The organism is Pseudomonas sp., from assembly GCF_049300855.1.
GTDB lineage: Bacteria > Pseudomonadota > Gammaproteobacteria > Pseudomonadales > Pseudomonadaceae > Aquipseudomonas.
Genome location: NZ_JBAQKH010000010.1, coordinates 1 through 44,915, shown reverse-complemented (window position 1 = coordinate 44,915; position 44,915 = coordinate 1). Strand labels below are relative to the sequence as shown.

General features: G+C 59.8%; 46 protein-coding genes. 45 read left to right on the top strand and 1 reads right to left on the bottom strand.

Features of this window, described 5'->3' with window-relative positions; genetic code table 11:
- The 45 genes from WA225_RS03090 to WA225_RS02870 form a co-directional block, all read left to right on the top strand.
- On the top strand, positions 1-1,337 hold a 1,337-nt coding region (locus WA225_RS03090), incomplete at its 5' end, for a calcium-binding protein (protein ID WP_422606827.1).
- Between the two features lie 282 nt (positions 1,338-1,619).
- Complete coding sequence (rfbF, locus tag WA225_RS03085; protein WP_422606826.1) at positions 1,620-2,393, top strand: glucose-1-phosphate cytidylyltransferase; 774 nt, start codon at positions 1,620-1,622, stop codon at positions 2,391-2,393.
- Entirely contained in the window at positions 2,375-3,457 is a 1,083-nt protein-coding gene (rfbG, locus tag WA225_RS03080) for a CDP-glucose 4,6-dehydratase (RefSeq protein WP_422606825.1), read from the top strand. The genes rfbF and rfbG overlap by 19 nt, the downstream gene beginning before the upstream one ends.
- The gene (locus tag WA225_RS03075; RefSeq protein WP_422606824.1) at positions 3,454-4,014 is read left to right on the top strand and encodes a dTDP-4-dehydrorhamnose 3,5-epimerase family protein; all 561 of its coding nucleotides are present in this window, start codon (positions 3,454-3,456) and stop codon (positions 4,012-4,014) included. The genes rfbG and WA225_RS03075 overlap by 4 nt, the downstream gene beginning before the upstream one ends.
- Positions 4,011-5,237 carry a methyltransferase domain-containing protein gene (locus WA225_RS03070; RefSeq protein ID WP_422606823.1) on the top strand — a complete coding sequence of 409 codons (1,227 nt, stop codon included), beginning with the start codon at positions 4,011-4,013 and terminating at the stop codon, positions 5,235-5,237. The genes WA225_RS03075 and WA225_RS03070 overlap by 4 nt, the downstream gene beginning before the upstream one ends.
- Complete coding sequence (locus WA225_RS03065; protein WP_422606822.1) at positions 5,234-6,091, top strand: NAD-dependent epimerase/dehydratase family protein; 858 nt, start codon at positions 5,234-5,236, stop codon at positions 6,089-6,091. The genes WA225_RS03070 and WA225_RS03065 overlap by 4 nt, the downstream gene beginning before the upstream one ends.
- A gap of 64 nt (positions 6,092-6,155) precedes the next feature.
- Positions 6,156-6,890, top strand: a complete 735-nt coding sequence (locus WA225_RS03060) for a cephalosporin hydroxylase family protein (protein ID WP_422606821.1) — start codon at positions 6,156-6,158, stop codon at positions 6,888-6,890.
- Positions 6,891-6,950: 60 nt separating this feature from the next.
- A complete protein-coding gene (locus WA225_RS03055; RefSeq protein ID WP_422606820.1) occupies positions 6,951-9,866 on the top strand; it encodes a glycosyltransferase family 2 protein in 2,916 nt (971 codons plus the stop codon).
- 23 nt (positions 9,867-9,889) lie between these two features.
- Positions 9,890-10,891, top strand: a complete 1,002-nt coding sequence (gene pseB, locus WA225_RS03050) for a UDP-N-acetylglucosamine 4,6-dehydratase (inverting) (protein ID WP_422606819.1) — start codon at positions 9,890-9,892, stop codon at positions 10,889-10,891.
- Positions 10,888-12,045 carry a UDP-4-amino-4,6-dideoxy-N-acetyl-beta-L-altrosamine transaminase gene (gene pseC, locus WA225_RS03045; protein ID WP_422606818.1) on the top strand — a complete coding sequence of 386 codons (1,158 nt, stop codon included), beginning with the start codon at positions 10,888-10,890 and terminating at the stop codon, positions 12,043-12,045. Before pseB ends, pseC begins: the two co-directional genes overlap by 4 nt.
- Before the next feature lie 31 nt (positions 12,046-12,076).
- Positions 12,077-12,697 carry a pseudaminic acid biosynthesis-associated methylase gene (locus tag WA225_RS03040; protein WP_422606817.1) on the top strand — a complete coding sequence of 207 codons (621 nt, stop codon included), beginning with the start codon at positions 12,077-12,079 and terminating at the stop codon, positions 12,695-12,697.
- On the top strand, positions 12,694-13,389 hold the full coding sequence (gene pseF / locus WA225_RS03035; RefSeq protein WP_422606816.1) for a pseudaminic acid cytidylyltransferase: 696 nt from the start codon (positions 12,694-12,696) through the stop codon (positions 13,387-13,389). The genes WA225_RS03040 and pseF overlap by 4 nt, the downstream gene beginning before the upstream one ends.
- Positions 13,386-14,891, top strand: coding sequence for a UDP-2,4-diacetamido-2,4,6-trideoxy-beta-L-altropyranose hydrolase (pseG, locus tag WA225_RS03030; protein WP_422606815.1), 1,506 nt, complete (start codon positions 13,386-13,388; stop codon positions 14,889-14,891). Before pseF ends, pseG begins: the two co-directional genes overlap by 4 nt.
- Positions 14,884-15,936 carry a pseudaminic acid synthase gene (gene pseI, locus WA225_RS03025; protein ID WP_422606814.1) on the top strand — a complete coding sequence of 351 codons (1,053 nt, stop codon included), beginning with the start codon at positions 14,884-14,886 and terminating at the stop codon, positions 15,934-15,936. Before pseG ends, pseI begins: the two co-directional genes overlap by 8 nt.
- 226 nt (positions 15,937-16,162) lie before the next feature.
- A complete protein-coding gene (locus WA225_RS03020) occupies positions 16,163-17,089 on the top strand; it encodes a ketoacyl-ACP synthase III (protein ID WP_034153282.1) in 927 nt (308 codons plus the stop codon).
- An 87-nt stretch (positions 17,090-17,176) separates the two neighbouring features.
- Positions 17,177-18,466: a motility associated factor glycosyltransferase family protein gene (locus WA225_RS03015; protein WP_422606813.1), complete on the top strand. Its 1,290-nt coding sequence runs from the start codon at positions 17,177-17,179 to the stop codon at positions 18,464-18,466.
- A complete protein-coding gene (locus WA225_RS03010; RefSeq protein WP_422606812.1) occupies positions 18,463-18,729 on the top strand; it encodes a hypothetical protein in 267 nt (88 codons plus the stop codon). Before WA225_RS03015 ends, WA225_RS03010 begins: the two co-directional genes overlap by 4 nt.
- 242 nt (positions 18,730-18,971) lie before the next feature.
- Positions 18,972-19,823, top strand: coding sequence for a flagellin domain-containing protein (locus tag WA225_RS03005; RefSeq protein ID WP_422606811.1), 852 nt, complete (start codon positions 18,972-18,974; stop codon positions 19,821-19,823).
- Between the two features lie 73 nt (positions 19,824-19,896).
- A complete protein-coding gene (locus WA225_RS03000; RefSeq protein WP_064390852.1) occupies positions 19,897-20,253 on the top strand; it encodes a flagellar protein FlaG in 357 nt (118 codons plus the stop codon).
- A gap of 82 nt (positions 20,254-20,335) precedes the next feature.
- Positions 20,336-21,793 (top strand): flagellar filament capping protein FliD, encoded by a 1,458-nt coding sequence (gene fliD / locus WA225_RS02995; protein WP_422606810.1) that lies wholly within the window; start codon positions 20,336-20,338, stop codon positions 21,791-21,793.
- Between the two features lie 129 nt (positions 21,794-21,922).
- Entirely contained in the window at positions 21,923-22,318 is a 396-nt protein-coding gene (fliS, locus tag WA225_RS02990; protein WP_422606809.1) for a flagellar export chaperone FliS, read from the top strand.
- 10 nt (positions 22,319-22,328) lie between these two features.
- Positions 22,329-22,625, top strand: coding sequence for a hypothetical protein (locus WA225_RS02985; protein ID WP_007920054.1), 297 nt, complete (start codon positions 22,329-22,331; stop codon positions 22,623-22,625).
- Between the two features lie 172 nt (positions 22,626-22,797).
- On the top strand, positions 22,798-24,273 hold the full coding sequence (locus WA225_RS02980; RefSeq protein ID WP_016984300.1) for a sigma-54 dependent transcriptional regulator: 1,476 nt from the start codon (positions 22,798-22,800) through the stop codon (positions 24,271-24,273).
- Between the two features lie 110 nt (positions 24,274-24,383).
- Positions 24,384-25,592 (top strand): sensor histidine kinase, encoded by a 1,209-nt coding sequence (locus WA225_RS02975; RefSeq protein WP_422606808.1) that lies wholly within the window; start codon positions 24,384-24,386, stop codon positions 25,590-25,592.
- Between the two features lie 5 nt (positions 25,593-25,597).
- On the top strand, positions 25,598-26,989 hold the full coding sequence (locus WA225_RS02970; RefSeq protein WP_422606807.1) for a sigma-54-dependent transcriptional regulator: 1,392 nt from the start codon (positions 25,598-25,600) through the stop codon (positions 26,987-26,989).
- A 128-nt stretch (positions 26,990-27,117) separates the two neighbouring features.
- Positions 27,118-27,447: a flagellar hook-basal body complex protein FliE gene (fliE, locus tag WA225_RS02965; protein WP_007920044.1), complete on the top strand. Its 330-nt coding sequence runs from the start codon at positions 27,118-27,120 to the stop codon at positions 27,445-27,447.
- Between the two features lie 15 nt (positions 27,448-27,462).
- Positions 27,463-29,250: a flagellar basal-body MS-ring/collar protein FliF gene (gene fliF / locus WA225_RS02960; protein WP_108226847.1), complete on the top strand. Its 1,788-nt coding sequence runs from the start codon at positions 27,463-27,465 to the stop codon at positions 29,248-29,250.
- Positions 29,243-30,262: a flagellar motor switch protein FliG gene (fliG, locus tag WA225_RS02955; protein ID WP_007920042.1), complete on the top strand. Its 1,020-nt coding sequence runs from the start codon at positions 29,243-29,245 to the stop codon at positions 30,260-30,262. The genes fliF and fliG overlap by 8 nt, the downstream gene beginning before the upstream one ends.
- A 4-nt stretch (positions 30,263-30,266) precedes the next feature.
- Positions 30,267-31,073: a flagellar assembly protein FliH gene (gene fliH / locus WA225_RS02950; protein ID WP_422606806.1), complete on the top strand. Its 807-nt coding sequence runs from the start codon at positions 30,267-30,269 to the stop codon at positions 31,071-31,073.
- Positions 31,063-32,421 (top strand): flagellar protein export ATPase FliI, encoded by a 1,359-nt coding sequence (gene fliI, locus WA225_RS02945; protein WP_422606805.1) that lies wholly within the window; start codon positions 31,063-31,065, stop codon positions 32,419-32,421. The genes fliH and fliI overlap by 11 nt, the downstream gene beginning before the upstream one ends.
- 6 nt (positions 32,422-32,427) lie before the next feature.
- Positions 32,428-32,880: a flagellar export protein FliJ gene (gene fliJ / locus WA225_RS02940; RefSeq protein ID WP_064119533.1), complete on the top strand. Its 453-nt coding sequence runs from the start codon at positions 32,428-32,430 to the stop codon at positions 32,878-32,880.
- 205 nt (positions 32,881-33,085) lie between these two features.
- The gene (locus WA225_RS02935; protein ID WP_422606804.1) at positions 33,086-33,391 is read left to right on the top strand and encodes an STAS domain-containing protein; all 306 of its coding nucleotides are present in this window, start codon (positions 33,086-33,088) and stop codon (positions 33,389-33,391) included.
- A gap of 5 nt (positions 33,392-33,396) precedes the next feature.
- On the top strand, positions 33,397-35,100 hold the full coding sequence (locus tag WA225_RS02930) for an ATP-binding SpoIIE family protein phosphatase (protein ID WP_422606803.1): 1,704 nt from the start codon (positions 33,397-33,399) through the stop codon (positions 35,098-35,100).
- 31 nt (positions 35,101-35,131) lie between these two features.
- A complete protein-coding gene (locus WA225_RS02925) occupies positions 35,132-35,479 on the top strand; it encodes an Hpt domain-containing protein (protein WP_422606802.1) in 348 nt (115 codons plus the stop codon).
- A 104-nt stretch (positions 35,480-35,583) separates the two neighbouring features.
- Positions 35,584-36,954, top strand: a complete 1,371-nt coding sequence (locus WA225_RS02920; protein WP_422606801.1) for a flagellar hook-length control protein FliK — start codon at positions 35,584-35,586, stop codon at positions 36,952-36,954.
- 738 nt (positions 36,955-37,692) lie between these two features.
- On the top strand, positions 37,693-38,196 hold the full coding sequence (fliL, locus tag WA225_RS02915; protein WP_201148811.1) for a flagellar basal body-associated protein FliL: 504 nt from the start codon (positions 37,693-37,695) through the stop codon (positions 38,194-38,196).
- Between the two features lie 9 nt (positions 38,197-38,205).
- Entirely contained in the window at positions 38,206-39,174 is a 969-nt protein-coding gene (fliM, locus tag WA225_RS02910) for a flagellar motor switch protein FliM (RefSeq protein ID WP_007920032.1), read from the top strand.
- 56 nt (positions 39,175-39,230) lie between these two features.
- On the top strand, positions 39,231-39,686 hold the full coding sequence (gene fliN / locus WA225_RS02905) for a flagellar motor switch protein FliN (RefSeq protein WP_025111935.1): 456 nt from the start codon (positions 39,231-39,233) through the stop codon (positions 39,684-39,686).
- Complete coding sequence (gene fliO, locus WA225_RS02900) at positions 39,687-40,139, top strand: flagellar biosynthetic protein FliO (RefSeq protein WP_422606800.1); 453 nt, start codon at positions 39,687-39,689, stop codon at positions 40,137-40,139.
- Positions 40,139-40,897 carry a flagellar type III secretion system pore protein FliP gene (gene fliP, locus WA225_RS02895; protein ID WP_064121002.1) on the top strand — a complete coding sequence of 253 codons (759 nt, stop codon included), beginning with the start codon at positions 40,139-40,141 and terminating at the stop codon, positions 40,895-40,897. Before fliO ends, fliP begins: the two co-directional genes overlap by 1 nt.
- Positions 40,894-41,163 carry a flagellar biosynthesis protein FliQ gene (gene fliQ, locus WA225_RS02890; protein WP_064121001.1) on the top strand — a complete coding sequence of 90 codons (270 nt, stop codon included), beginning with the start codon at positions 40,894-40,896 and terminating at the stop codon, positions 41,161-41,163. Before fliP ends, fliQ begins: the two co-directional genes overlap by 4 nt.
- A 3-nt stretch (positions 41,164-41,166) precedes the next feature.
- Complete coding sequence (fliR, locus tag WA225_RS02885) at positions 41,167-41,952, top strand: flagellar biosynthetic protein FliR (protein ID WP_064121000.1); 786 nt, start codon at positions 41,167-41,169, stop codon at positions 41,950-41,952.
- Between the two features lie 3 nt (positions 41,953-41,955).
- Positions 41,956-43,095 carry a flagellar biosynthesis protein FlhB gene (flhB, locus tag WA225_RS02880; RefSeq protein WP_422606799.1) on the top strand — a complete coding sequence of 380 codons (1,140 nt, stop codon included), beginning with the start codon at positions 41,956-41,958 and terminating at the stop codon, positions 43,093-43,095.
- A gap of 245 nt (positions 43,096-43,340) precedes the next feature.
- Positions 43,341-44,009 carry a hypothetical protein gene (locus tag WA225_RS02875; protein WP_422606798.1) on the top strand — a complete coding sequence of 223 codons (669 nt, stop codon included), beginning with the start codon at positions 43,341-43,343 and terminating at the stop codon, positions 44,007-44,009.
- Positions 44,010-44,310: 301 nt separating this feature from the next.
- Positions 44,311-44,559: a hypothetical protein gene (locus tag WA225_RS02870; protein ID WP_422606797.1), complete on the top strand. Its 249-nt coding sequence runs from the start codon at positions 44,311-44,313 to the stop codon at positions 44,557-44,559.
- A 209-nt stretch (positions 44,560-44,768) separates the two neighbouring features.
- On the opposite strand, the gene WA225_RS02865 is transcribed toward WA225_RS02870, so the two are convergent.
- On the bottom strand, positions 44,769-44,915 hold a 147-nt coding region (locus tag WA225_RS02865), incomplete at its 5' end, for a DUF6124 family protein (protein ID WP_422606828.1).

The window sequence follows — 44,915 nt, the reverse complement described above, 5'->3', positions numbered from 1 at the left end:
GTCTGACCTATATCGGCGACAAAGCCTTTATCGGTTACGGCAACGACAGCGACAACGTCATCACCGGCGGTTCGGGCAACGACACGCTGTACGGTGGCGCGGGTGCCGACCAGTTCATCGGTGGAGCCGGTTATGACACTGTCAGTTATAGCGACAGCACGGCGGCGATGGTCATCAACCTGAAAACCAATGTCTATTCCGGTATCGGTGCCGGGGACACCTTTACCGGTATCGAAGCGGTCAAGGGTTCGGGGCTCGACGATATCTTCTACGGTGGCGCCGCCGCTATGGGCGTTGACGGTGGCACCGGTCAGGACCTGATCAGTTACGAGTTTTCGGACGCTGCGATCACCCTCGACCTCATCAGCAATGTCAACTCTGGAGAAGCCGCGAGCGACACTTTCGCCAGCATCGAACTCTTTCAGGGCAGCCACTTCGATGACACGTTGTCAGGTTCCCGACTCGCTGATGTTTTCATCGGAGGTTTGGGTGCGGATGTAATCGATGGTCGCGAGGGACAAGATACGGCGATGTACATCACCAGCACTAGCGGGGTGACCATCAACCTGTTGACCAATATCAACGAGGGTGGCGATGCGCAAGGCGATGTATTGCGCAATATCGAGCGTGTCGTGGGCAGTCACCTCAATGACAGCCTGACCGGCGATGCTGGCATCAACTACCTGGAAGGTGGATTGGGGGATGACATCATCTTCGGTGGTGACGGCAACGATTACCTCTACGGCGGACTGGTTTCCTCGATCGGGCCGTTCTCCCTCGACGGGCAGGTCAACGGGCCGCAGGCCGACACAATATATGGCGGCAAAGGCAACGACACCATTTTCACGGCAAGCAATGATGTAGGAAGCCGCGTGTATGGCGAGGCCGGTGGCGATGTCATCACCGTGGTTCACGGCATGGCAGACGGTGGCGAGGATGGTGACCTGCTGACCGGTACAGGCTTGGGCTTTGCATTGTTTGGCGGTGCGGGGAACGATCAACTGGTGTTGAAGTCCAGCGGTTTTGCCAACGGTGGCGAGGATAACGACCTTTACACAATCGGCACCCCGGGTCTTGTGACCATCCAGGATGACGGCGCGAGCCGCGAGGACAAACTGGTGCTGTCGTATATCAGCAGTTCCCAACTGTTGATTGATCGTGTCGGTGATGATCTGTATCTGCATCGCTCGAGTTTCGCACCGGGCACGACGCCGCAGGAAGGTGTGCAGCTCAAGGGCTGGTTCGCAGGCTTCGATACCATTGAGCAAATTCAAACGGCGAACGGGCAAATCATCAACCTGCCAGCCAATAGCGATGCGTTTGCCATGTTTGGTTGACCGCTGAATCGAGCACTGTCGATCCTGCAACGGGATTGAAGGTGCAGGCATGGAGGGCGAACCTGATAATTATCATCGGGTTTGCCCTTTTTTTTACCTTGCAGCCCGGTCTTCACGGGACTCATGGAGCTGGCGCGTTTCCTGCAAGTCCCCCTCAAATCGCCATAAAACGAGCGCTAGCGGTCATCCCACCGGCGCCCGAAGCGGCAAAAGGTTGAGCCAGACGGCCCGCACAGCTCAAGAAAGCTGTGCGCAGCCCGGTGACGAACAAGAGGGGAGACGATGAAGGCAGTAATTTTGGCGGGTGGCCTTGGCACGCGCATCAGTGAAGAGTCGCACCTCAAGCCCAAGCCGATGATCGAGATCGGCGGCAAGCCAATTCTCTGGCACATCATGAAGCAGTATTCCGCTCACGGAATACACGACTTCGTGATCTGCCTCGGCTACAAGGGTTATGCGATCAAGGATTTCTTCGCCAACTACTTCCTGCACACCTCCGACGTCACCTTCAACATGCGCGAAAACCGCATGGACGTGCACCAGAATTACAGTGAGCCGTGGAGCGTTACCCTGATCGATACCGGCGAGGAAACCATGACCGGTGGCCGTCTGCTGCGCGCCGGCCGTTACCTCAAGGATGAAGAGGCGTTCTGCTTCACCTACGGCGACGGCGTTTCCGACCTGAACATTCGTCAGTTGGTCGAATACCACAAGGCTCATGGCCGCCTTGCGACCGTGACGGCCGTGCAACCGCCAGGGCGCTACGGTGCGCTGGAGCGTCAGGGCGATCAGGTTCTCGGCTTCACCGAAAAACCCCGTGGTGATGGCGGTTGGATCAACGGCGGATTTTTCGTGCTGTCGCCGAAAGTGTTGCCATATATCGCTGGCGATGAAACCACCTGGGAAGCCGAGCCATTGGCCCGTCTGGCTCAGGATGAGCAGCTCAAAGCTTTCGAACACGATGGCTTCTGGCAGCCAATGGACACCCTGCGCGACAAGAACCATCTCGAAGCCCTGTGGCAGAGCGGGGAGGCCCCATGGAAGCAATGGGACTGAGTGCGGATTTCTGGCGCGGCAAACGCGTCCTCGTCACCGGACACACCGGTTTCAAAGGCAGTTGGCTGACCCTCTGGCTGCAAAGCCTCGGCGCGCAAGTCAGCGGCTTTTCCCTCGATCCGTCGACCGAGCCGAGCCTGTTCGAACTGGCGCGCGTGCACGAAGGCATCAATGACCAGCGCGGTGATCTGCGTGATCTCGGCGCGCTGCTGGAAATCATCGCCGACACCGAGCCTGAGATCGTTCTGCACCTGGCGGCTCAGCCGCTGGTGCGCGAAGGCTATCGCGATCCGCTGGGTACTTACTCCAGCAACGTCATGGGCACGTTGAACCTGCTCGAAGCGATTCGTCAGGTCGGTTGCGTGCGCGCCTGCGTGCTGGTGACCACCGACAAGGTCTACGCCAACAAGGAATGGCTGTGGCCGTACCGCGAAGACGAAGCCCTCGGTGGCCACGATCCTTACAGCAGCAGCAAGGCTTGCTGTGAGTTGCTCGCGCAGTCTTATGCGGCGTCGTTCTTCTCGGCCGACAAATACGCCGAACACGGTCTGGCCCTGGCCACCGCGCGTGCCGGCAACGTCTTGGGCGGCGGTGATTTTGCCCCTGAGCGACTGATTCCCGACGTGCTCAAAGCCTGGACCGCCGACGAGCCGGTGACTCTGCGCTATCCGCAAGCCGTACGCCCATGGCAGCACGCGCTGGAGCCGCTGGCCGGTTATCTGCAACTGGCTGCCGGCCTCTACGAAGAGGGCCCGGCGTACGCCGGTGCCTGGAACTTCGGCCCGGGTGAGGCGGACATGTGCAGCGTTGGCGAAGTGGTCGAACTGCTTGCCAGCCGCTGGCCGCAAGCGCGCGGTCTGCGCATCGAAAAAAGCGAATTGCACGAGGCCGGCCTGCTGCGTCTGGACAGCAGCCGCGCACGCCAGGTACTCGGCTGGCAACCACGCTGGACCTTGCAGCAATGCCTGGCCCAGACCCTCGACTGGCATCTGGCGTGGCAGAACGGCGAAGACATGCGCAACGTCACCCTCGGCCAATTGAACCTGTACCGAGGCGCGCTGTGAGCGAGTTTTCCCTACAGGCGTTGCCGCTGGCCGGCCTGTTCAGCGTCCAGCACAAACGCTTCGAAGATCAGCGCGGGCACTTCGCCCGGTTGTTCTGCGAAGGCAGCCTGAGTGCGTTCGGCAGTGAATTCCATATCCGCCAGATCAACCATTCCTGCACCCGCGAGAAGGGCAGTGTGCGCGGTCTGCATTATCAGAACGCCAACGCCCCGGAAGCCAAACTGATCACCTGCCTGCGCGGTGAAGTGTGGGACGTGGCGGTGGATCTGCGCCCCGATTCTGCAACATTTTTGCACTGGCACGCCGAGCATCTGAAGGCCGGTGACGGCCGCAGCCTGTTGATCCCGGCCGGCTTCGCCCACGGTTTCCAGACCCTGACCGAAGACGCCGAATTGCTCTACCTGCACAGCGCCGATTACGCGCCGGAGCATGAGGGCGGTCTGTCGGTAAACGATCCACGGCTGGCGATTGCCTGGCCGTTGCCTGTCAATAATTTGTCAGTGCGTGATTCCAGCCATCGCGCGCTCGATCAACACTTTGCTGGAGTGCGTCTATGAACTGCCGTGGGTGCGCCGCACCGCTGAGTCTGCCGCTGATCGACCTCGGCACCTCGCCACCGTCCAACGCCTACGTGCACGCCGATCGCCTGGAACAGGCCGAGCAGTGGGTGCCGTTGAAGGTCGCCGTGTGTCAGCAATGCTGGCTGGTACAGACCGAGGATTACACCAGCGCCGACAGCCTGTTCGACGCCGAGTACGCCTACTTCAGTTCGTTCTCCAGCACCTGGCTGGCGCATGCCGAGCGCTATGTCGCCGAGATGGTTGAGCGCTTCGGTCTGACTGCCGACAGCCGTGTGGTTGAAGTCGCCGCCAACGACGGTTATCTGCTGCAATACGTGGCTGCTCGCGGCATTCCGTGTCTGGGCGTCGAGCCGACCCGCAGCACCGCACAAGCCGCACGCGAGAAAGGTCTGGAAATCCGCGAACTGTTCTTCGGTCGCGACACCGCCGGACAATTGAAAAGCGAAGGCTGGGGCGCCGACCTGATGGCGGCCAACAACGTGCTCGCGCATGTGCCGGACATCAACGATTTCCTCGGTGGGTTCGCCGCGCTGCTCAAGCCGACCGGCGTGGCCACTTTCGAATTCCCGCAATTGCTGACGCTGATGGCCGGCGCGCAGTTCGACACGCTGTATCACGAACACTATTCCTACCTGTCGCTGACCGCCGTGCAAACCCTGTGTGAGCGCAATGGTCTGGAAGTGTTCGACGTCAGCCAACTGACTACGCATGGCGGATCGTTGCGCGTGTTCGTCCAGCGCAAGAATGGTGAACGCCGCGCGGTTCAACCAGCGGTGCAACAACAGTTGCAAGCCGAACTGGATGCCGGGGTGAAAACCGCCGAGTACTACGCCAGCCTCGCGCCTGCCGCTGAACGCATCAAGCACGAACTGTTGCGCTTTCTGTTGCAGGCCAAAGCTGACGGTAAACGTGTGGTCGGTTATGGCGCGGCCGCCAAGGGCAACACTTTGCTCAACTACGCCGGGGTCAAACCGGACCTGCTGGCCTGGGTAGCCGATGCCAATCCGCACAAGCAGGGCAAATTCCTGCCGGGTAGCCGCATCCCGATTGTGGCGCCGGCGCAGATCGATATCGAACAACCGGATTACGTGCTGGTACTGCCGTGGAACCTGCTGCATGAAGTCAGTCAGCAACTGGCACAAGTGCGTCAGTGGGACGGCCGCTTCGTGATCGCCGTGCCTGAGTTGAAAGTGCTGTGAAGGTTCTGGTCACGGGGGCTACCGGTTTTGTCGGCCGCCATCTGGTCGCGGCGTTGCTGGCACGCGGCTGCGATGTTCGCGCCGTGGCGCGTAACGCAGAAACCGCGCAAGGCATGCCGTGGATCAACGACGTCGAGTTCATCGCCGCGGATATTCACGCCGCCGATCTCGATATCCATGCGTTGACCGATGGCATCGACGCGCTGGCGCATCTGGCCTGGCCGGGCTTGCCGAACTATCGGGCGCTGTTCCATTTCGAGCACAACCTGATGGCCGATTATCGCTTTATCAAAAGCGCGGTCGAGGCGGGCGTGCAGCAGGTGCTGGTCACCGGCACCTGTTTCGAATACGGCATGCAAAGCGGCCCGCTCAGCGAAAGCACCGAGCCGCAGCCGAGCAATCCCTACGGTCTGGCCAAACACACACTGCACTTGTTCTTGCAGAATCTGCAGCAGGAACAATCGTTCACCTTGCAGTGGGCGCGTTTGTTCTATTTGCATGGCGAAGGGCAGAACCGCAACAGTCTGTTGGCGGCACTGGATCGCGCAATCGATGCCGGTGAGTCCACGTTCAACATGTCGGCCGGCGAGCAGTTGCGCGATTTTCTGGCCATTGAAAACGCTGCCGGTTACCTCGCCGCGATCCTGCACAAACCCGACTTCAACGGCGTGATCAATTGCGCAAGCGGAAAGCCGGTTTCGGTAAGAACACTGGTCGAACAACGCCTGCGCGAGCGCGGTGCTTCGATCGATTTGAACCTGGGGCACTACCCCTACCCGATGCACGAACCCTTGGCGTTCTGGGCCGTGGTCGACCGATTACAACAGTTACTCGGGGCGCAACGCATCGATTGATGCGCTCCAGGCGAATGCCTTTTGGCAGCGTGATTATCAAATGACTTTTCAGTGAGACCGGACAATGAGCGATAACGTAATCAAAGCCTTCGAGGCGGAGTGCCAGGCCGAAGTGACTGCCCAAGGCCAGGACAAGGACCTGAAAGCGCTGGCCCAGGCGTTCTACAACCAGTCGGCCAAGCACAAGTACACCTATCACTTCTCGTGGATGGGTCGTCCGATCATCCAGCTGCCGCAAGACATGATGGCGATGCAGGAATTGATCTGGCGGATCAAGCCGGACCTGGTAATCGAGTGCGGTATTGCCCACGGCGGCTCGATCATTTACTACGCCTCGCTGCTGGAATTGCAGGGCCACGGCGAAGTGCTCGGCATTGATCGCGATATTCGTGCGCACAACCGTGAAGCCATCGAAAGCCACCCGATGATCAAACGCATCAGCATGATCGAAGGCTCGAGCCTCGATCCGGCGGTGGTCGAGCAGGTGCGTCAAGCGGCGGCTGGCAAGAAAGTCATCGTGGTACTCGATTCCAACCACACCCACGAGCACGTCCTCCAAGAGCTGCGTTTTTACGCACCACTGGTGTCGGTCGACAGCTATTGCGTGGTCATGGACACCGTGGTCGAAGACATGCCGGCCGATGCCTTCCCGGATCGTCCATGGGGCCCGGGTGACAACCCGAAAACCGCCGTCTGGGCGTACCTCAAAGAGAACGCTGACTTCGAGATCGATCAGGCCATGCAAGACAAACTGCTGATCACCGTCGCGTCGGATGGCTATCTGCGCCGCATTCGTTAAGTCAATCGACACCATCATCAAAGTATTTATCGGGCGGTTTCGCCGGTTGTGGGAGAAGTTATGCAAGGCAATTACGGTTCTGAACACGCGCTGCCACTGAGCGAGTTGCTGACGGTGGTGTTGATTACCCATAACCGTCCGGCTTTTTTGCGCCGGGCGCTGAAGTACTACAGCACCCTGCCTTGCAAAGTCCTGGTACTGGACTCTTCTCCCGAGCGTCCGGAAGGTGATTTTTCCGCGGTCGACTATCAGCATCTGCCGCAATTCGCCTACTGGGGCATGCAGGCCAAACTGACCTACGGCGTTGCCCAACTGACCACGCCTTATATGGTATTCGCCGCCGACGACGACTTCATCCTGCACGAGTCGCTGGCTGAATCGGTCAACTTCCTGGAGGCGAACCGCGACTATGGTTTGTGCCACGGCTACTGCCTGATGTACCTGGCGCTGGCAGGCAGCGTCACCTACTACCGTCGCGACAAGAAAGTCTGCGAAGACTACGCCTCGGAGCGTGCCGAGGATCGCGTACTCGACTTCATGCATCAGTACATACCGCCGTTCTACGGCGTGTGCCGTACCTCGATCATCCAGGACTGGTACGCGGCATTGCCGGCGGGCACCAGTTTCGAATGGCAGGAGATCGGCCACAGCTATTTCCTGCTGGCGAACGCCAAGGCGCGCATCCTGCCGATCCCTTATGTCGTGCGCGAGATCAACGTCGGTTTCTCCGACCACAACACCGAGGTGTATCACGCGCTGTCGTACACCGACTCCAAGTCGGTGGCCGAGCGCGAAGCCTTCGCTGAATTCCTCGCGTCGCTGCCGACCGCTATCAAGGATCTCGATCAGGCGCAGCGCAAGGCGTTTGCTCTGGAAAGCTTCGCGGCCATGACCGACAGCCTGGTCACAGGGCGAGCGTTGACGGCCGAGGTGATTTTCGAGTCGACCTGGAACCCCCTGACCAAGGCCCCGGAGCGCAAATTCGGGCCACGGCAGTACGTCGAAATGCCGTTCTACAACCAGCGCTTTTTTGACTTGCTGACCCAGTTCGAATTTCTGCTGCACGCGATGCCGGCTGGTCGTATTCAACTGGAAAAACTCGAAGGCATCTGGACCCGGCAGGAGTACCTGCTGCAGTCGCGCAATAACGATACGGCGGAAAGTGTCCTCGACCGTTTGTGGCAGGCCCATGACAGAAACGTGTTCAACCGTCGCGTGGTCAAGCGCCTGGCCGAACAACTGCAGGTCCTCGGCGAGGAAGATCAGGCGCAGGAAATGGCTGATTGGGGCGCCAGTCTTGAAAGCGTATCTGGCGTCGATCATTACCCGATCTTCAACAAGATGCTTTCAGGCCGTTTGCTCGACTGGATGGCAGCCCGCAAACCGAGTGCTGAACAGGCCGGGTTGATTGCCGCGCATCTGGCGGCGAACAATGGCGGACCACAATTCGGCATTTTCCTGCTGGATCTGGACAACGACGTCGACAAGCTGCAAATCACCCTCGACAGCCTCGTCGAAGGGCACAGCAAAGCCTTCAAGATCGTGGTCTTCACCACGGGCGAGCCGCAGACTGCGACCACCGCGCAAAATATTCTGCATTTTGTTCGGGTCACGTCGGGCAACTTCATCGACAAACTCAACCAGAGTGCCGCGCAGTCTCCATGCGACTGGTTGTTGCTGGCCAATGCGGGCGATGAATTCACCGCCGGCGGCCTGTTGCGCGCTGGCCTGGAATTAATGTCAGCCACGGATCTTCGCGCGGTGGCCACCGATGAAATCCAGCGCACTGAAGACGGCGCGCTGGCGGATGTGTTCCGCCCAGGTTTCAACCTCGATTTGCTGCAAAGCGTTCCGTCGCTGATGGCGCGCCACTGGCTGATTCGACGCGACGTTTTCCTTGAAGCGGGCGGTTATCAGGCCGATTTCAGCAAGGCGCTGGAGTTTGACCTGTTGTTGCGCCTGATTGAACAGGGCGGTCTCGGCGGTCTGGCGCACCTCGACGAGCCGCTGTTGATCACCCAGGCCGCTGCGCTGCAAGAGAATGCCCATGAGCGTCTGGCGCTGCTGCGTCATTTGGGCAATCGCGGCTACAACGCCAAGGTCACTTCGTCGCTGCCAGGCACTTGGCAGGTCGATTATCGGCATACCGAACTGCCAATGGTGTCGATCATTGTGCCGGCCAGTGATGACCTGCCAGCGCTACGCCGTTGCGTAGAGGGTGTGCTGCTCAGAACCCGCTACAGCCGTTATGAATTACTGGTGGCGGCCAATCCGAATCATTCGGCGGCGGTCAACGACTGGCTGGGTCAGTTGCGCAATCCCCGCGTCAATGTCTTGCGTGCCGATCAAACGCTCGGTGAAGTGGCGTTGTATAACGCCGCCAGCGAGCAGGCGCGAGGCGATTATCTGGTGTTGCTGGCCGCTGACAGCGAAGTCGTCAACCCGAACTGGATCGACTCGTTGCTCAACCAGGCCCAACGTCCGGAAGTGGGCATCGTCGGCGCCAAACTGGTCGACCGCGACGGCAAGATCTCCCAGGCCGGCTTGATTCTAGGCTTTAACGAGGGTGTGGGTTCGGCGTTCATCGGCGAAAAACACGCGGCCGGGGGCTACATGCAGCGTTTGGCTGTCGAGCAGAACTTCTCGGCTGTGTCGAAGGTTTGCCTGATGGTGCGCAAAGAGCTGTTCAACGCCCTCGGCGGTCTGGACGAAGTGACGTTCGCTGACGGTTTCAGCGATGTCGACCTGTGCCTCAAGGCCGGTCAGAACGGTTTCCTTACTGTGTGGACGCCTTCGGTGCAGGTGCTGCATACCGGCGCGTTGCCAGAAGCCCCTCAAGCACTGGCGGCACTGCGTGAGACATGGAGTGATGCGTTCGCGCAGGATCCGGCTTACAACGCCAACCTCGCCCTGACCGGCAAAGGCTTTACCTTGGGCGAAAACAGCTCGATCAATTGGGCACAGTTGCTCGCCTGAGCGTGCCGGACAGGAATCAACCTATGTTCAACGGTAAATCGATTTTCATCTCCGGCGGCACCGGTTCGTTCGGTCGCAAATTCATCGCCCGACTGCTTGAGCAATACCAGCCCAAGCGCGTGGTGGTGTTTTCCCGTGACGAGCTGAAGCAGTATGAGATGCAGCAGACGTTCAACGCGCCGTGCATGCGCTACTTCATCGGTGACGTGCGCGATGCCGATCGTCTGCGTCAGGCCATGCGCGGCATCGACTACGTCGTGCATGCCGCCGCGCTGAAGCAAGTGCCGGCGGCGGAATACAACCCGACCGAATGCATTCGCACCAACGTCAATGGCGCGGAGAACATCATCGCCGCCGCCATCGACAACGGCGTGAAAAAGGTCGTGGCGCTGTCCACCGACAAAGCCGCCAGCCCGATCAACCTGTATGGCGCGACCAAGTTGCTTTCGGACAAATTGTTCGTCGCCGCCAACAACATTGCCGGCGAGCAGGAAACCCGTTTTGCCGTGGTGCGCTACGGCAACGTGGCCGGTTCGCGCGGTTCCGTGGTGCCGTTCTTCAGCCAGTTGATCGCTGACGGTGCGCAGGAGTTGCCAATCACTGACGAGCGCATGACGCGGTTCTGGATCACTCTGGATCACGGCGTGCAGTTCGTTCTCGACAGCTTTGCGCGGATGCACGGTGGCGAAGTATTCGTGCCGAAAATTCCGTCGATTCGCATCGTCGATCTGGCTCTGGGCATGGCCGAGCATCTGCCGCATAAAAACGTCGGGATTCGTCCGGGCGAAAAACTGCATGAGCTGATGGTGCCGCTGGACGATGCGCGGATGACGCTGGAGTTCGAAGACCACTACACCATCCAGCCGTCGATTCGCTTCACCAATGTCGATGTCGATTTTGCCGTCGACAAACTGGGTGAGCAGGGGCGTGTCGTGCGCGAAGATTTCGAGTATCGCTCCGACACCAACCCGCATTTTCTCTCGGTCGGACAGATCGCTGATCTGCACGCGAAGCTCTCGGTATGATTCCCTACGGTCGGCAAAGCCTCGATCAGGCAGACATCGATGCCGTCGTCGAAGTGCTGCAGTCGGACTGGCTGACCCAAGGGCCGGGCATCGAGCGTTTCGAGCAGGCAATGGCCGAGCGTTGCCAGGCTGACTTCGCCATTGCGGTGTGCAACGCCACGGCGGCGCTGCACATTGCCTGTCTGGCCGCAGGCCTGGGGCCGGGTGATCGTTTGTGGACGACGCCCAATACCTTTCTCGCCTCGGCCAACTGTGGACGTTATTGCGGGGCCGACGTCGATTTCGTCGACATCGATCCGCTGACCTGGAACCTCGATGCCTTCGCCCTCGCAGCGAAACTCGATCAGGCCGAGCAGGACGGTACTTTGCCGAAAGTGCTGGTGGCGGTGGCGTTCTCCGGGCAGAGCTGCGACATGCGCAAGATTGCCGAACTGGCTGAGCGCTACAACTTCACCGTGATCGAAGATGCGTCTCACGCGGTCGGTGCGTCCTATGCCGGACGCCCGGTCGGTTGCGGCGAATTTGCGGCGATGACGGTGTTCAGTTTTCACCCGGTAAAAATCATCACCAGCGCCGAGGGCGGCATGGTGTTGACCAACCGCCCGCAACTGGCCGAGCGCCTACAACGTTTGCGCAGCCACGGCATGACCCGTGATCCGCAGCAAATGACCGAGGCCAGTCATGGCCCGTGGTACTACCAACAGATCGAGCTGGGGCTCAACTACCGGATCACCGATCTGCAGGCTGCGCTGGGTTGGTCACAACTGGGCAAGCTCGACGACTTCATCGCCCGGCGTCGTGAACTGGCGGCGCGATACGATCGCTTGCTGGCGTATCTGCCGGTGACGTTGCCCAGCCCTCAGCCAGAAGCGCAATCAGCGTGGCATCTGTATGTGATTCGCTTGCAGACCGATCGCATCAGCCTCAGTCACCGTCAGGTGTTCGAAGGCTTGCGTGCCGCCGGGATCGGCGTAAACCTGCACTATATTCCTGTGCACTTGCAGCCCTACTACCGTGATCTGGGTTTTGCCGAGGGCGATTTTCCCGAGGCCGAACGTTATTACGCCGAAGCAATCAGCTTGCCGCTGTACCCATTGCTGAGTGATCAGCAGCAGGATTATGTAGTCGAGCAATTGCGTCGGCTGACCGAATAATTGCCGCTGAGGCAAAGGATGAGTATCTGCAATGCGTCATTTGAGTGAGCAGGAAAAGTTCTGGCAGGGCGACTTCGGTAACCAGTACGTCGAACGCAATGTTGGGCAACCGCTGGTGGCGACGAATCTGGCGCTGTTTGCCAAAGCCCTGAGCCGTGCCGCAGGTATCGAGAGCCTGGTAGAACTGGGCACTAACGCCGGCAACAATTTGCAGGCGTTGCATCAACTGCTGCCCCGTTGCGAGCTGTTCGGCGTCGAGATCAACGACAGCGCCTGTGCTCAGGCACGAGCGTTGGACATTGCGCAAATCTGGCATGGCTCGCTGTTCGATTTCCCGCGCGAGCGCCGCTACGACCTGACCCTGAGTAAAGGCGTGCTGATTCACTTGGCCCCGGAGCTGTTGCCGACCGCTTATGCGCAGTTGTACGCGTTGAGCCAGCGCTACATCCTGATCGCCGAGTATTACAATCCGGCACCGGTAGAAGTGTCCTATCGTGGTAACAGCGGCAAACTGTTCAAGCGCGATTTTGCCGGTGAGATGCTCGATCGCTATGCCGATCTGCGCCTGCTGGATTACGGTTTCGTTTATCACCGCGATCCGCAATTCCCGGCGGACGACATCACTTGGTTCCTGTTGGAAAAACGTCCTTGAGCAACGTCGCAATCATCCCGGCCCGTGGGGGCAGCAAACGCCTCCCGCGCAAGAATCTCTTGCCATTCGACGGCGTGCCGATGATTGTCCGTTCGATCCGCACCGCGCTCGAATCAAGTTTGTTCGATCAGGTTGTGGTCAGCACTGACGACGCGGAGATCGCCGATGTGGCGCGAGCCCATGGTGCGCAGGTGCCATTTTTGCGCCCGGCAGACCTGGCCGACGATTTCACTGGCACGGCGGCAGTGATCGTACATGCCTTGCAGCAGTTGCCGGCGTTCGATTACGCCTGTTGCGTATACGCCACGGCGCCGCTGTTGCAGGCACGCTATCTGCGCCAGGGCATCGAGTTGCTGGAGCAGCACCTCGACAAGTCTTTCGCGTTCTCCGTGTGCAGTTTCGGTTTCCCTGTACAGCGTGCGCTGACGCTGGACGGGCAGGGTGCGTTGACCGCCTTGTATCCCGAGTTTCGCAATACTCGTTCGCAGGATTTGCCCGAAGCATTTCAGGACGCCGGTCAGTTTTACTGGGGGCGCAGTGAGGCATGGTTGCGCGGCGAGGTGCTCTATTCGCCAGCCAGCCTGCCGGTGATTCTGCCCCGGCATCTGGTGCAGGACATCGACACCCTTGAAGACTGGAAGCGCGCCGAATACCTTTACGCCGCGCTCAAGGCCGGTGGAGAGCTGCAATGAGAGTTTTGATTCGTGCCGACGCCTCGCCCACCATCGGCAGCGGCCACATTGCCCGCTGCCTGACGCTGGCGCGCGTGTTGCGCGCGCAGGGCAGCCACGTCGCGTTTGCCTGCCGGTGCTTGCCGGGGCATCGCCTTGATGCGCTGGATGCCGAAGGCTTCGAAACCTTTGCGCTGCCTGATCACTACGCCAATGAAGATCCACTGCAAGCCATCGAATCGATGCTGCCGTGGCAGGCCGACATTGATGCGCTGGGATCGCAGCTTGAAGGTCAGGCCGAATTTGACTGGATCATCGTCGACCACTACGGCCTCGATCACCAATGGCAGACGGCTGCTCGACAGTGGGCGCCACGGATTGCGGCAGTGGATGATCTTGCCACGCGGCGCTACAGCGTCGATCTGTTGCTCAATCAGAACCTCTCGGGCCTGTACGAGAATTATCAAGCGCTGTTGCCAGAAGGTTGCCGCACCTTGCTCGGCCCACGCTATGCCATGTTGCGTGAAGAATTCCGCTGCCCGGCCATCGAGATCAGAGACCGGGCCCGACGGGTATTGGTCAACTTCGGCGGCTTCGATGCCGCGCAGCAAACCCACCACGCGATGCTCGCCCTGGCCGATTACAGCGAGCTGCAAGTGGACTTTGTCGCCGGTGCCGACAATCCGGCATGGGCGCAGATGCAGGCCTTGGCCGAGACGCGGCCGAACTGGCGCCTGCACAGTTTTGTCAGCGACTTCTTCCAGCGCATGAGCGAGGCTGATCTGTTTATCGGTGCCGGCGGCGGCACCAGCTGGGAGCGGGCGGCGATGGGGTTGCCGACGATCTGTATTGCCGTGTCCAACAACCAGCAGCGCAACGGCGAGGTGATGGCGGCGGCGGGCGCACATGTGTTCATGGGCGCTCGCGAGCAGGTCAGTGTCGAGCAGTTGCGCGATGCCATCGGCTTTGTCATCGGTAATCATTATCTGCGCCATAGCCTGGCCGAGCGCTCGCGACAACTGGTCGACGGGCGCGGGGCAGAGCGTGTCGCGGCGGCACTGGCCGGTGCGGTGCTGAAGGTGCGTGCGGCGACCCTGGACGATGCGCAGTTGCTGTTCGATGGGCGCAATGCCGAAACGGTACGGCGCTGGTCGCTGGACAGCGGCGTGATCGACTGGCCGCAGCACCTGAACCGGCTGACGGCAAGTTTGCGCAATCCACAGCGCCTGCTGCTGATCGCCGAGGCGGACGACGGCGCGGTCGGCGTTGTGCGGTATGACCTGCGCGGTTTTGAAGCCGAAGTCTCGATTTACTTGCTTGAACGGCGGATGGGTCTGGGGTGGGGCAGGGCGCTATTGGCCCGTGGCGAGGCATTTGTTGCCGCGCACTGGCCGCAACTGACGGTCATCACCGCTCAGGTATTGCCGGACAACCGTCCCTCGTTGAATGTGTTTCGTGACGCCGGGTTCACCCAGAGTGCCTGTGCGTTCACCCGTGTTTTGAAGGATCACCCGCATGACTAGTTTCAAAATCGGCAACCGCTCGATCGGCGCCGACGCGCCGCCCTTCATCATCGCCGAGATGAGCGGCAACCATAACCAGTCGCTGGACCTTGCCCTGCAAATTGTCGAGGCAGCGGCCAAGGCTGGGGCGCATGCGCTGAAGCTGCAAACCTACACCGCGCAAACCATGACGCTGGACCTGGCTGAGGGCGAGTTCTTCATCAAGGATCCGGGCAGTCTGTGGGCCGGTACTTCGCTCTACGATCTGTATGAAAAAGCTCATACACCTTGGGAATGGCATGCGCCGATTTTTGCTCGTGCCAAGGAACTGGGGATGCTCGCGTTCTCGACGCCGTTCGATGACAGCGCGGTGGACTTTCTCGAAAGTCTCGACGTGCCGGCCTACAAGATCGCCAGTTTCGAAAACACCGATTTGCCGTTGATCCGCCGTGTGGCGGCGACTGGCAAACCGCTGATCATTTCCACCGGCATGGCCAGCATTGCCGAGCTGGATGAAGCCGTGCGCGCCGCGCGCGAAGCCGGTTGCAAGGATCTGGTGCTGCTCAAGTGCACCAGCACCTATCCGGCCACGCCGCTCAACAGCAACGTGAGAACCATCCCCCATCTGCGCGAATTGTTCGGCTGCGAAGTGGGTTTGTCGGATCACTCGATGGGCGTTGGCGTGTCGGTGGCCGCCGTGGCGCTCGGTGCGACGGTGGTGGAAAAGCACTTCACCCTCGACCGTTCAGCGGGCGGGGTGGATGCCAGTTTTTCCCTGGAACCGGCGGAAATGGCCAGCCTGGTGGTGGAAACCGAACGCGCCTGGCAAGCCATGGGCCAGGTGCATTACGGCGTCACAGAGGCCGAACGCAAGTCGCTGGTCTATCGCCGTTCGCTGTACGTCACCGCCGACATGGCCGCCGGTGACACCTTTACCGGGGACAATCTGCGCGCCATTCGCCCCGGCCTCGGTCTGCCGCCCAAGCACACTGACGCGGTTCTCGGCCGCCGCGCCCGCGCGCCGATCAAGCGCGGCACGCCGCTGGACTGGTCGTTGGTCGAATAAACCGATCTGCACCGATTCGGCAAAATAGCGTGACCTGTGAGTCATAACGCGCATCTTCACTGTATTGTATTGATCGGGGAGATGGCGCCTGGCTCGTTTTCGATTCCAGTGATAGCCCTTTGCGCTCCCCGTGGCTGCCCGTTGTGGCGGCCGTTTTCTGTTTGTCGGCGCCCCTCGAAATCCTTGCGAGCGGTGGTCTTGGGCTGTTTTTTATTGGGAAGCCGTAATGATTGGCATAAAAAGCATTGCGAGCTACGTTCCTGTAGCCGGCGTGGACAATTACGCACAAGGTGCAAAATTCGAGAAGGATGAAGAGTTCATCCTCGGCAAGATCGGCTCGGCATTCCTGCCACGCAAAGACGCTGAACAGGAAACCTCCGATCTGTGCGTGGAAGCGGCCAATGCGCTGTTTGCCAGTAACCCGGACCTGAAGCGTGAATCGATTGACGCGCTGATCGTCGTCACCCAGAACGGTGACGAAGAAGGCCTGCCGCACACCGCCGCGATCGTGCAGGACAAACTCGGTCTGCCGACCAACGTGGCGGCGTTCGACATTTCACTGGGCTGCTCCGGTTATGTCTACGGCATCTATGCGATCAAGGGCTTCATGGAAGCCGCCGGCCTGAAGAACGGCCTGCTGATCACCGCTGACCCGTATTCGAAAATCGTCGACCCGGAAGACCGCAACACCACCATGCTGTTTGGCGATGCCGCTACCGCAACGTGGATGGGCGAAGAGCCGACCTGGGCGCTGGGCAAGGCCAAGTTCGGCACTGACGGTTCCGGTGCACCGCACTTGAAAGTCACCGATGGCGTGTTCTTCATGAACGGTCGTCAGGTGTTCAACTTTGCATTGCTGAAAGTGCCGGCGCACCTGCATGAGCTGCTCGATGATTCGGGCCTCAAGGCTGACGACATTGATGCGTTCTGCATTCACCAGGGCAGCGCGGCAATTGTCGATGCCGTGGCGCGACGTTTCGAAGGCGAGCCGGAGAAGTTCATCAAGGACATGGTCGAGACCGGTAACACGGTGTCCTCGAGCATTCCGTTGCTGCTGGAAAAACATGTGATCGATTCCGACTGGCAGCGTATTGCCCTGAGCGGTTTTGGTGTCGGTCTGTCGTGGGGCTCGGCGATTATTTATCGTCCTTGAGTCTGAGCAAAAACGGCGAATACAAAAATAGCGTTCAAGGTTAACCTTGAGCGCTATTTTTTTGCCTGAACGGGAGCGCGAGGCGCCATGAGCGAGTTTTTTCAAGCCAATGCCGAGGTGTTGCAACGGCGCTGGCCGGCGCTGTTCGAGCGGCTGATGGCTGAAGACAGCGCGGCCGTTGCGGCGCAACTGGTTGAAGGACTTGGCTCGACGCTGAGCGTCAACGGCATCCAGCTCACCAGTCGTCACGATCGCCGCCATGAAGCGCAGACTCAGGCGGCGAGCCTGCCCGACAAGCCGCAATTGCATGTCTATGGCACCGCTCTCGGGGATTTGCCTGCTGTGCTGCTCGAGCGCGAAGGACTGCAACGGTTGTACGTGCACATCCTCAACGGCGCGTTGTTCGCGCTAGTGCTGCAACTGCTCGATCAGCGCCAGTGGCTGGAAGATCCGCGCGTCGAGTTGTTCTACGCCGGTGACCTCTCGGACATTTGCTCGCCGTTTTTTGCGCTGCCTGCCGAAATGTTGCTGGCCGATGACTTCAACGCGAAGATCCGCGATCGGCTGGTCAACGAAGTTCATCTGAGTTTCAACAATCGTGAATTCGATGCGCAGTCGCCGTTCATTCAACAGCGTTTGCAGGACTGTTTGCCGGTGCTGCTCGGTGATGACGATGTGGCGCAACTGTTTGGTACGTGCACTGACCGGGAAATCTATGTGATCGGCACCGGGCCGACCCTGGAAGGTCATTTTGAGCGTCTGGTGGCGGTGCGCCGACAAACAGTTCGGCCACTGTTCATCTGCGTCGACACGGCTTACCGGCCGTTGCTTGAGCAGGGGATCGTTCCGGATCTGGTGGTCACCATTGATCAACGCATCAGCTTTCGGCATCTGCCGTTCGACGCATCCGACGATATCCCGCTGGTGTATTTGCCCATGAGCGACCCCGAAGTCCTTCGCGCCTGGAAGGGCAAGCGCTACGGTGGCTACTCGGCCAGTCCGGTGTATGCGCAATTGCGTGAAGAATATCCGCGCGGGGAGTTGCATGTGGGGGGCAGCGTGATTCACCCGGCGGTGGATCTGGCGGTCAAACTGGGCACGAACCGCATCACCTTGTTTGGTGCTGACTTCGCTTTCCCGATGAACAAGACCCATGCGGGTTGGGGTGACGGCGAACTCGGGCCGGGGGTGAGTCAGGCGCGGCACTGGGTGCGCGACGGCAATGGTCAGCGGGTCAGCACGCAACTGAACTTCCGTGGCTATTTATGCGTGCTTGAGCGCTTTATCGCTGCGCACCCGCACGTGCAGTTTTTCAACAGCAGCAGGGCGGGCGCGCTGATCGCCGGAACGCAATTCAATCAGGAGTTTGTGCAATGACGGCGATGGAAACGTGCATCGGTGAATGCCGTCAATGTGCAGGTCTGTTTCGACTGGGGCGTGATGTCGAGGCTGCGTTGATCATGGTCGATGTCTTCGAGGGAGCGCAGCAATTACTGCTGTCCGCCCCCGTTGATGCTCAGCAGCTGTGGGCTCAGGTGCTCTCGCAAATGCTCGATTGCCAGGAACGCCAGGACTGGTTGGGACTGGCCGACTTCATGGAGTACGAGTTGATCGAGCTGCTGCAAAGCGTACCGGCCTGATCCTGGCGACAGCACTGGCCCGCAGCTTTGCGCGGCAGTCGGTTTTATGACGTCATTTTTTCGAAGTGGGTGTGGGGCTAAGTCTTTGTTTTCGCGGGGGTGGCAGGGTGATGGCAAATTTTTTTCAAAAAGCCCTCAAGCAACCTGCAAACCCGACGATAACTATTACGAAGGTTCTCTAGGCCATACCCGGCGGTTGCCAGGGCCGGAAGCCGCAGTACCCAACCAACGAGGAATTCGTCATGGCTTTAACAGTAAACACCAACACCACATCGTTGAACGTTCAGAAAAACCTGAACCGCGCTTCCGACGCTCTGTCGACTTCGATGCAGCGCCTGTCTTCCGGCCTGAAAATCAACAGCGCTAAAGACGACGCCGCTGGCCTGCAGATCTCCACTCGTATGCAATCGCAAATCCGCGGTGGCAACCAGGCTATCCAGAACGCCAACGACGGTATCTCCGTTGCTCAGACTGCTGAAGGCGCTCTGCAAGCTACTACCGACATCCTGCAGCGTATGCGTGAACTGGCTGTTAAAGCACGTACCGGCACCAACGGCACTGCTGACCAGAAAGCGACCAACAAAGAATTCGCCGACATGTCGGACGAAATCACCCGTATCGCAGCTTCCACCAACCTGAACGGCAAAAACCTGCTGGACGGTTCGGCTGGTACTGTGACTCTGCAAGTTGGCGCAAACACCGGTACTGCTAACCACATCGACCTGGTACTGAGCTCCAAGTTCGACGCCGTCAACCTGTCCGTGGACAAAGCTACCCTGGCTCTGACCGGTACTGACGCTGCTACCGCTGGTAGCAACATCGACAACGCTATCACTGCAATCGACGCTGCTATCGCTGCGATCGGTGATACCCGTGCCAGCCTGGGTGCTTCGCAAAACCGTCTGACCAGCACCATCGCCAACCTGCAGAACATCGTTGAGAACACCACCGCTGCACAGGGTCGTGTACAAGACACCGACTTCGCCGCAGAAACTGCTAACTTGACCAAGCAGCAAACTCTGCAGCAGGCTTCGACCTCCGTTCTGGCTCAAGCCAACCAACTGCCTTCCGCTGTACTGAAGCTGCTTCAGTAATTTCGGAACAAGTTTGGGCGGGAGGGTGCGCTGGTCGCGCTCTCTCGCCTTTTTACGTTAGGAGGTGATGAGCATGGACATGAGCGTCAAGCTTAACCAGTCTTATCCGGCTCCCAAGCCAGTCACGCCGGTTGCTGACAAACCGTCAGAAACGCCGAAAGTTGCCAAGACTGAAGCGCCGGTCGCTGCCAAGAGTCAGGTTACGGACGACGCCAAGTTGAAACTGGCGGTGCAGGAGATCGAGAAGTTTGTCCAATCGATCAAGCGCAATCTGGAGTTCTCGATCGACGAGCATTCCGGGAAGGTCATCGTCAAGGTGATCGCGAGCGAGACGGGTGAAGTCGTTCGACAGATTCCCTCCGCCGAAGCCCTCAAGCTGGCAGACAGTCTGGCCAATGCGAGTCACGTATTGTTCGACGCGAAAGTCTGATAGCTGGCATGAATAATGTTTGTCCATTCTCAGGACGCGTGTAACGGTCAAAAGAATGGCAACAATCTGAAGGGAGATGCACATGGCAAGTCCAATTCTACCGGGTTCCGGACTGGGTTCCGGCCTGGACATCGGTGCGATCGTCACCGCGCTGGTCAACGCCGACAAGGCGCCAAAGCAGACGCAGATCGATACCGCGACCAAAGCCAACACGCTGAAGATTTCCGGTATCGGTTCGCTGAAGAGCGCGTTGACCGCGTTCCAGACGGCAATGACCAATCTGAGCAGCAAGACCAATCCTGCATTTGCCGGCTTCACCGCGACTTCCAGCAACACCAACCTGACCGCTACTTCCGACAGCACCGCTGTTGCGGGCAATTACAATGTTGTCGTCAGTCAATTGGCCACGGGCTCGAAAATCGCCAGCGCCTCTTTTGCCGGCGGCGCCGCCAGTGCCATTCCGAGTGGTACCCTGAAAATCAGTCAGAATGGCACTGATTACAATGTCGATATCCCGGCCAATGCCACGTTGCAGACTACTCGCGACGCCATCAACAAGGCTCAGGGCGCCAACGGTATTTCTGCCAACATTGTGACCGACAGCACCGGTGCTTCGCGCCTGGTAATCAGTTCGAGCAAGACCGGAGAAGGTTCTGACCTTACCGTCAGTGGTATTGCTGGCCTGGAAATCGATGGTACCCAGCCGATGGGCGCTAGCCCGGCTGCAGGCGCTTCAGGCGCCGTCAACGGCGTTGCGAAAAACGCCAAGCTGACCATCGACGGCCTTGAGGTCACCAGCAAAAGCAACACGGTGACCGGCGCAATCAGTGGTTTGACCCTGAATCTGACGACGGTCAGCGAGGGCACACCGCCGAGCAAGCCTACGGCTGTCACCGTGGACGCCAACACCAAAGGCTTGCAGACATCGATTCAGTCGTTTGTCGACGCTTACAACACCTTGAAGACCACCATTGATACGCTGTCCAAGGCGACGCCGGATGCCGATGGCAAGCTGACCGTGCAAGCGGCATTCACCGGTGATGCGATGCCGCGCTCGCTGATTGCTGATGTGCGTGCCGAGTTGACCAACACGGGGGCTGGCGGTCCGTTGGCGGTGCTGTCGCAGTTGGGTGTAATGACCGACCGCAACACCGGTAACCTGACCTTCGATACCAGCGCTTTCGGCAAGACCATGGCGCAGCCAGGCATGACTGGCCAGGTTCAGCAGTTGTTCACAGGTACCGACGACACCAATGGTCTGTTGGCGCGCATGAGCAAAGCGGTAGACCCGTACCTCAAGCCAACGGCGGGTAATATTACCGGTACTGGTCTGCTTGATCAGCGTATGGCGATTCTCACCAAGAACACCAAGAGCCTGACCGACCAGCAACTGGCGCTGGACTTGCGTGTGGCCAACCTGACCAAGACGCTGACCGCAAAATACAACGCCATGGACTTGCTGGTAGGCCAGATGAAGGCGACGGCGAGCAACATCACGTCGTTCTTCAGCTCGCTGAACGCTCAGCAGTCCGCGAAGTAACAGACAGGCACGACAAAAACCCGGCTACGCTTTATCGGCGTGTGCCGGGTTTTTGTCTTTTGATCTAAAGTTCTCTGATTCGTTGGCGATACACTGGTTATACGAGTCAATGTGGCAATGAGGTAGAACATGAATCCGATGTTAGCCCTTCGGCAATACCAGAAAGTCGGCGCGCACGCACAGACGTCCGAAGCGAGCCCGCACCGTCTGGTGCAAATGTTGATGGAAGGTGGTCTGGGGCGTATCGCCGAGGCCAAGGGCGCCATTGAGCGCAAGGATATTGCTGCCAAGTGCACGGCTATCAGCAAAGCTGTTGGCATCATTGGCGGCTTGTGTGAAGGTCTGGATCTGGAAAACAGCGCCGATTCGGTGGCTGAGCTCAACCAGCTCTACATCTACATGATGAAACGGCTTGCCGAGGCCAACCTCAGGAGTGATCCGAAGATCCTCGACGAAGTGGCCGGCCTGCTGCGCACCGTAAAGGAAGGTTGGGACGGCATCGCTCCACCAGGCCCCCAGTTTTAAGGAGATCGTCATGAGTCTTGTATTGCAGCGAATTGCCGATACCCGTGAAGCCTTGGTCACAGCCCTGGCCGAACGCAATTGGGAAGCCATTGGCGAGCTGGATCTGGCTTGCCGTTCCTGCATGGAAGACGTCATGGCTGAAGCTGCACTGGATGAGGACGCGTTGCGCAACAACCTTGAGGAGCTGCTGCACGTCTACAAAGAGCTTCTTGAGGTGGCCATGGGTGAGCGGCAGGCGATAGCCAACGAGATGTCGCAGATCACCCAAGCGCAAAAGGCGGCAAAGGTTTACCATCTGTTTGGTTAATTAACCCCCAGTTAATCCAGACATGTGCGCCATAAATTTGACTGTGCACGGTTTTTTGACTTAACTAGTGGCTGTTTTCAGATTTCAGGCGTCTACAGGCACATGGTGTCCTGCAAGCGTCTCGCTTGCCCCTTATTTTGGGCATTGAGTTGACTAGGGAAGTTGCTATTGCATGTGGCGTGAAACCAAAATTCTGCTGATCGATGACGATAGCGTTCGCCGCCGCGACCTGGCGGTGATTCTAAATTTTCTCGGCGAAGAAAATTTACCCTGCGGCAGCCATGACTGGCAGCAGGCAGTCGGCTCTTTGTCGTCTAGTCGTGAAGTCATTTGCGTACTGATCGGGACTGTCAATGCTCCTGGTGCGCTTTTGGGCTTGCTAAAGACACTCTCGACCTGGGATGAGTTCCTTCCGGTTTTGTTGATGGGCGATAATTCTTCCGTTGACTTGCCTGAAGACCAGCGTCGCCGCGTGCTTTCGACCCTGGAAATGCCGCCCAGCTACAGCAAATTGCTCGACTCCCTGCACCGTGCCCAGGTCTATCGCGAGATGTACGACCAGGCCCGCGAGCGCGGTCGTCACCGCGAACCCAATCTGTTCCGCAGCCTCGTCGGCACCAGCCGGGCGATCCAGCACGTGCGCCAGATGATGCAGCAAGTCGCCGACACCGACGCCAGTGTGCTGATCCTCGGCGAGTCCGGCACCGGCAAGGAAGTGGTTGCACGTAACCTGCATTACCATTCCAAGCGCCGCGATGCGCCGTTCGTGCCCGTCAACTGCGGGGCGATCCCGGCAGAGCTGCTCGAAAGCGAACTGTTCGGCCATGAGAAGGGCGCCTTTACCGGTGCCATCACCAGCCGTGCCGGTCGCTTCGAACTGGCCAATGGCGGGACCCTGTTCCTCGACGAAATCGGCGACATGCCGTTGCCGATGCAGGTCAAGCTGCTGCGCGTCCTGCAAGAGCGCACCTTCGAACGCGTGGGCAGCAACAAGACCCAGAGCGTCGACGTGCGCATCATTGCCGCGACCCACAAGAATCTCGAAAGCATGATCGAGATCGGCACCTTCCGCGAAGACCTCTACTATCGCCTGAACGTGTTCCCGATCGAGATGGCGCCACTGCGTGAGCGCGTTGAAGACATCCCGCTGCTGATGAACGAACTGATTTCGCGCATGGAGCACGAAAAACGCGGCTCGATCCGCTTCAACTCGGCGGCGATCATGTCGCTGTGCCGTCATGGCTGGCCGGGCAACGTCCGCGAGCTGGCGAACCTCGTCGAGCGCATGGCGATCATGCACCCCTACGGGGTGATCGGCGTGGTCGAGTTGCCGAAGAAATTCCGCTACGTCGACGATGAAGACGAGCAAATGGTCGACAGCCTGCGCAGCGATCTTGAAGAACGCGTGGCCATCAACGGCCATACCCCGGACTTCACCGCCAATGCCATGCTGCCGCCGGAAGGCCTGGACCTGAAAGACTACCTCGGTGGTCTGGAGCAAGGCCTGATCCAGCAAGCGCTGGACGACGCCAACGGCATCGTTGCGCGTGCGGCTGAACGCCTGCGTATCCGTCGCACCACCCTGGTCGAGAAGATGCGCAAGTACGGCATGAGTCGCCGCGACGGTGATGAACAGGCGGATGATTGACGCCTGTTTTTCAACCGCTTCATTTATAAGAGGTTTTTTTTAGGCACGGGTATTGCTACATCCCTCGCAACGTTCCGTTTAACTGACGGTCAGCCAAGCGAGAAAGCACAATGCCCCAAGCCCATATGTCTTCTGCCTCCAGTCCCGAGGGGCAGCCGTCCTCCGTAGAGCAGGCAAGCCGACAGGGCCTTGAGCAGGCTTTCGAGCTGTTCAGCCAGATGTCCAGCCAACTGACTGACTCCTACAGCATGCTTGAAGCGCGGGTGACCGAGCTCAAGGGTGAACTGGCGGTGGTCAGCGCCCAGCGCATGCAAGAGCTGGCGGAAAAAGAGCGCTTGGCCAACCGCCTGCAAAACCTCCTTGATCTGTTGCCCGGTGGCGTCATCGTGATTGACGGTCACGGCAGGGTGCGCGAGGCCAATCCGGCCGCCATCGAACTGCTCGGCCTGCCGCTTGAGGGCGAGTTGTGGCGTCAGGTGATTGCGCGCTGCTTTGCTCCGCGTGAAGACGATGGTCATGAAATTTCCCTGAAAAACGGTCGACGCCTGTCGATCGCCACCCGCTCGCTGGATGCCGAGCCGGGGCAATTGGTGCTGCTCAACGACCTGACAGAAACCCGTCATTTGCAGGATCAGTTGGCGCGCCACGAGCGTTTGTCTTCGCTGGGACGCATGGTCGCCTCGCTGGCCCATCAGATTCGCACGCCGCTGTCCGCCGCTTTGCTCTATGCCAGTCATTTGACTGAACAGGAATTGCCGGTCGCCACTCAGCAGCGTTTCGCCGGTCGCCTCAAAGAGCGACTGCATGAACTCGAGCATCAGGTGCGCGACATGCTGGTGTTCGCTCGCGGTGAATTGCCGCTGACCGATCGCCTGACGCCCAATGCCTTGATGCAGGCGTTGCAAGCGGCAGCGTTGACGCATGTGCAGGATCTGCCAATCCGCTGGCAGTGCGACAGCCATGCCGGCGAGTTGCTGTGCAACCGCGACACCCTGGTCGGCGCGCTGCTGAACCTGATCGAAAACGCCATTCAGGCCAGCGCCGGTGATGTGCGCCTGAAGGTGCATTGCTATTCGCGCGATAACGCATTGCGCATCAGCGTCAGCGACAGTGGCAGCGGAATTGAACCTGCCGTTCTGGCGCGTCTGGGTGAGCCGTTTTTTACCACCAAAGTCACCGGTACAGGCCTCGGCCTGACCGTGGTCAAGGCTGTGGCCCGGGCGCATCAGGGAGAATTGCTGCTGCGCTCGCGAGTTGGGCGCGGCACTTGCGCGCAGGTGATCCTGCCGCTGTTTTCCGCTGTACAGGGAGCTGAGTGAAAGACATGGGCATCAAGGTTTTGCTGGTCGAGGATGACCGCTCGTTGCGCGAGGCGCTGGCCGATACGTTGCTGTTGGCCGGGCACGATTACCTGGCGGTCGGTTGCGCTGAGGAAGCGCTGACGGCGGTGGCGCGTGAGGCGTTCAGTCTGGTGGTCAGTGACGTCAACATGCCCGGCATGGATGGCCATCAATTGCTTTCGCTGTTGCGGGCCCGCCAGCCACAATTGCCGGTGTTGCTGATGACCGCTCATGGCGCCGTCGAGCGCGCGGTCGATGCGATGCGCCAGGGCGCGGCGGACTATCTGGTCAAGCCGTTTGAGCCCAAGGCATTGCTGGATCTGGTCGCTCGGCATGCGCTGGGCAGTCTCAGTGTCGGCGAGGCCGAGGGGCCGATCGCCGTCGAGCCGGCCAGCGCACAATTGCTGGAATTGGCCGCACGAGTGGCGCGTAGCGATTCCACTGTGTTGATCTCCGGTGAATCCGGTACCGGTAAAGAAGTGCTGGCGCGCTACATTCACCAGCAATCCCATCGCGCCAATCAACCGTTCATTGCGATCAACTGTGCGGCAATCCCGGACAACATGCTCGAAGCGACGTTGTTCGGGCACGAGAAGGGTTCCTTTACCGGCGCCATCGCTGCGCAGGCCGGCAAGTTCGAACAGGCCGACGGCGGCACCCTGCTGCTCGACGAAATTTCCGAGATGCCCCTCGGCCTGCAAGCCAAGCTGCTGCGCGTGTTGCAAGAGCGCGAGGTCGAGCGCGTCGGTGCACGTAAACCGATTGCCCTGGATATTCGCGTGGTCGCCACCACTAACCGCGATCTCGCCGGCGAAGTGGCGGCGGGGCGTTTCCGTGAAGACCTTTTTTACCGTTTGTCGGTTTTCCCGCTCGCCTGGCGTCCACTTCGCGAGCGCACTGCCGATATCCTGCCGCTGGCCGAAAGGTTGTTGGCCAAACACGTCAATAAAATGAAGCATGCGGCGGCGAAACTTTCGCCCGAGGCGCAAGCGTGCCTGACCGCCTACCCATGGCCGGGCAACGTACGCGAACTGGACAACGCAATTCAGCGCGCGCTGATTTTGCAGCAGGGCGGCTTGATCCAGCCGCAGGATTTCTGTCTGGCCGGTGCCGTAACGTTCGCCGCTTTGCCAGTCGCAGCGCCTGCGCCAATGGTGATTCGCGAGGTGGAAATCGAAGCGGATTCGGCCGGTGCACTGGGCGATGACCTGCGCCGCCGGGAGTTTCAGATGATCATCGACACCCTGCGCGCCGAGCGCGGCCGACGCAAGGAAGCGGCGGAAAAGCTCGGTATCAGCCCGCGCACCCTGCGCTACAAACTCGCGCAAATGCGCGATGCCGGGATGGACGTCGAAGGTTATCTGTTCGCCACCTGAGCCGTGACGCAAACAGTTGAAAACGCTTTTCTGAAAGGGCTGCCCATGAGCTGGCACCCTTGTTGCTAATACCTGTGTACCCGCCGAGTGAGTGTCAAAAAATTGCGGGCCGCCCAAGAGAGTAGACCATGAGCCAAGGTATTGAATTTAATCGGTTGATGACAGACATGAAGGCCATGAAGCTGGATGCCATGTCTGCGCCGAAATCGACGACCGCTGTCCCTGAGCTGGGAGGCAGCAGCTTTTCCGACATGCTCGGTCAGGCGATCAACAAGGTCAGCGATACCCAGACCGCGTCGACTCAGTTGGCCAATGCCTTTGAAGTGGGCAAGAGCGGCGTCGATCTGACGGACGTGATGATCGCTTCGCAAAAAGCCAGCGTGTCGTTCCAGGCTCTGACCCAGGTGCGCAACAAGCTGGTCCAGGCTTATCAAGACATCATGCAGATGCCGGTTTAAGGACGAGATTGAGTCATGGCAGAAGCAGTCGCCGATAACGTTCCGGCCAAGGCCACCCCGATCGACGGCAAACCGCCGCTGTTCGGCCTGTCCTTCCTGGAAAACCTCTCCGAGATGACCATGCTGCGTCAGGTGGGCCTGTTGGTCGGCCTGGCTGCGAGCGTGGCGATTGGCTTTGCCGTGGTGCTGTGGTCGCAGCAGCCGGATTACCGTCCGTTGTACGGCAGCCTTGCCGGCATGGACGCCAAGCAGGTCATGGACACCCTGGCCGCCGCCGACATCCCTTACAACGTCGAACCGAACTCCGGCGCCTTGCTGGTCAAGGCCGATGACCTGTCCCGTGCGCGGATGAAACTCGCCGCTGCTGGTGTCACTCCCAGCGACGGCAATATCGGTTTCGAAATCCTCGACAAGGAACAGGGTCTGGGCACCAGCCAATTCATGGAAGCGACCCGTTATCGTCGCGGCCTCGAAGGTGAACTGGCGCGGACCATTTCCAGCCTGAACAACGTCAAGGGTGCCCGCGTGCACCTGGCGATTCCGAAAAGCTCGGTGTTCGTCCGTGACGAACGCAAGCCAAGTGCTTCGGTCTTGGTTGAGTTGTACTCTGGTCGTTCGCTGGAGCCGGGTCAGGTGATTGCGATCATCAACCTGGTGGCGACTTCCGTTCCCGAGCTGAGCAAATCGCAGATCACCGTCGTCGACCAGAAGGGCACCTTGCTCTCTGATCAGGCGGAAAACTCCGAAATGACCATGGCCGGCAAGCAGTTCGATTACAGCCGCCGCATGGAAAGCATGCTCACCCAGCGCGTGCACAACATTCTGCAACCGGTACTGGGCAACGATCGCTACAAGGCGGAAGTCTCGGCCGACATCGACTTCAATGCCGTCGAATCGACTGCCGAGCAGTTCAACCCGGATCAACCGGCGTTGCGCAGCGAGCAGTCGGTCAACGAACAGCGCACCGCCAGCAATGGCCCGCAAGGCGTGCCGGGTGCTCTGAGCAACCAGCCGCCGTCGCCAGCCTCGGCGCCGCAAACCACCGGTGGTGCCGCCGCGCCGGCCGCGATGGTGCAGCCAGGTCAGCCATTGGTTGATGCCAACGGTCAGCAGATCATGGACCCGGCCACCGGCCAGCCGATGCTCGCGCCGTACCCGGCCGACAAGCGTCAACAATCGACCAAGAACTTCGAACTCGACCGTTCCATCAGCCACACCAAACAGCAGCAGGGTCGCCTGAATCGTCTGTCGGTGTCGGTGGTGGTCGATGATCAGGTCAAGGTCAACGCGGCCAACGGTGAAACCACCCGCGCGCCGTGGAGCGCCGACGAATTGGCGCGCTTCACCCGTCTGGTCCAGGATGCCGTCGGTTTCGACGCCAGCCGTGGCGACAGCGTCAGCGTGATCAACATGCCGTTCTCCGCCGAGCGCGGTGAAGTGATTGCCGATATTCCATTCTACTCCCAGCCATGGTTCTGGGACATCGTCAAACAAGTGCTGGGTGTGTTGTTCATCCTGGTGCTGGTGTTTGGTGTGCTGCGTCCGGTGCTCAACAACATCACCGGCGGCGGCAAAGGCAAGGAGCTGGCCGGTCTGGGCAGCGACGTGGAACTCGGCGGGATGGGCGGCCTGGACGGCGAACTTTCCAACGACCGCGTGAGCCTCGGTGGTCCGCAGAGCATTCTGTTGCCGAGCCCAAGTGAGGGTTATGACGCGCAACTGAATGCAATCAAGAGTCTGGTGGCCGAGGATCCGGGTCGCGTGGCTCAGGTCGTGAAAGAGTGGATTAACGCAGATGAGTGATAACCGAGCCGCAACCGTCAAACTGAACAAGGTCGACAAAGCCGCGATTCTGCTGCTGTCCCTGGGTTCGACCGATGCCGCACAAGTGCTGCGCCACATGGGCCCCAAAGAGGTTCAGCGCGTCGGCGTGGCCATGGCGCAGATGGGCAACGTCCATCGCGAACAGGTCGAGCAGGTCATGAGCGAATTCGTCGACATCGTCGGCGACCAGACCAGCCTCGGCGTCGGTTCCGACGACTACGTGCGCAAAATGCTCACCCAGGCCCTGGGTGAAGACAAGGCCAACGGCCTGATCGACCGCATCCTGCTCGGTGGCAACACCAGTGGCCTCGACAGCCTGAAATGGATGGAGCCGCGCGCCGTTGCCGACGTGATCCGTTACGAACACCCGCAGATCCAGGCGATCGTGGTGGCGTACCTCGATCCGGATCAGGCCGGTGAAGTACTCGGCAACTTCGACCACAAAGTGCGTCTGGACATCATCCTGCGCGTCTCGTCGTTGAACACCGTGCAGCCAGCGGCACTGAAAGAACTCAACCAGATTCTCGAGAAGCAGTTCTCCGGCAACTCGAATGCCTCGCGCACCACCCTGGGTGGCATCAAGCGTGCGGCGGACATCATGAACTTCCTCGACAGCTCGATCGAAGGCCAGCTCATGGACTCGATCCGCGAAGTCGACGAAGACCTGTCCGGTCAGATCGAAGACCTCATGTTCGTGTTCAACAACCTCGCCGATGTCGACGACCGAGGTATTCAGGCGTTGCTGCGCGAAGTGTCTTCCGACGTGCTGGTACTGGCCCTCAAGGGTTCGGACGAAGGCGTCAAAGAAAAGATCTTCAAGAACATGTCCAAACGTGCCGCCGAACTGTTGCGCGACGATCTCGAGGCCAAAGGCCCGGTACGCGTCAGCGACGTCGAAACCGCGCAGAAAGAAATCCTCACCATTGCCCGTCGTATGGCCGAAGCCGGCGAAATCGTACTCGGTGGCAAAGGTGGCGAGGAAATGATCTAAGCCCATGGACAAGCACGACGACGATGTGACGGATCTGATCCGTGCCCGCGATGTTCGCGGATTCGAATCCTGGGCCATGCCCAGCTTCGATCCGCCGAAACCCGAGCCTGAGCCGGAGCCGGAGCCCGAACCGCCGGAAATGGAAGAAGTGCCGCTGGAAGAAGTCCAGCCACTGACCCTGGAAGAACTCGAAAGCATCCGTCAGGAGGCTTATAACGAGGGCTTCGGCATCGGCGAAAAGGAAGGCTTCCACAGCGCCACGCTGAAAGTCCGTCAGGAAGCTGAAGTCGCGCTGGCGGCAAAAATTGCCAGCCTCGAGCAACTGATGGCGAACCTGTTCGAGCCCATCGCCGAGCAAGATACGCTGATCGAAAAGTCGCTGGTCGACCTCGTGCAGCACATCACCAAACAGGTGATCAAGCGTGAACTGGCCATCGATTCCAGCCAGATCGAACACGTCATGCGCGATGCCCTCAAGCTGTTGCCGCTGGGCGTCGACAACGTGCGCCTGTACGTCAATCCGCAGGATTTCGAGCAGGCCAAGGCTTTGCGCGAACGTCATGAGGAAACCTGGCGCATCGTCGAAGATGAATCGCTGCTGCCGGGCGGCTGCCGGGTTGAAACCGAACACAGCCGCATCGATGCGAGCATTGAAACCCGCGTCACTCAGGTCATGGCCAAACTGTTCGATCAGTTGCACGAGCAGGCGTTGCACCCGGCTGAAGCGGATCTGACTCTGGACATTCCCGAAGACGTAAAACCGGCGGCCACGCCTGAAGAGCCGCTCGCGGACAACCCCGATGCGCCTTGAACGCACCAGTTTCGCCAAGCGCCTGAGCACCTACGCTGAGGCCACCGAGATTGCCGGCGCGCCGATTCTTGAAGGTCGCCTGCTGCGCATGGTCGGCCTCACCCTCGAAGCCGAAGGCCTGCGCGCCGCCATGGGCACACGTTGCCTGGTGATCAATGACGACAGCTATCACCCCTCGCAGGTGGAGGCGGAAGTCATGGGTTTTTCCGGCAGCAAAGTCTTTCTGATGCCGGTCGGCAGTGTCGCCGGCATCGCCCCGGGCGCCCGCGTGGTGCCACTCGCCGATACCGGGCGCTTGCCGATGGGCATGAGCATGCTCGGTCGCGTGCTCGACGGTGCCGGGCGCGCACTGGACGGCAAGGGCGGCATGAAAGCCGAAGACTGGGTGCCGATGGACGGCCCGACGATCAACCCGCTCAACCGTGACCCGATCAGCGAGCCGCTGGACGTCGGCATTCGTTGCATCAACGGTTTGCTGACGGTGGGGCGTGGTCAGCGTCTCGGTCTGTTCGCCGGTACCGGTGTCGGTAAATCCGTGTTGCTCGGCATGATGACGCGCTTCACCGAGGCCGACATCATCGTCGTTGGCCTGATCGGTGAGCGGGGTCGCGAAGTCAAGGAATTCATCGAGCACAGCCTCGGTGAAGAGGGCCTTAAGCGTTCCGTGGTCGTCGCCTCGCCGGCGGACGATGCACCGCTGATGCGTCTGCGCGCGGCAATGTACTGCACGCGGATCGCCGAGTATTTCCGTGACAAGGGCAAGAACGTCCTGTTGCTGATGGATTCGCTGACCCGTTTTGCTCAGGCCCAGCGGGAAATCGCCTTGGCCATCGGCGAGCCGCCAGCGACCAAGGGTTATCCGCCGTCGGTGTTCGCCAAGTTGCCGAAACTGGTTGAGCGTGCCGGTAATGCGGAGAAGGGCGGCGGTTCGATTACCGCGTTCTATACCGTGTTGTCCGAAGGCGATGACCAGCAGGACCCGATTGCCGACTCGGCGCGTGGCGTGCTCGATGGCCACATCGTGCTGTCGCGGCGTCTGGCTGAAGAAGGGCACTATCCGGCCATCGACATCGAAGCGTCGATCAGCCGGGTGATGCCGGCGGTGGTCTCGCCGGAACACATGCAGCGCGCGCAATACTTCAAGCAGTTGTGGTCGCGTTATCAGCAGAGTCGCGACCTGATCAGCGTTGGCGCCTACGTTGCCGGCGGCGATCGCGAGACCGATCTGGCGATCTCCCTGCAACCGCAGTTGGTGCGCTACCAGCGTCAGGGCCTCAACGACAAAATCAACATGGGCGAAAGCCAGTCTTACCTCGCAACCCTGTTCGCGCCAGCGGCGGGCGGCTAACCGCTCATGGCCGCCGTCAGTCGAGCCGCGCGTCTGGCGCCGGTGGTGGACATGGCCGAACAGGCCGAGAAAACCGCCGTGCAGCGCTTGGGCTATTTTCAGGGCCAGGTGAAAGTCGCTGAAAGCAAACTCGCCGACCTCAATGCCTTTCGTCTGGATTACTCCGAGCAATGGATCGTGCGCGGCAGCACCGGCGTGAGCGGGCAATGGCTGCTCGGCTTTCAGGGCTTTCTGGCGCAACTCGACACCGCGGTTGACCAGCAGCGCCAGAGCCTGGTCTGGCATCAGAACAAGCTCGACAAGGCCCGTGAGGAATGGCAACAGGCATTTGCCAAGGTCGAAGGTCTGCGCAAACTGGTGCAGCGTTATCGCGAAGAGGCGCAACGCCTCGAAGACAAGCGCGAGCAGAAGCTGCTCGACGAACTGTCCCAGCGCTTGCCACGACAAAACCCGTTCTAAATCGCACCACGAAACACTGTGGGAGCGAGCTTGCTCGCGAAGGCGATATAACAGTCGACATCAATGTTGAATGTGAAGCCGTCTTCGCGAGCAAGTCGAGTCGTCGCACCGCCGCTCCCACATTTGATCCGACCCTCAACCTTGCCCCAACCCTGTCCAGGTGCTAAACCTTGTACAGGTTCGTCAATGACAAGGAAGCCAGTCAATGTCAGTCGTTACAGAAGTCTCTCCAGATGGTCAAAAACTGACGATCTCGGTCAGGGGGCGATTCGATTTCGGTCGCCATCAGGAATTTCGCGAGTCTTATGAGCGGCTCGACAAGAAGCCAGGATCCATTGTGGTGGACTTGAAGGACGCCACTTATCTCGACAGCTCGGCGCTGGGCATGCTGCTCCTGTTGCGTGATCACGCTGGCGGCGACGATTCGGACGTGCGAGTCGTCAACAGCAACTCCGACGTGCGCAAGATCCTCGCCATCTCCAATTTCGACAAACTCTTCGACATCAGTTGACGGCCATGCAGGCGCAAGAGCCGCTGACCATTCTGATCGCCGAAGACAGCGCCGCCGACCGTCTGCTGCTCTCGACCATCGTCCGTCGTCAGGGTCACGAAGTCCTGACGGCGGCCAATGGTGCCGAAGCGGTCGAACTGTTTCGCCGGCAGCAACCCGATCTGGTGCTGATGGACGCAATGATGCCGGTGATGGACGGCTTCGAGGCGGCGCGGCAGATCAAGGCGTTGGCGGGCGAGACGCTGGTGCCGATCATCTTCCTCACCTCGCTGACCGAAAGCGAAGCGCTGGCCCGTTGTCTGGAGGCTGGGGGCGACGACTTTCTGGCGAAGCCCTACAACCAGGTGATCCTCGCCGCCAAAATCAAGGCGATGGATCGCTTGCGTCGCTTGCAGGCGACCGTGTTGCAACAGCGCGACCTGATCGCCAAACACCATGATTACCTGCTCAACGAACAGCGCGTGGCCAAAGCCGTGTTCGACAAGGTCGCGCACTCCGGTTGCCTGAGCGCGGCGAACATCCGTTACCTGCAATCGCCCTATGCGTTGTTCAACGGTGACCTGCTGCTGGCGGCGTACACGCCGGCGGGCGACATGCATGTGTTGCTGGGGGATTTCACCGGCCATGGCCTGCCGGCAGCGGTCGGGGCGATGCCCTTGGCCGAGGTGTTCTATGGCATGACCGCCAAGGGCTACGGCTTGGCGGAAACCCTGCGCGAGATGAACGCCAAACTCAAACGCATCCTGCCGGTGGACATGTTTTGCTGCGCCACGTTGTTGTGTCTGAGTTTTCAGCGGCGTTCGGTCGAAGTGTGGAATGGCGGCATGCCGGACGGTTATCTGCATCGAATCGCCACGGGCGAGCGCGTGCCATTGGCCGCGCGCCATCTGCCGCTGGGTGTGCTCAGCCCACAGGCGTTCGACGACTGCACTGAAGTGCATCCGATGGCGGTCGGGGATCGGGTGTTTCTGTTGTCGGACGGCGTGATCGATACCAGTGATGCCAGTGATCAACTGTTCGGTGTCGAGCGTTTGCAGCAGGTGTTCGCCGCCAATCGCGAGCCCGACCGCTTGTTCGAGGACATTGAGCAGGCGCTGCGCGATTTTCGCGGCGAGGCGCGCGATGACGTCAGCATGGTAGAGGTCAGCCTGCTGGAGCCGGCGCAGGTCAAGCCGTCGGCACCGGTGTATTCCGACAGCGGCCAGTCATGCCCGCTCGATTGGTCGGTGAGCTTTGAATTCCGTGGCGCCACGCTCAAGCGTTTCAATCCGCTGCCGTACCTGTTGCAGTTGCTGCTTGAGGTGCATGGGCTGCGGGCGCAGAGTGGCGCTTTGTACAGCGTGCTGGCCGAGTTGTACTCCAACGCGCTCGAGCACGGTGTGCTCGGTCTGGACTCCAGTCTCAAGCGCGATGCGGCGGGGTTCGCGCGCTACTATCAGCAGCGCAACGATCGGCTCGAGGCATTGCAGGACGGATTTGTGCGCGTGCATTTGCAGGTGCAGCCACAAGGCGAGGGCGGTCGTCTGGTCATTCGTGTCGAAGACAGCGGCAAGGGCTTCGATGTGGCGCGGGTCATGGAACGGCCGCTGGAGGGTGCCCGTCTGTCGGGACGTGGCGTCAGTCTGGTCCGGCAATTGGGCCGCAACGCCAGTTGGTCGGACGAAGGTCGTAGTGCTTGCGTGGAGTTTTTCTGGGAGGTTCAGGCATAATCCGCGCAATTCTTGATCAAGGAGTGAACAAGTGGCTGACACACATATTGATCGCGAGGCGCTGAGCGTACTGCGCGAAGTCATGGAGGATGGTTATCCGGAGCTTCTGGATACCTTTCTGGCGGATTCCGAAAGTCGCCTGGACGAGTTGCGAAACACAGCTGACGCCAAGGCATTGTCGGAAGTTGCCCATAGCTTCAAGGGCAGCGCCAGCAATATGGGCGCTGTCCGGTTGGCGGCGCTCTGCCAGGAATTGGAGTCGGACGCCAAAGACAAGAGCCCGGAGGACATCACCCGACTGGTCGCTGCTATCAGGGGCGAGTTCGACGATGTCCGCCCGGTTTACGAAGATGAGCGGCAGCACGCGCTGACGCATTGATCCCGCCGTCCGGCACTTTTCTCAAGCGCCGGACAAAACTGGCCCGGCACTTGCAGTCATCTGCGTAACTGTACCTACGATCCCAGTGCAGCGGAGACCGTTTCATGCCTGCGACCCCCAACATCCTTCTTCAGAACGCCGCTCAGGCCAAGGCGCAAGCTGCCTCGGCCAAATCGTCGGCCATGGCCGTAGATACCGGGGATAAAGCCTCAAGCTTCGCGAAAGTGTTCGCCGATCAGGGGTCGAGCAAGCCTGTTGCAACCACTGATAATTCGCCCAAGTCGCCGCGCGACAAGGTCGCTGACAACAGCGGCAAAAAGGATATCGGCAAGGATCAGTCTGCCGCTGCGCAGCCTACGGTTGCCGATAGCGGCAACGACTTGCCTGCCGATAAAACCGCAGCGAGCGATGACACCACCGCCAGCAGTGACGACAGCACGGACACCTCCCAACCGCCAGTGGTTGATGCCGCACCGGTTGACCCAACGCTTGATCCGGCGTTGGTCGCCGCTGTGCAGCCTGTGGTGGCGGCGCCTGTGGTGCAGACCCCGGCTGTCGCTGCCCCGGCCCCAGCAGAAACCGAAACCCCGGCACTTGTCGCATTGCCGGGTGTGGTCAAAGATCCGGCACCGGTCACCGACAGCGATTTCGATCCTTCGGCCGATCCGCTCGACTCGATGCCGGCCGTGCGCATGGCGATGGAGCAGGGCGGGCACATTTCCGCTGCCAGCCAGGCGCAACCAAAAGCCTCGCCTGCTCAGGCTCAGGCTGACGGTGAACTGACGGCGGCGCAGAATTTTGCTGCCGGCATGGCCAGCATGCTCGACGTGCAGGCCGACAAGGACAGCACCAGCCAGGGCGGTGACAAAGCCTTCAGCGGCTTGATCGATGACGGCCTCAAAGACCTCAAAACCGCCACCAGCGACACCCGTGTCGATGACTTCGCCAACCGTCTGGCGGCGCTGACACAGGCCGCGACGCCGAAGACGGCCAATGCCGTGCCGGTGAACCAGCCGATTGCCATGCATCAGAGCGGCTGGACTGAAGAAGTGGTCAACCGCGTCATGTATTTGTCGAGCGCCAATCTCAAGGCCGCAGACATTCAGTTGCAGCCGGCCGAGTTGGGGCGTCTGGACATCCGCGTGAACATGGTTCCGGATCAACAGACCCAGGTGACGTTCATGAGTGCGCATCCAAGCGTACGTGAAGCGCTGGATGGGCAGATGCATCGCCTGCGCGACATGTTCAACCAGCAGGGCATGGGCCAGGTTGACGTCAGTGTCTCCGACCAGAGCCGTGGCTGGCAGGGCCAGCAAGGTCAGGAACAGGCGCAGCAGGGCCAGAGTGGTCGCACCAGCGCTGCCGGTGGTCGCCTCGATTCGGCGGATGAAGAATTGGCGCCTGCCGCCATTGCTGAAGCCGCTGCGCAAACCACCAGCGTGATCGGCAGCAGCGCGGTCGACTATTACGCCTGATCAAAATCAAGAGCCCCTCACCCTAACCCTCTCCCGGAGGGAGAGGGGACTGATTGGGGGATGCTTGCCAAGTGCGCCGACCTGATATTTCGGTTGTGAATCCATAATCGATCCGGTCTTTAAGGTCGATGTTTCACGACAGCGCCCTCACCCTAGCCCTCTCCCGGAGGGAGAGGGGACTGATTGGGGGATGCTTGCCAAGTGCGCCGACCTGATATTTCGGTGGTGAATCCATAATCGATCCGGTCTTTCAGATCGACGTTTGACGACAGCGCCCTCACCCTGGCCCTCTCCCAGGGGGAGAGGGGACTGATTGGGGGATGCTTGCCAAGTGCGCCGACCTGATATTTCGGTTGTGAATCCATAATCGATCCGGTCTTTCAGATCGACGTTTGACGACAGCGCCCTCACCCTAGCCCTCTCCCAGGGGGAGAGGGGACTGATTGGGGGATGCTTGCCAAGTGCGCCGACCTGATACTTCGGTTGTGAATCCATAATCGACTCGATCTCTCAGGTCGATGTCTCACGGCTTCTGCTGTGAATCCATATTCGACTCGATCTCTCAGGTCGATGTTTGACGTCTGACACCTCGGTCGGCCCCCTCTCCCTCCGGGAGAGGGCTGGGGTGAGGGTGCCTTTGACTTTAGCGTTGTCCACCACTGCCGACACTTCTGGCATAACACTTGCTCTTGCCTTGCCGTGCGACTGTGAAAACCCGATTAGTGACGGATTATTGGCATGGCGAAGAGCGAAACAGCAGCAGTGAAAGACCCCGCAACCAAAGGCAAACTCAAGCTGATCATCGTGATCGTGCTGGCGTTGCTGTTGGCCATTGGTGCCTCCGTGGGGGCGACCTGGTTCTTCATGCACAGCGCCCAGAGCAAGCCTGCCGAGGCCGCCGATGCGGCGCCAGTCGGCAAGCAGCCAGCGATCTTCGAGCCGATGGCGCCGGCGTTTGTCGCCAACTACAACCAGAACGGCCGTCAGCGCTACATGCAGGTGAGCATCACCATGCTGGGCCGCAATCAGGCCGATCTGGAAGCGCTCAAAGTGCACATGCCGGTGATCCGCAACAACCTGGTGATGCTCTTCTCCGGACAGGATTTCGCCACATTGGCGACCCCGGTCGGACAGGAAATGTTACGCCAGAAGGCCACAGCCAGCGTCCAGGAAGTGGCGCAGAAAGAGCTGGGCAAAGTGGTGATCGAACAGTTGCTTTTCACTAATTTCGTACTGCAGTAGGAACACGACATGGCCGTGCAGGATCTGCTGTCCCAGGATGAAATCGATGCGCTGTTGCATGGCGTCGACGATGGTCTGGTACAGACCGATAACGCTGCCGAACCCGGCAGTGTCAAAAGCTACGACCTGACCAGCCAGGATCGCATCGTCCGTGGACGCATGCCGACTCTGGAAATGATCAACGAGCGTTTTGCCCGTTACACCCGCATCAGCATGTTCAACATGCTGCGCCGCTCGGCGGACGTTGCCGTCGGTGGCGTACAGGTGATGAAGTTCGGCGAATACGTGCACTCGCTGTACGTACCGACCAGCCTCAACCTGGTCAAGATCAAACCGTTGCGCGGCACCGCGCTGTTCATCCTCGACGCCAAACTGGTGTTCAAACTGGTGGACAACTTCTTCGGTGGCGATGGCCGTCACGCCAAGATCGAAGGGCGTGAATTCACCCCGACCGAACTGCGCGTGGTGCGCATGGTGCTGGAACAGGCTTTCGTCGATTTGAAAGAAGCCTGGCAGGCGATCATGGAAGTCAATTTCGAGTACATCAACTCGGAAGTGAACCCGGCCATGGCCAACATCGTTGGCCCGAGCGAAGCGATTGTGGTCTCCACGTTCCACATCGAACTCGATGGCGGTGGCGGCGACCTGCACGTGACCATGCCGTACTCGATGATCGAGCCGGTGCGTGAAATGCTCGACGCCGGTTTCCAGTCGGACCTCGACGATCAGGACGAGCGCTGGGTCAACGCCCTGCGTCAGGACGTGCTCGATGTCGACGTGCCGATCGGTGCCACCGTGGCCCGCCGTCAGTTGAAACTGCGCGACATCCTGCACATGCAGCCGGGCGATGTGATCCCGGTCGAGATGCCGGACGAAATGATCATGCGCGCCAACGGCGTGCCGGCCTTCAAGGTCAAGATGGGCTCGCACAAAGGCAACCTCGCGTTGCAAGTGATCGAGCCGATCGAGCGTCGCTGAAGCGGCGCTCTCACCCCCACACATTTAGCTGAATTGTTGCCCGCCGAGGACAAATGATGAACGACGATATGAACGCCCAGGACGACCAGGCACTGGCTGACGAATGGGCTGCGGCCCTGGAAGAAACCGGTGATGGTCAGGCTGACATCGACGCGCTGCTGGCCGCTGATGCTGGCGCAGCCAGCTCCAACCGTCTGCCGATGGAAGAGTTCGGCAGCGTGCCGAAAAACAACGACCCGGTCACCCTGGACGGTCCGAACCTGGACGTGATCCTCGATATTCCGGTATCGATTTCGATGGAAGTCGGCAGCACCGACATCAACATCCGCAACCTGCTGCAACTCAACCAGGGTTCGGTGATCGAGCTCGATCGTCTGGCCGGTGAGCCGCTGGACGTGCTGGTCAACGGCACGCTGATCGCGCACGGCGAAGTGGTTGTGGTCAACGAGAAGTTCGGCATCCGCCTGACCGACGTGATCAGCCCAAGCGAACGCATCAAGAAGCTGCGCTGAGTGAAAAGGTTTCTCTGGGCTCTGTTGGCCTTGCCGCTGAGCGTGCTCGCCGCCGAACCGTCGACCGCCACCACCGTGCCTGCCGCGACCGCGCCGATGGTGACCAGCGGCGTGGCCGGGCAATTGACGCAATTGGTGTTTGGCCTGTTGCTGGTGCTGGGCGTGATCTTCTTCCTCGCCTGGCTGTTGCGCCGGGTGCAGCAGGCGGGGCCTGCCGGCAAGGGGCAAGTGATCGAGCTGATCGGTTCACGCGCACTCGGTCCGCGTGACCGCTTGCTGCTGGTACAGGTCGGCAACGAGCAGATTCTGCTAGGCCTGAGCCCGGGCACCATCACCGCGCTGCACGTGCTCAAGGAACCGGTCGACGTGCCGGCGACCCGTGAAAAAGCGACCCCGGAATTTGCTCAGCAACTGCTGAAGATTCTCGGCAAGGATCAGAAGGATACGAAGTAATGGGTGCGCTACGCATCGTCTTGACGCTGGCCCTGTTGCTGGCCGCGCCACTGGCGTTCGCCGCCGATCCGTTGTCGATCCCGGCGATCACGCTGGGCACCAACGCCGACGGCGCGCAGGAGTATTCGGTCAGTCTGCAGATCCTGCTGATCATGACCGCGCTGAGCTTTATCCCGGCGGCGGTCATCCTGATGACCAGTTTCACCCGGATCATCATCGTCTTCTCGATCCTGCGTCAGGCCCTGGGCCTGCAACAGACGCCGTCGAACCAGATCCTCACCGGCATGGCGCTGTTCCTGACCATGTTCATCATGGCGCCGGTGTTCGATCGGGTGAACAACGATGCACTGCAACCGTATCTGGCGGAAAAGCTCACCGCTCAACAAGCGGTGGAAAAGGCTCAGGTGCCGATCAAGGACTTCATGCTCGCGCAGACCCGCACCAGCGATCTTGAGCTGTTCATGCGCCTGTCCAAGCGCACCGACATCGCCACGCCGGATCAGGCGCCACTGACCATTCTGGTGCCGGCCTTCGTCACCTCCGAGCTTAAAACCGCGTTCCAGATCGGCTTCATGATCTTCATTCCGTTCCTGATCATCGACCTCGTCGTGGCCAGCGTGCTGATGGCGATGGGTATGATGATGCTGTCGCCGCTGATCATCTCGCTGCCGTTCAAGATCATGCTGTTCGTGCTGGTGGATGGCTGGGCGCTGATCATCGGCACCCTGGCCAGCAGTTTTGGAGGTGTCTCGCCATGACGCCGGAAATCGCGGTCGATATCTTTCGAGAAGCGCTGTGGCTGACCACGTTGATGGTGGCGATTCTGGTAGTGCCGAGCCTGTTGGTCGGCCTGCTGGTGGCGATGTTCCAGGCCGCCACGCAAATCAACGAACAGACCCTGAGCTTCCTGCCGCGTCTGCTGGTGATGCTGGTGACGCTGATCGTCGCCGGTCCGTGGATCGTGCAGACGTTCATGGAGTACATCATCCAGTTGTACAAAAACATTCCGATGGTCATCGGCTAAGCCATGCAATCGCTGCTTCAGCTGACCGACACCCAGATCAGTACCTGGGTGGCCTCGTTCATGTTGCCGCTGTTTCGCGTCGCCTCGATGTTGATGGTCATGCCGGTGTTCGGCACCACGCTGATACCGCGCCGCGTGCGCCTGTATTTTGCCGTGGCGATCACCGTGTGCATTGCCCCGAGCCTGCCGCCGATGCCGGCGGTCAGCCCGTTGGACCTCAGCGGTTTGTTGCTGATTGCCGAGCAGATCCTTGTGGGTGCCGTGCTGGGGTTTTCCCTGCAGTTGTTCTTCCAGGCGTTTGCGGTGGCCGGGCAGATTGTCGCGATCCAGATGGGCATGGGTTTCGCCTCGATGGTCGACCCGGCCAACGGCGTCTCGGTGGCGGTGATCGGGCAGTTCTTCACCATGCTCGTGACGCTGCTGTTTCTGTCGATGAACGGCCACCTGGTGGTCTTCGAAGTGCTCACCGAAAGCTTTACCACGCTGCCGGTCGGCGGCGGGTTAATGACGGCGCAATACTGGGAATTGGCCGGCAAGCTCGGCTGGGTGTTGGGCGCCGCGCTGTTGCTGGTGTTGCCGGCCGTCACCGCGTTGCTGGTGGTCAACATCGCGTTTGGCGTGATGACCCGCGCCGCGCCGCAATTGAACATTTTCTCCATCGGTTTCCCGCTGACCCTGGTGCTCGGGCTGTTCATCGTCTGGGTCGGTCTGGCGGACATTCTCAACCAGTACCAGCCGCTGGCCACTGAAGCCTTGCAGCTGCTACGCGAACTGGCACGGGCGCGCTGAGTCATGGCAGAGAGCGAAAGCGGTCAGGACAAAACAGAAGACCCCACGGAGAAACGTAAAAAGGACTCCCGTGAGAAGGGTGAGATCGCCCGTTCCAAAGAGCTCAACACCCTCGCTGTGATGATGGCCGGGGCCGGCGCGCTGCTGGTGTTCGGCGGCGCGCTCGCTGAAGACCTGATGGAATTGATGCGCCTGAATTTCACGCTGTCGCGTGAGGTGATCATGGATCAGGGATCCATGGGCGCATTTCTTTTGAAGTCAGGTCAGATAGCACTGGTGGCCATCCAGCCGTTCATGATCACGCTGTTGCTGGCTGCTCTGATCGGGCCAATTTCTCTCGGTGGCTGGCTGTTTGCAGCCGGTTCCATGGCGCCCAAGTTCAGCCGGATGAACCCGGCGGCAGGCCTGAAGCGAATGTTTTCGTTCAAGGCTGTGGTCGAACTGCTCAAGGCCCTGGCCAAGTTTTCGGTTACCTTGGGAGTGGCGTTGGTAGTGCTGTTATCGGATGTCGATGACTTGATGCGGATCGCCCACGAACCGCTTGAGTCAGCGATCATTCACAGCGTCACGCTGGTCGGCTGGAGCACCTTGTGGCTGGCCTGCGGCTTGATCATCATCGCCGCTGTCGATGTGCCGGTGCAGCTCTGGGAAGCCCATAAAAAACTGCTGATGACCAAGCAGGAAGTGCGCGACGAGCACAAGGATCAGGAGGGTCGCCCGGAGGTCAAACAGCGCATCCGCCAGACCCAGCGCGAGATGTCCCAACGCCGCATGATGGCGGCGATTCCCGACGCCGACGTCGTCATCACCAACCCGACCCACTACGCCGTCGCGCTCAAATACGATTCGGAAAAGGGCGGGGCGCCGATGCTGATTGCCAAAGGCAGCGACTTCCTCGCCCTGAAAATCCGCGAAATCGCCGTGGCCAACAACGTCATGCTCCTCGAATCGCCGGGGCTGGCGCGTTCGATCTACTACTCCACCGAACTCGATCAGGAAATCCCCGGCGGCTTGTACCTGGCGGTTGCCCAGGTCCTGGCCTACGTCTATCAGATCCGCCAGTTCCGCGCCGGCAAGGGCAAACGTCCGGATCCGCTCAAGGACGACTTGCCGATTCCGCCGGATCTGCGTCGCGATTCCTGACCCGATGAAACCTCGGCTCCTTTCGCAGTCACTGTCGCGAGGGAGCTCGCTCCCACATTTGAAATGCGTTTCCCTGTGGGAGCGAGTTTGCTCGCCAGTTCCGCGCCAGCAAGGGCAAGCGCCCGGATCTGCGCGTTGCCACCTGTCTGAAAAGTCTCTGTACCTGTTAGTTCTTACAGTAGACAGCCTCCGTACAAAGCGATGACATGGGTTGCGGACTTTCTCCGCATCCACGGAGCACGATCATGGCAGAACGTATCTATCGAAAACTCGAAGGCATGACACTCGAGTATGTGTCAGGGAAGTTGGAGGAGAACCCGAAGGAGCGAGCCATTCGCTACACGGTCACTTTCGACATGGGGCTGGATTTCACCCATTTTGTGCAAATGGCCAACGTTTATATCCCGGGTTATCTCGACAATCCGGTCAATGCCATCAGACCTGAGCTGGACGGCTTGGCTTACCACTATTCCTACAACTATCTGTTTGATGCGGCGGGTAGCATCCGCGATAACCAGGCGCTATTCGCGCTGTTCACCTCGCCCGGTTATTACATGGATCAATGGGCTGAGGGGCGTGGTTTGGAATTGCGTTATGGCAAGCCGGTGTTCGCAGTGGTCGGTGGCAAACTACGCGTGACTGCTCGTCAGGATTTCCGATTCCCGGAAGCCTCCCGCCAGATTGCCATCGCGGATTTGCCGATCATCCATTTTCAATGGGCGCTTAACCTGCTGCAGGGACACTCGACGATCGAGGGAGGCAAGACACCGGAAACCAAAGTCGTGCTCATGTACGCGCATGAGGAATTGGTGGAGGTCGATGGCCAGCAAATGTTCCGCGGTGCGCGGTACATCAATGGCAAGAAGCTGAGCTTCGGAGAAATTGCGCCGAACCAGGTGTTGACGGCCGCGTAATAAGTGCTGAAGTTTTGATCGTTCCCACTGTCGGTGGGAACGATTGTCCGCGCCCCGATCAGGGCTGATTCGCTATCTCAGGATTATCCAGCGTCCGACGTGGACTGGCCCTGATAAATCTTCATGGGCGATTGGCCGATGCCCCCGGATTTACTGCGTCATTATCGGGTTTACCTTTCGTCTGAAGCGCGTCTTACCTGTCAGGTTTTACAGGTGCGCTTGTTGTGCCTTTGCAGTTTCATGTCTGTGATGCCGTGCCATCGGGTGCGGAGTTGATGAGCAAGCCGAAGGGAGAACGACAATGAAGGGCAAGTTCAATACATATGACGAAAAAACCGGTGAGGGCACGATTACCGCGATCTTTGAGCCCCAAAATGATCCTGCTCAGAAAGTAGCGCAATGGGAGGCACGCTTTGTTTACAATTTTCGTGTCCCGCTGGCGTATTCGAGTAGTCAAAGCTTCCGACCAGGTTGGGACGTAGAGTTCGATCCGGCGCCAATTGACGAGCGTAATCCTGAAAAGAATGAAGCAATAAATCTTCGATTTTGAGGATCTTCTGCCTCACGCGCAGGAGTAGTTGCAGGGCAAACGTCCGGATCCTCCAAAGGACGACTTGCCGATTCCGGATCTGCGCCGCGATTCCTGACTTTACAGTGATGCAGCAAAAAACCGCCTTCCCGACTTAACGGGACGGCGGTTTTTTTTGTGCTCGGCCTAATGATACTTCGGCTCTCGCCACGAGAGGGGGCCGGTACAGATCAGCTCGGCAATTCCAGATTATCCAGCGCCCGATTCACCGCCAGTTCCCCAAGCATGATCAATTGCGCAATCCCCAACAGCGTCCTGCGCTGCGAGGCGGGTATGAGGTTGGCGAAGTCATTGGCGATGGTTCTGGCTGAAGCGAG

Excerpts from the sequence above, each read along its gene's own strand:
- rfbF (WP_422606826.1), top strand. The coding sequence starts at position 1,620 with ATGAAGGCAGTAATTTTGGCGGGTGGCCTTGGCACGCGCATCAGTGAA.
- rfbG (WP_422606825.1), top strand. The coding sequence starts at position 2,375 with ATGGAAGCAATGGGACTGAGTGCGGATTTCTGGCGCGGCAAACGCGTC.
- WA225_RS03070 (WP_422606823.1), top strand. The coding sequence starts at position 4,011 with ATGAACTGCCGTGGGTGCGCCGCACCGCTGAGTCTGCCGCTGATCGAC.
- WA225_RS03060 (WP_422606821.1), top strand. The coding sequence starts at position 6,156 with ATGAGCGATAACGTAATCAAAGCCTTCGAGGCGGAGTGCCAGGCCGAA.
- WA225_RS03055 (WP_422606820.1), top strand. The coding sequence starts at position 6,951 with ATGCAAGGCAATTACGGTTCTGAACACGCGCTGCCACTGAGCGAGTTG.
- pseB (WP_422606819.1), top strand. The coding sequence starts at position 9,890 with ATGTTCAACGGTAAATCGATTTTCATCTCCGGCGGCACCGGTTCGTTC.
- pseC (WP_422606818.1), top strand. The coding sequence starts at position 10,888 with ATGATTCCCTACGGTCGGCAAAGCCTCGATCAGGCAGACATCGATGCC.
- WA225_RS03040 (WP_422606817.1), top strand. The coding sequence starts at position 12,077 with ATGCGTCATTTGAGTGAGCAGGAAAAGTTCTGGCAGGGCGACTTCGGT.
- pseG (WP_422606815.1), top strand. The coding sequence starts at position 13,386 with ATGAGAGTTTTGATTCGTGCCGACGCCTCGCCCACCATCGGCAGCGGC.
- pseI (WP_422606814.1), top strand. The coding sequence starts at position 14,884 with ATGACTAGTTTCAAAATCGGCAACCGCTCGATCGGCGCCGACGCGCCG.
- WA225_RS03020 (WP_034153282.1), top strand. The coding sequence starts at position 16,163 with ATGATTGGCATAAAAAGCATTGCGAGCTACGTTCCTGTAGCCGGCGTG.
- WA225_RS03015 (WP_422606813.1), top strand. The coding sequence starts at position 17,177 with ATGAGCGAGTTTTTTCAAGCCAATGCCGAGGTGTTGCAACGGCGCTGG.
- WA225_RS03010 (WP_422606812.1), top strand. The coding sequence starts at position 18,463 with ATGACGGCGATGGAAACGTGCATCGGTGAATGCCGTCAATGTGCAGGT.
- WA225_RS03005 (WP_422606811.1), top strand. The coding sequence starts at position 18,972 with ATGGCTTTAACAGTAAACACCAACACCACATCGTTGAACGTTCAGAAA.
- WA225_RS03000 (WP_064390852.1), top strand. The coding sequence starts at position 19,897 with ATGGACATGAGCGTCAAGCTTAACCAGTCTTATCCGGCTCCCAAGCCA.
- fliD (WP_422606810.1), top strand. The coding sequence starts at position 20,336 with ATGGCAAGTCCAATTCTACCGGGTTCCGGACTGGGTTCCGGCCTGGAC.
- fliS (WP_422606809.1), top strand. The coding sequence starts at position 21,923 with ATGAATCCGATGTTAGCCCTTCGGCAATACCAGAAAGTCGGCGCGCAC.
- WA225_RS02985 (WP_007920054.1), top strand. The coding sequence starts at position 22,329 with ATGAGTCTTGTATTGCAGCGAATTGCCGATACCCGTGAAGCCTTGGTC.
- WA225_RS02980 (WP_016984300.1), top strand. The coding sequence starts at position 22,798 with ATGTGGCGTGAAACCAAAATTCTGCTGATCGATGACGATAGCGTTCGC.
- WA225_RS02975 (WP_422606808.1), top strand. The coding sequence starts at position 24,384 with ATGCCCCAAGCCCATATGTCTTCTGCCTCCAGTCCCGAGGGGCAGCCG.
- WA225_RS02970 (WP_422606807.1), top strand. The coding sequence starts at position 25,598 with ATGGGCATCAAGGTTTTGCTGGTCGAGGATGACCGCTCGTTGCGCGAG.
- fliE (WP_007920044.1), top strand. The coding sequence starts at position 27,118 with ATGAGCCAAGGTATTGAATTTAATCGGTTGATGACAGACATGAAGGCC.
- fliF (WP_108226847.1), top strand. The coding sequence starts at position 27,463 with ATGGCAGAAGCAGTCGCCGATAACGTTCCGGCCAAGGCCACCCCGATC.
- fliG (WP_007920042.1), top strand. The coding sequence starts at position 29,243 with ATGAGTGATAACCGAGCCGCAACCGTCAAACTGAACAAGGTCGACAAA.
- fliH (WP_422606806.1), top strand. The coding sequence starts at position 30,267 with ATGGACAAGCACGACGACGATGTGACGGATCTGATCCGTGCCCGCGAT.
- fliI (WP_422606805.1), top strand. The coding sequence starts at position 31,063 with ATGCGCCTTGAACGCACCAGTTTCGCCAAGCGCCTGAGCACCTACGCT.
- fliJ (WP_064119533.1), top strand. The coding sequence starts at position 32,428 with ATGGCCGCCGTCAGTCGAGCCGCGCGTCTGGCGCCGGTGGTGGACATG.
- WA225_RS02935 (WP_422606804.1), top strand. The coding sequence starts at position 33,086 with ATGTCAGTCGTTACAGAAGTCTCTCCAGATGGTCAAAAACTGACGATC.
- WA225_RS02930 (WP_422606803.1), top strand. The coding sequence starts at position 33,397 with ATGCAGGCGCAAGAGCCGCTGACCATTCTGATCGCCGAAGACAGCGCC.
- WA225_RS02920 (WP_422606801.1), top strand. The coding sequence starts at position 35,584 with ATGCCTGCGACCCCCAACATCCTTCTTCAGAACGCCGCTCAGGCCAAG.
- fliL (WP_201148811.1), top strand. The coding sequence starts at position 37,693 with ATGGCGAAGAGCGAAACAGCAGCAGTGAAAGACCCCGCAACCAAAGGC.
- fliM (WP_007920032.1), top strand. The coding sequence starts at position 38,206 with ATGGCCGTGCAGGATCTGCTGTCCCAGGATGAAATCGATGCGCTGTTG.
- fliN (WP_025111935.1), top strand. The coding sequence starts at position 39,231 with ATGAACGACGATATGAACGCCCAGGACGACCAGGCACTGGCTGACGAA.
- fliP (WP_064121002.1), top strand. The coding sequence starts at position 40,139 with ATGGGTGCGCTACGCATCGTCTTGACGCTGGCCCTGTTGCTGGCCGCG.
- fliQ (WP_064121001.1), top strand. The coding sequence starts at position 40,894 with ATGACGCCGGAAATCGCGGTCGATATCTTTCGAGAAGCGCTGTGGCTG.
- fliR (WP_064121000.1), top strand. The coding sequence starts at position 41,167 with ATGCAATCGCTGCTTCAGCTGACCGACACCCAGATCAGTACCTGGGTG.
- flhB (WP_422606799.1), top strand. The coding sequence starts at position 41,956 with ATGGCAGAGAGCGAAAGCGGTCAGGACAAAACAGAAGACCCCACGGAG.
- WA225_RS02875 (WP_422606798.1), top strand. The coding sequence starts at position 43,341 with ATGGCAGAACGTATCTATCGAAAACTCGAAGGCATGACACTCGAGTAT.
- WA225_RS02870 (WP_422606797.1), top strand. The coding sequence starts at position 44,311 with ATGAAGGGCAAGTTCAATACATATGACGAAAAAACCGGTGAGGGCACG.